Here is a 42,174-nt window from a genome sequence, read left to right as displayed (position 1 = left end):
GGGAAACGGAAGGGGCTGAACAGAGGGGGGGGAAACAAGGTGGGGGGCTTGGGGGGGCGGGGGGGGGGGGACCCCCCCCCCCCCCCCCCCCCCCCGAGGCCCGCCCGTCCCGCCCGCCGCCCTGCGCACGAGGAGTCCTTGTGGTCCGCGCCGCCGTACTGCCCGCCGTCAACGCCCCCCTCCAGATCACCGAGATCGAGCTGCCCGAGCCCGGCCCCGGCCAGGTCCGTATCCGGCTCGCCGCCGCCGGGGTCTGCCACTCCGATCTGTCGCTGTCCAACGGCACCCTGCGCCAGCCCGCCCCGGCCGTCCTCGGGCACGAGGGCGCGGGCACCGTCACCGCGGTCGGCCCCGACGTGACCACCGTGGCCCCCGGCGACCAGGTCGTCCTCAACTGGGCGCCGTCCTGCGGTGACTGCCACTTCTGCGGACTGTCCGAGCCCTGGCTGTGTGCCCACTCCGGCCTCGCCGCGAACGCCCCGTACGCCAAGCGCGCCGACGACGCCACCGAGCTCTACCCCGGCCTGGGCACCGCGGTGTTCGCCGAGGAGACCGTGGTCTCCGCACGGGCCGCGCTGCCACTGCCGGACGGGGTGCCGCTCGCGGATGCCGCGCTGCTCGGCTGTGCGGTGCTCACCGGCTGGGGCGCCGTGCACCACAGCGCCCGGGTGCGGGCGGGGGAGTCGGTCGTGGTCTTCGGTGTGGGCGGGGTGGGCCTGGCCACGCTCCAGGCGGCGCGGATCGCGGGCGCCGGCCCGATCGTGGCCGTGGATGTCTCGCCGGAGAAGGAGGAGCTGGCCCGCTCGGCCGGGGCCACCGAGTTCGTGGTGGCGGGCGACGACACCGCCAAGCGCATCCGCAAGCTCACCGGCGGCCTGGGCGCCGATGTCGCCGTGGAGTGCGTGGGCCGCGCCGACACCATCCGTACGGCCTGGTCGGCGACCCGCCGCGGCGGCCGCACGACGGTCGTCGGCATCGGCGGCCAGGACCAGCAGGTGTCCTTCTCCGCCCTGGAACTCTTCTACTTCGGACGCACCCTCTCCGGCTGCGTCTACGGCAACACCGACCCCGCCCGCGACCTCCCGCTGATCGCCCGGCACATCCGCTCCGGCGCGTTCGACCTCGCCACCCTGGTCACCGACCGGATCGGCCTCGACGGCATCCCGGCGGCCTTCGACGCGATGCTGGCGGGCAAGGGGGGACGGGCGTTGGTGGTGTTCTAGGGGTGGGGACGGCTGGGGCGGGGGCTGCGGGGAGCGCCCCCGCCCCCGCGTTCAGGCGGCGCCGGAAAGTCGTGCTGCGTGGTCCGTTGACGCCGTACCGGCCGGTCGGTACGGTCGCCCGACATCACGGCGCCGCCCCCCTCCCTCCCCGCACCCCTCGGAGTGTGCACGCATGGATACGGCCCCCTCCGCGCCACATGGCAACACCGGCACCCCGCCCTCCGCCCGCAGCCGCCGCAGGGTCGCCACCGCGGCCGCCCTCGCCTCCGCCGTCGAGTGGTACGACTACTTCGTCTTCGGTATCGCCGCCGCGCTCGTCCTCGGCCCGGCCTACTTCCCCTCGGACAGTCCGGCCGCCGGTGTCCTCGCCTCGTTCGCGACCTTCGCGGTGGGCTTCCTGGCCCGTCCCGTCGGCGGGGTGATCGCCGGTCAGCTCGGCGACCGGCACGGCCGTAAGCCCATGCTGGTGCTCGCCCTGACCGTCATGGGGCTGGCCACCACCGCCATCGGCCTGCTCCCCTCCTACGCCGCCATCGGGCTGGCCGCGCCGGTCCTGCTGGTCGTGCTGCGGCTGCTGCAGGGCATCGCGGTCGGCGCCCAGTGGGGCGGCGCGATGCTGATGGCCACCGAATACGCCCCCGAGGGAAAGCGCGGGCTCTACGGCTCGCTGGTGCAACTCGGCGTCCCCCTCGGCGTGATGACCGCCAACTCCGTCTTCCTGCTGGCCGGCGCGGTCACCGACGAGCGGTCCTTCGGCACCTGGGGCTGGCGGCTGCCGTTCCTCGTCGGCGTCCTGGTGCTCCTGCTCGCCCGCTACATCCACACGCACGTCGAGGAGACCCCCGCGTTCCGGGCCGCGGAAGCGCAGCTGGCGGCGACCGAGCGGGCCGCCGCGGCGCGCCGTTCCCCGCTGCGCGAGATCCTGCGGCACCATCTGCGCACCGTCCTGCTGGCCGGCGGCTCGTTCGCGGTCAACACCGCCACCTTCTACATCCTCATCACCGGCGTCCTGGACTACGCCACCCGCGAGCTGGAGATGCGACGCACCTCCGTACTGGCCGTCTCGCTGCTGGTCAGCCTCACCCAACTCGCCCTGATTCCGGCCGCCGCGGCGCTCTCCGACCGGATCGGCCGGCTGCGGGTCTATGCCGCGGGCGCCGTCGGGCTGCTGCTCTGGGCGGTGCCGATGTTCCTGCTCATCGACACCGCGTCACTGGTGTGGCTGGGCGTCGGCACCTTCGTCGGCAGCTGCTTCCTGAGCATCATGTACGGGCCGCAGGCCGCGCTGTTCGCCGAACTGTTCACCGCCGAGATGCGCTACACCGGCGCCTCGCTCGGCTATCAGATCAGCGCGATCCTGGGCGGCGGACTCGCCCCGTTCGTGATGGTGCTGCTCCTGGAGGCGACCGGTACCTCGATGGCGGTGGCCGGCTACATCATGGCGCTGTCCGTCCTCGCGCTGGTGTCCATCTGGCTGCTGATCCGGCGCGCCGGGGCGGCGCCTGCACCGGGCGGTGGGGCCGAGCCGGGAGACCGGCCCTGAGGGGTGTTCCGCAGGGCGCGGACCGGCCGATGGGAGCTGTGGTGCACCTGCTTGCTTCCCCACGCACAGTTCGTCGCCGGCCGGGCGGCGCGGTGCAGAATGACGAGGCCGGTGCCGGAGACAGCCGGGCGGCTCATGACGCAGGTGCCACCGGCCGGCTCACAGAGGAGTGGGGGCGGAACGGAATGATGGCAAGCGTGGGTGTGTGCCTGGACGCGGGCGGGCACGGCGACGACCCGTGGTCGGGGGTGGACGCCACCCGTCTGGCGCGTGCCGCGAGCGAGCAGGCGGAGCGCGCGGTACCGGGGATCCGCAACATGCGGGCCTACCTGGCTTCCCAGGTCTCCGATGTCTCACATCGGGACGTGGTGGGCCCCCTGCTCGACGGGCAGGGGGCGAGCGGGATCGTCGTGCGGCGGGGGACCGTCCTCGCGGCCTGGGGAGACCCTGAGCGGGAGGAAATGGCCTTCAGTGCCACCAAGAGTGTCCTGGCGCTGGTGGCCGGACTGGCCTTCGACGACGGGCTGTTGCGCTTGGACGAACCGGTGTGCCGGTCGATCGATCTGCCCCCATTCGGCGACGCGCACGGTCAGGAGATCACCTGGCGGCACCTTCTGGACCAGTCCAGCCAGTGGGAGGGCGAACTGTGGGGCAAACCCACCTCGGTCGACGCCCAGAGCACCCGCGAGGGAACCGAGTCGATCGGCGGCCCTCCCGGAGCCGGCTGGGCCTACAACGACGTCCGGGTGAATCTGACCGCCCTCGCGCTCACCGTGCTGCTCCGCCGCCCCCTGCCCGAGGTGCTGCACGAGCGGATCATGGAACCGATCGGGGCGTCGTCCGGCTGGTCCTGGCACGGCTATACCGATTCCGCGGTGGAGCTCGGCGGCCGGCGCCTCCCCGTGGTGTCGGGTGGCGCGCACTGGGGCGGCGGCCTGTGGATCGGCGCCCTCGACCTCGCCCGGATCGGACAACTCTGCCTGCGGCGCGGCCAATGGGGCGGGCGCCGGCTGCTGTCCGGCCGATGGGTCGGGGAAATGTGGCGGCCCTGCCCGGTCAAGCCCAACTACGGGCTGTCATGGTGGCTCAACGACCATCGAACGGTCTGGCCCACGGCCCCGGCCACCGGTCGCTGCGCCCGCGGCAACGGGGGCGGACACCTGCTCTGGGTCGACCCCGCACGGGACCTGGTGGTCAGCTCGCGCTGGGGAGCGGAAGTCGAGACGCTGCTCGCTGAAGTGTCGGCTGCGATCGAGCCGTTGGAGAAGCCCGCGCCCTGAGGTTCTCGACGCGGCCCGCCCCGCCGTACGGTCAGCTCCCCTCCGGCGGTACGAGGTCCGGGTGCTGGAGCGCCAGGCCGTCCACCAGGGCCCGTAGCCCCGCCTCGAACGCGCCCTCGTCCACCTGGCGTTGATGCTCGGCCAGCAGATGCGCCTGGCCCAGGTGGGGGTAGTCGGCGGGGTCGTAGGCGCTCGGGTCGTCGACGAAGCCGCGGGCGAACGAGCCCAGGGCGGAGCCGGCCACGAAGTAGCGGACCATGGCGCAGACCCTGGTGGCCTGGGCGGGCGGCCAGCCCGCCTCGACCATCCCGCCGAACGCCGCGTCGGCCATCTTCAGGCCGGCGGGGCGGCGGCCGGGGCCCTGCGCCAGGAACGGCACGATGTGCGGATGGGCGGCGAGCGCCGCGCGGTAGGAGCGGGCCCAGTCGAGCAGCCCGGCGCGCCAGTCCGCGCCCGTCTCGAACGCCGACACATCGACCTTGGCGATGACCGTGTCGGCCACCGCGTCGAGGATCTCGTCCTTGGTCGTGAAGTGGTTGTAGAGCGAGGGCCCGCTCACGCCGAGCTCCGCCGCCAGCCGCCGGGTGGAGAGCGCCGGCAGCCCCTCGGCGTCGATGAGCGCCAGCGCCGTGGAGACGATGCGCTCGCGGCTCAGAAGGGGCTTGCGGGGTCGGGCCATGCCGCACATAGTAGAGGCTGGCCGCCGAAAACTAGCAGTGCTAATTAACTGCTCTCGTCCACAAGGGGCCCGAGATGAACCTGGAGCTCAGCGCGGAGCAGACCGCGGTACGGCAGCTCGCCAAGGACTTCACCGACCGCGAGATCACCCCGTACGTCACCGCCTGGGACCGCGCCGAACAGGTCGACCGCGGCATCGTGAAGAAGCTCGGCGGCCTCGGCTTCCTCGGACTCACCGTCCCCGAGGAGTACGGCGGCTCGGGCGGCGACCACCTCTCCTACGTCCTGGTCACCGAGGAGCTGGGCCGCGGGGACTCCTCGGTGCGCGGCATCGTCTCGGTCTCCCTGGGACTGGTGGCCAAGACCCTCGCGGCATGGGGCGACGAGGAGCAGAAGCGGGCGTGGCTGCCGCGGCTCACCTCCGGCGAGGCCGTCGGCTGCTTCGGCCTGACGGAGCCGGGCACCGGATCCGACGCCGCGAACCTCGCCACCCGCGCGGTCCGTGACGGCGACGGCTACGTCATCGACGGCGCCAAGATGTTCATCACCAACGGGACCTGGGCCGATGTGGTGCTGCTCTTCGCCCGCACCGGCGGCGCCCCCGGCCACCAGGGCATCAGCGCCTTCCTCGTCCCGGCCGACAGCCCCGGTCTGGAGCGCCGGGAGATCCACGGGAAGCTGGGGCTGCGCGGCCAGGCGACCGCGGAGCTGGTCCTGAACGGCGTACGGGTCCCGGCGACCGCCATGCTGGGCCCCGAGGGCAAGGGGTTCTCGGTCGCCATGTCCGCGCTGGCCAAGGGCCGGATGTCGGTCGCCGCCGGCTGTGTGGGTATCGCCCAGGCCGCCCTGGACGCCGCGCTCGGCTACGCTGGCGAGCGCGAGCAGTTCGGCAAGCCGATCGCCCGGCACCAGCTGGTGCAGGAGCTGATCAGCGATATCTCCGTGGACGTGGCGGCCGCGCGACTGCTGACCTGGCAGGTCGCCGATCTGATCGACCGCGGCGAGCCGTTCGCCACCGAGGCGTCCCAGGCCAAGCTCTTCGCCTCCGAGGCCGCGGTGCGCGCCGCCAACAACGCCCTCCAGGTGTTCGGCGGCTATGGCTATATCGACGAGTACCCGGTCGGCAAGCTGCTGCGGGACGCGCGGGTGATGACCTTGTACGAGGGCACCAGCCAGATACAGAAGCTGGTCATCGGGCGGGCGCTGACGGGGGTCTCCGCCTTCTGAAGCCTTCCGGTCCGCACGTCCACGAGGCCGCCGCCCTGCCCGCCGAGCCCTAAGCGCTTGCTCAGCGGCGCGATATGGTGTTCGATCCGTCAGAGGAGGGTCCCTGGCGGGTCGAGGAGCGGGGTGCGCGATGGGTGCGGCGGCGGAGCGGGCCAAAGAGGAGAACGAGGAATGGGCCGGGGTGACCCCGGACGCCGCGCGACGGCTGGTCAGCGCCGCCGTCGAGGCCTTCGCCGAACGCGGCTACCACGCCACCACCACCCGTGACATCGCCGGCCGCGCCGGGATGAGCCCGGCCGCCCTCTACATCCACTACAAGACCAAGGAAGAGCTGCTCTACCGCATCAGCGGCATCGGCCACGAGAAGGCGCTGCGCATCATGGGCGCCGCCGCCGAGGCCCAGGGCAGTGCCGCCGACCGGCTCCGCGACGCCGTCCGCACCTTCGCCCGCTGGCACGCGGAGCACCACACCACCGCCCGGGTCATCCAGTACGAACTCCAGGCGCTGAGCCCCGACCACTACACCGAGATCGCCGGACTGCGCCGCCGGACCGACCGGTTGCTGCGGCAGATCATCCAGGACGGCGCGGACAGCGGCGAGTTCCGGGCCGACGACGTGCCGGGCACCACCCTCGCGGTGCTGTCGCTGTGTGTGGACGTCGCCCGCTGGTTCACCGCGGACGGCCCGCGCACCCCCGACGAGGTCGGCACGCTGTATGCCGACCTCGTCCTGCGGATGGTGGGCGCGCCGGTCGCGTAGGGGCGCGCCGCCGCGAGGCCCCCCGGCGCCGGCCGGGGGTGGCCTGCCGCTCACAGGTAGAAGCGGCTGACCGTCTCCGCGACGCAGACCGGCTTGTCGCCGCCCTCGCGTTCGATCGTCACGACCGTGGCCAGCTGGACGCCGCCGGACACCTCGGTCACGTCCGCGATCCTGGCCGTGGCGCGCAGCCGCGAGCCGACCGGCACGGTGGCGGGGAAGCGGACCTTGTTGGTGCCGTAGTTGATGCCCATCTTCACGTTGTCGACCCGCATCAGCTGCGGGACGAGGGCGGGCAGCAGCGACAGCGTCAGATAGCCGTGCGCGATGGTGGTGCCGAACGGGCCGGCCGCGGCCTTCTCCTGGTCCACATGGATCCACTGGTGATCGCCGGTGGCCTCCGCGAAGAGATCGATCCGCTTCTGGTCGATCTCCAGCCAGTCGCTGGTACCCAGCTCCTCACCGACCGCGGCCCGCAGTTCGTCGAGCGATCCAAACACTCGGGGCTCTGCCATCTCTCGTCTGCCTCCTCGGGGGTCCGTCCGCCGTTGGCGCGCATCGGCCGACGCTTACTAAGCGCTTGCTCAGAATGCGGAGTGCGAGCCCCCGCTGTCAATGCGCCGGACCCCGCGAGCCCGGCCTGATCCCCACGACAGGCCCTAGGGTTGAACCGTGCCCCAGCTTCCGTACAAGGTTCATGAGCTCTCCGTCGGCCAGCTCTCCGCGCGCAGTGGCGCCGCGGTGTCCGCGCTGCACTTCTACGAGTCCAAGGGGCTGATCAGCAGCACCCGGACGGCGGGCAATCAGCGCCGCTACAGCCGTGACGCACTGCGCCGGGTCGCCTTCGTGCGGGCGGCGCAGCGGGTCGGCATCCCGCTCGCGGTGATCCGCGACGCGCTGGCGGAGCTGCCCGACGAGCGCACCCCCAACCGCGCCGACTGGGCCCGGCTCTCCGAGGTCTGGCGCTCCGAACTGGACGAGCGGATCAGTCAACTCGTCGAGCTGCGCGACCGGTTGACCGACTGCATCGGCTGCGGCTGCCTGTCGCTGGAGAAGTGCGCGCTGTCCAATCCGTACGACAACCTCGGCGAGCAGGGGCCCGGCGCGCGGCGGCTGCGGGTCGACCGGAGCGCCAAGGACCCCGAGGGGGCACAGCAGCGCACCGGCGGCGAGCCGGGGGCCGGCCCGGCGCAGCCGGACGAGCAGGGGTGCTGCACGGGCGAGGGCTGAGCGCGGGCGCGCCCGTCCCGGGGCGGGACGGACGCGCGCACTCCGGTCTTCGTCACCACACGGACGGGGTGCGTCCCGTCCACGGGCGGGCCTGCTCCAGCTGTGCCGACAGCGCGATCAGGGTGGCCTCCTCGCCGTACCGGCCGGCCAGCATCACCCCGATCGGCAGCCCTTCGGCGTTCCACTGCAACGGGACGTTCACCGCGGGCTGGCCGGTGGCGTTGTAGAGCGCGGTGAACGGGGTGAACGCCCCGAGCGCGTCGAACTCGGCCTGCGGGTCGGCGTCGTTGCGCAGCGCGCCGACCTCGGCCGGCGGCGCGGCCAGGGTCGGCGAGAGGATCACGTCATAGCCGCCCGGCGGCATCAGACCGTCGGCCAGGGACTGGGCGAGCATCCGGAAGGCGTACAGCGAGCGGGTGAAGTCCGTACCGGAGACCTCGGCGCCGCGGTCGCGCAGATAGCGGGTGAGCGGCATCAGCAGCTCCTCACCCCCCGGCGGTACGGGGCGGCTCGCGGCCAGCACCGACCAGACGCGGGTGAAGGCGAGCAGGACGCTCTCGCCGGCGGGCAGCGTCAACTCCTCGACCTCATGGCCGAGTCCGGTCAGCAGGGCGGCGGTCTCGGTGGTGGCGGTACGGCAGTCGGGGTGCACCTCGATGCCGGGGACGGGCGCTTCGGTGAGGCAGGCGATCCGCAGCCGTCCCGGGTCGCGGAGGGCGTGGCCGGCGAAGGTCTCGCCGGGCGGCAGCGACGGCGCCGCGAACGGGTCGCCGGGCATCGGCCCCGCCAGGACGTCCAGCAGGGTGGCCGCATCGGCGACCGTACGGGCCAGCGGGCCCGAGGTGGCCAGCCCGGAGACATCGTGCAGCAGCGGGCCGCCGCTGATCCGGCCGCGGCTGGGCTTGATCCCGAAGAGCCCGCAGACCGAGGCCGGTATCCGGACCGAGCCGCCGCCGTCGCTGGCGTGCGCGACGGGCGCCAGGCCCCCCGCCACGGCCGCGGCGGCCCCACCGCTGGAACCGCCCGCCGAGCGCGCCAGGTCCCACGGGGTGCGGGCGGGCGGGGCGAGTCCGTTCTCGGTGTAGCAGGGCAGCCCGAATTCGGGGGTGTTGGTCTTGCCGAGCAGGATCGTGCCGCCCGCCCGCAGCTTGCCGACCACATGGTCGTCGACGGTGGGCACATGCTCGGCCAGCGCCCGGGAGCCCATCGTGCAGCGCACCCCCGCGACCTGGTTGAGGTCCTTCACCGGCACGGGAACGCCGTACAGCGGCGGCAGTTCACGGCCCTCGCGGCGGGCCGTGGCGGCCTCGCCCTCCGCGTCCGCGGCCTGTTTGCGGGCGAGGTCGGGGGTACGGGTGAGGAAGGCGCCGAGTGTGTCGTCGAGCCGCTCGATCCGCGCGAGATAGTGCTCGGTGAGTTCCACGGGGGAGAGCTCCCCGGACCGGATTCCCCGGGCCTGCTCCAGCGCGGTCAGATCGTGCAGTTCGGCCATGGACGTCCACCCTCTCCTACCGACGCCCGCGCGACCCTGGTGCCGCCCGGGCAGGAGGACCGAGGCCCCCCGGGCGCGCTGCCGGTGCGGGTGGTCGGCCCGTGGACAGTTGTTTCAGTTCGCGGGCCGGTTCGTAAAGGCCCCTATTGGAACGGGATGCCCAACGGTGGGCGACCTGCGCCCGTTGCCCCGCGCGCTGTGGAGGCCGCGGGGGCGTGGGCTCCGGGCGGAGGCCACGCGACCCGTTCGCACACCGAGCCGGACGCCCCCGTCACGCGGAGGCGCCCGGTGTCATGCGAGGACGGTCAGGCCGCCGCGAAGGCGTCCGCCCCGTGGAGCCGGCCCGCGGCGGTGAGGGCCTCAGGGGTCAGTACGGAGACCGGGGCCAGCACGCCGCACTGGCGGCAGGCCGGGCCGGTGGCGGGGGAGTCCGCGGACTCCGGGGGCCAGGCGAAGCGGGTGCTGCCGCACACCGGGCAGTCGCGGCGGGGCCGGCCGGCCTCCATCGCGGCGATCATGCGGCGCAGTACCACCGAGAGACGGGCCGCGGGGTGCCGCTGCGGTGACTCGCACGGCACGATGTCGCAGCCGCCCCAGGTCCGCCGGTGCCACTCGTCGAGGGCGCCGGGCTGGCGGATGCCGTGGTGTTTCTCCTTGCGGCGCCGGGCGGCGCACTCCTCTTCGTACGCGAGCCAGAGAGCACGGGCCTCCTCCAGCTCGGCGAGCGCGGCCATCAGCCGCTCCGGATCGGGATCGCGGTCCTGGGTCGCGATACCGGCCCGGGTGCACAGATGGTGCCAGGTCGCCCGGTGCCCGTAAGGGGCGAAGCGTTCAAGGCACTTGCGCAGCGCGGTGCGTCGCTGGGTCGCGACGAGACGTGGATTGCGGACCTGCTCTGCGAGGGCTCTGAAACCGGCCATTTCTTCCCACCTCCGTGGGGAGGATCCGACTGGACAGGGATGAGACGTAGCCTGCCCCCACTTGGATCCATCGAACTTTTTTGCGGCTTTGTTGGCGATGTTCCGAGGTGTCGCCGCGGCGCCGGCCCGATCTTCGGGCGGCAGAGCAAAAGTTGACTGTTGTTCATCTTCCGGCCGAGCGTAACCGCCGGTAACGTCCCGCCCGCCCTCCCCAAGGGGACCCCCATCGAGGAGCTGCAATGCGACGACGTACCGGAAGGTTCAGGACTGCCGCCGCGGCAGCCCTGTTCGCCTTGGGTGCCACGCTCTTGGCACCGCCCCCCACCGCGGCCGCCGCGCCCCCGGACGCCCAGGACTACTGCCGGGGCCAGTGCGGCGACATCCTGCCGCCCGGCGCCACCGGCAACGCCACCCTGGTGGAGATCCTCGGCAACAAGCTGTTCGGCACCCACCCCGAGCACTCCACCGACCAACTCGCCCCGTACGGGGCGCTGGCGAGCGGCTATCAGTCGCTCACCGACGACACCCTCGGCAATTTCTTCAACGATGCCTCCTTCGGCGTCCCCGCGGACCAGGTCGGCAAGGTCAGCACGCCTCGCAACGATGTGACCATCACCCGCGACAAGAAGACCGGCGTCCCGCACATCAAGGGCACCACCCGCTACGGCACCGAATTCGGCGCCGGCTACGCCGCGGGCCAGGACCGGCTCTGGCTGATGGACCTCTTCCGCCACATCGGCCGCGGCGAACTGACCTCCTTCGCCGGCGGCGCGCTCGCCAACCAGGGCCTGGAGCAGCAGTTCTGGCCGCAGGCGCCGTACACCGAGGACGATCTCCAGGCCCAGGTCGAGCGCATCCGGGACACCAACGGCGAGCGCGGCAAGCTGGCCATGCAGGATGCCCAGGCCTATGTCGACGGGATCAACGCTTACCGCGAACAGTCCAAGAACGGCCGCTACTTCCCCGGCGAGTACGTGCTCACCGGTCATGTCGACGCCGTTACCAACGCCGGTGAGATCCAGCCCTTCAAGCTCACCGACCTGATAGCCCTGGCCTCCGTCGTCGGCGGGCTCTTCGGCAACGGCGGTGGCGGCGAGGTCCCCTCGGCCCTGGCGCTGCTCTCCGCCCAGCAGAAGTACGGCGTCGAGAAGGGCACCGAGGTCTGGGAGTCCTTCCGGGAGCGCAACGACGCCGAGGCCGCCAAGACCCTGCACGACGGCAGCAGCTTCCCGTACGCCGTGAAGCCCGCCAAGGCCAAGGGCACGGCGCTGCCGGACCGCGGCTCGGTCACCCCCGAGCCGCTGGTCTTCGACCGCACCGGCGCGGCCACCACCAAGAGCGGGACGCCGCCCCGGGACCCGGTCAAGGCCCCCAGGAAGTACAAGAAGCTGGAGGGCCTCTTCAAGGACGGGGTGCTGCCCGAGGGGAGCTTCGATCCCACGCAGCACCGAGGGATGTCCAACGCCCTGCTGGTGTCCGGCAAACACTCCGCGAGCGGACATCCGGTCGCCGTGTTCGGCCCGCAGACCGGCTACTTCGCGCCCCAGCTGCTGATGCTCCAGGAGATCCAGGGTCCCGGCATCAGCGCCCGCGGCGCCTCCTTCGCGGGCGTCGGGATGTACGTCCAGCTCGGCCGCGGCCAGGACTACTCCTGGAGCGCCACCTCGGCCGGCCAGGACATCACCGACACCTTCGCGGTCGAGCTGTGCAACGCGGACGGCTCGACGCCCACCAAGGACTCCACCGCCTACCGCTACCGCGGCAAGTGCGTCCCCATGGAGAAGCTGGAGCGCACCAACTCCTGGAAGCCCACCATCGCCGACCCCACGGCGGCCGGCTCCTACCGGATGCAGGTCTTCCGGACCAAGTACGGGACCGTCACCCACCGCGCCACCGTCGACGGCAAGCCCGTCGCCTACACCGCGCAGCGCTCCACCTACCGCCACGAGGCCGACTCGATCATCGGCTTCCAGATGTTCAACGACCCGTCCTACGTCCGGGACGCCAAGACGTTCCAGCAGGCCGCCGAGCACATCGGCTACGCCTTCAACTGGTTCTACGCCGACTCCCGCGACATCGCGTACTACAACAGCGGCCTCAACCCGGTCCGCAACCCCGAGGTCGATCCGGCCCTGCCCGTCAAGGCGGACGACGCCTACGAGTGGAAGGGCTACGACCCCGAGACCAACACCACCGACTACACCCCGTCCGCCCAGCACCCGCAGTCCGTCAACCAGGACTACTACATCTCCTGGAACAACAAGCAGGCCAAGGACTACGACTCGGCAGGCTACGGCAACGGCTCGGTGCACCGCGGCAATCTGCTGGACGGCCGGGTGCGCGCGCTGACGGAGGACGGCGGGGTGACCCGGGCGTCGCTGACCCGTGCCATGGGGGAGGCCGCGGTCACCGACCTGCGCGGTGAGGACGTGCTGCCCGAACTCCTGCGGGTCCTGGGCAGCAAGCCGGTCACCGACCCGAAGCTGAAGACCGCGATCCAGCAGCTGGCGGCCTGGCGCAAGGACGGCGCCCAGCGCCGGGAGACCGCCGCGGGCTCGCACACCTACACCCACCCCGACGCGGTACGCCTCATGGACGCCTGGTGGCCGCTGATGACGGAGGCCGTCTTCAAGCCGGGCCTCGGCGGCGACCTCTACGACGCGCTGCGGGCCAACCTCGGTATCGACGAGTCACCCTCGGCCGGCCACGGCCCGACCGGGGCGCACGCCGGATCGGCCTTCCAGTACGGCTGGTGGAGCTACGCGGACAAGGATCTGCGGGCGGTGCTCGGCGACAAGGTGGCCGGGCCGCTCGGCCGGACGTTCTGCGGCGACGGTGACCTGTCCGCCTGCCGCGACACCCTGCTGGCCACGCTCCAGCAGGCGAGCGGGAAGACGGCAGAGCAGGTCTACCCCGGCGATGACAGCTGCAAGGCCGGCGACCAGTGGTGCGCGGACGCCATCATCCACCGCACGGTGGGCGGCCTGACCCACGCCACCATCAGCTGGCAGAACCGGCCGACCTATCAGCAGGTGGTGGAGTTCCCCGCCCACCGGTAGACGGAAGGCGGCACCAGCGAGGCCCCGGGGGCGGGTGACCCCGGGGCCTTCGTGCGCGCCCGCCGGGTGCCTTCGTGGGCCCAACTCCCGTGCCAGGAACGCCGACTGCCCTCGGGGCGCATTTCCCTGGGGGTTATGCTTCAGGGTTCTGAACTTCCAGGGGAGGGGAAAGCGAGGCATGGCCTTGTCAGGTCCGCAGCAGTACCCGACGGAGCTGCTGGATACCACCATGGACCAGCTGCGCACACTGATCGTCGTCCACGAGGCGGGTACCGCGCTGGGCGCCGCCCGCCGGCTGGGCCGCGAACAGTCCAGCGTGCAGAAGCAACTGGACACCATGAACCGCACCTTCGCCACGCTGTGCGGCGAGGAACTCGTCCTCAAGCAGGGGCGGGGCCGGGATGCCCTGTTCACCGCGACCGGGGAGGCGCTGGTCGAGCTGGCGCGCCGCACGCTGGGGGAATGGACCGACGGGGTGCACGACGCCCGCCGCCGGCTCGGCCGGACGCTCTCCGTCGGCACCACCCGCTATACCCTCGGCTTTCTGCTGGACGCGGTGGAACGGGTCACCGAGGACTATGAGCGCGACGATGTCGATCTGAAGGTCACCCATGTCCGCACCGGCGACCTCTTCACCAAATTGCGCTCCAAGGACCTCGATCTGGTCTGCGGCAGCGTCGTGGTCACCGAGCGGGATGAAGCGGAACTGCTGGCTCCGTACGAGGTGATGGAGTGGCGGCGCAGCGGGCTGTCCCTGCTGACGAACCTGCCGCCGGAGCGGCTCCCCGGCACCTCCTTCGCGGCCCGGGACCTGCCCGGGCTGCCGCTGGTCGTCTCGGCGCGCGGACTGATCGGCCGCTTCCTGACCGCCTGGTACGGCCCCGACTACCGCCAGCGGCTCTCCATCGCGGCCGAGATCGAGGCCGCGCACTACGGCTTCGAGCTGCTGCGGTCCGGGGTCGTGAGCGGCGCGATGCTGGTCACCCGGGGCATCGGGGAGGCGGCGGCGGACGGCCGCCTCCCGGAGGCCGGCGGACTGCGCACCCTGGAACTCGTCGGAGAGGTGGGCCCCAGAACGGAGGTACTGGTCGGCGTCTTCACCCGCCGCGGCGAGCGGGACTCCTACGCCCCCGGCCACCCCCTCAACCTCCTGTGGGACGCGCTGTCCCGGGAGAGCGGACGGTGGTGGCTGAGTTCCTGAGCGCGCGGGGGCGTCGGCACCTCAGACGCGTTTGCGGCGTTGACGGGAGGGTGTCGGGAAGAACGCCTGCTCTGGAGGGGGCTTGCTGAATTCCCAACCGGCGTACGCTGAACGGGAGGTGATTCGATGTCGTCGCTACAGGAGAACATCCGCAATCATCGTCGGCGGACTGGCATGAGTCAGGAACAACTTGCCGAGGAAGCCGGCCTGTCCGTGGGTGTCGTCCGCAAGGTCGAGCAAGGCGGAAATGTTCAAGTCGAGACTCTTCACATGCTTGCGCGCGCCCTGGGCACCACCACGTCCAGCCTGTTCGCCACCGAGTCGCCGGAGCCTGTGCGCCCCAACGCGGGCGACGGCCCGAAGCTGATGGCACTGCGCCGAGCACTCATGCCACCTATAGGGCTGTCGGAAGTGCTCACTGAGCCGGGCCAGGCCCCCGACCTTGCAGCCATCTGGCGAGACATTGACGACTCGCACAGCCTGTACCACGCAGACCGCTACGACTCGGTCGCGAAGAAGCTGCCCGCCATCCTGCGCTCCGCCGAGGCTGCGGTCGTGCTAGCCGAGGACGAGGAGGCCCGTCGGCGGGCCACCATTCTGCGCGCGAGCTCCTTCCTGCTCGCCGGAAAGTACCTGACGCAGGTACGGCGGTATGACATGGCCCATCACGCCCTCTCTCAGGGCATCCGGGATGCCAGGGAGACCGGGCAGACGCTCATTGCCGCTACCGGCGTCGTGGGCATGGGCTGGCTGCTCCTGCGCCAGGATCGGTTTGACGAAGCCGAGCGCTTGGCCACTGTCACGGCATCCGAGGTCGAGCCTCGAATCTCCGGTGCGTCACAAGGCGAGTTGGCGGTGTGGGGCGAGCTCCTGCAGCGCGTTGCCTCCGCGGCGATGCGCAATAACCGCCCAGACGTGGCCAAGGAGGCTCGGCGCATGACTGCGACGGCCGCGAGCGCCCTGAACGTCGAGCACGTCAACTTCCGGGAGCATTGGACCACCTTCGGGCCGGTGACTGCCGAGGCGAAGGCGATCGAAGACCTCTCCCTGATCGGGGACGCCCGCGGAGTGCTCCGCCGGGCCGACGAGGGCCCCGTGGGGGCAAAAGCGTTGAAGCGGTTCGGCCGGCCGAGTGCGAACAACTGGGACCGACACCGCCTGGACGTCGCCAGGGCCCACTCGAAGCTGGGATCGCATCAGGACGCCATGGATGAGCTCAACGCCATCCATCGAACCTCGCCGGAGTGGCTGAAGCATCAGTCCATGGCGCGGTACATCATGGACGACATCCTGTCGCGCCGTAAGAGGACGCTGACCGCGGACATGCGTGACATGGCCGCTCACCTGGGCGTAACTGGGTAGCTACTACGCAAGGTGGCACTTCCTGTCGGATCGCCGGAGAAGTGCCACGCTGCGTGTCCGGGGTGCCTCTCTGCGTAGGCGTAGCTTCGTGGTCATGGCGAGCGATCAACAGAACAGACCCGAAATCGGCGATCTGGCCAAGGACTTGCAGACAGACCAGACCGGTGTCGTCATGAGCAAGCTGGGCGGCAGGGTCCAGATGCGGCCCCTCGCGGGCGGTCGCGAAGGGGACGCCAAGCCCGACGACGTGATCCCCCCGAGCGCACGCGAGGAGCTCAGCGCACGCAACACTGTGCGCAGCGCCAGAAGCCGGGCGGTTCTGTGATGCGCGCCATCAGCCGGTTCGCCGGAGTCCTGTTCATCATCGCCATCAGCGCCTCGTGCGGCCTGGTGATCGGCATGAGTCTGGCCCTGCGGACCCCGTGAGCAGGCTCGCCCTGGCTGGCGCGCCCGTCACCGTGTGGGCTGTGGCTCCCCGCGCCTCCCGGGGCGAGCCTTTCCACCCTGTCCGGTGGTCTGTGAGCCGAGCTCGACTACCGCGACAGGTACAGAGAAAAGCACCATCCAACTCAATGAAGGCGAGGAATCGACGTGACCAATTTGCAGGCGATCACCGCTGTCGGCGGTGACGAAGGCGACGGCCACCCCGGCACTCCCTGGACGCCTCCCCAGGAGCCCCCGTCCCCTGACGGTGACACCCCGCCCGGCGACGGGACGCACCGCAAGTGACACTCAACTCTCCGCAGGAGGAGCGCCCCAGCCGCAAGGAGCTGGGGCGCGCCCTTCTCGAATCGCAATCGATGTCGTCGGACTGGGCTCCGACATTCGCGGCACTCGACCGCGCCGTCTTCCTGCCCGACCTGATGTGGCCGTTCGACATGGACATCGGGCAGAGCCTCCCCGTAGACCGGACGGCTGACCCCTGCACCTGGTACGCCGCGGCGGACAGCAACATCCCTATCGTGACCCAGTGGGACGACGGCAATCACATCGGCACCCAGCCAGGGAAGGTGTCCACCAGCTCATCATCCATGCCCTCGGTCGTCTACTCCCTCTTTCAGACCCTGGACGTGGAAAAGGGCATGAAGGTGCTCGACGTGGGCACCGGCACAGGCGAGACATCCGGCGCCCTGTTCCACCGCTGCGGGCATGGCCGTGTCACCACGATCGAGGTGGACCTCGCCGTGTCGCGCCAAGCCCGTGAAAGGCTCTGCACAGCTGGCCTGTACCCCGAGGTCGTTGTAGGAGACGGCTTCAAGGGCTACCGGGACAGCGCCCCCTACGACCGCATTCTGGCCACGGTCGGCCTCCGGGAAATCCCGGGCGCATGGATTGAGCAGACCCGGCCGGGTGGCCTCATCGTCGCGCCGTGGGGCACGCACTTCTCCCACGCGGATGCCGTTGTCCGCCTGGTCGTGGGCAAGGGGAAGGCGTCCGGGCACTTCACCCGCCCGGTGGAGTTCATGAAGCTGCGATCGCAGCGACTGGAACGACCCAAGCATGATGAGTACTTCGCCGCGGGGGCGATGGAGGACGCCGGCACGTCCTTCACGGCGATTCCCGAGGGCGACTTCCTTACCGGGAGGTACACAGCCCTCCCGTTCGCCCTCGGGCTTCGCGTCCGCGACTGCTCCAGGGCCGTTGCTGACAAGCGCAACGGCGCCCGACCCGTGTGGCTCTACGGGCTGAGCGACAGGTCCTGGGCATGCGTCATGTTCCGGGACGGAGAGAAGGAAGCGCGGGTCTGGCAGTCGGGCCCACGACGGCTGTGGGACGAGACGGAGGAGGCGTACTGGTGGTGGGTGGAGCAGGGCCGGCCTGACCACACGCGATTCGGGCTCACCATCACCCAGGAGGGCGAGACTGCCTGGCTCGACGACCCCTCTCAGTTGGTGCAGTTGCAAGGCTGACGCTCGGTCGGCAAAGCGAAGAATGCCCCCAGCCGCGAAGGCCGGGGGCGTCTTCTGGCTCAGGCCACCTCAGTCCAGTTCCCGCTCCCGGGTCTCCGGCAGTGCCAGGACGCACAGCAGGGAGACGGCCGCCATCGCGCTGACGTACCAGCCCACCGACGCCGAGCCGTACGCCGACTGGAGCCGGGTGGCGACCAGGGGAGCCACCGCGCCGCCCAGGACGCCGCCGAGGTTGTAGGCCAGCGAGGCGCCCGAGTACCGCACCCGTGCGCTGAACAGCTCGGGCAGATAGGCGCCCATCGGGCCGTACACCACACCCATGCAGAACAGCGCGCCCCCGATGCCGAGGGCGATCAGCACCGGCCGGCCGGTGTCCAGCAGCGGGAAGAGCACCAGCCCCCACACCGCCGCCAGGACACTGCCGGCCAGGATCAGCCCGCGGCGGCCGGCGCCGTCGGAGCGGGTGGCGGCGAGCCAGGTGCCGGCCGCCAGGAACAGGCAGGCGACGAGGGAGAGCCCCAGCATGGTGTTGCGGGAGATGCCGAGGGTGCCGGTGGCGTAGGAGAGGCAGTAGGTAGTGGCCGTGTAGAAGAGGCCGTACGCCACGATCATCCCGCCCGCGCCCAGCAGCAGTTCGCGCGGATGGCGGCGCAGCACCTCAACGGCGGGGACCCTGCTCGCCTCCTGAGCGTCCAGCACCTTGGTGAAGACCGGTGTCTCGCTGATCTTCAGCCGTACGAACAGTCCGACGCCGACCAGCAGGAACGACAGCAGGAACGGCACCCGCCAGCCCCATGAGCGGAACGCCGCGTCGTCGAGTGCGGACGACAGCAGCCAGAACACCCCGGTCGCCGCGAAGAACCCGACGGACGGGCCGAGTTGCGGGAACGCCGCATACAAGCCCCGGCGGCTGCGCGGTGCGTGCTCGACCGCGAGCAGCGCGGCCCCGCCCCACTCCCCGCCCAGCCCGATGCCCTGGAGGAAGCGCAGCGCGATCAGCAGGAGTGGTGCCCAGATGCCCCAGGTGCCGTACCCCGGGAGCAGTCCGACGCACGCCGTCGACAGCCCCATCAGCAGCAGCGACGCGACCAGGACGGACTTACGGCCCACCCGGTCGCCGAAGTGGCCGAAGACCACCGAGCCGAGCGGCCGCGCGGCGAACGCCACCGCATAGGTGGAGAACGACGCGAGAGTGGCGTTGACCGGATCGAGGGTCGGGAAGAACGCCTGGTTGAGGACGAGCGCGGCGGCCGTCCCATAGATGTAGAAGTCGTAGAACTCGATGGCCGTCCCGATGAACGAGGCCACCGCCACCCGGCGCAGGCTCTCGCCGCCGGCGGCCGCCCCGTTCGTCTTCGCCGGAGCGTCGTCCGGTGTCTGCGCTGCTGTCGCGTCTTTGCTCACCCGCGCACTTTCCGGCCCGGTGGAGGCACCGGTCAAGAGGCCAACGGGCCGGTCCCGGTTCCTGAGACCGGGGCCGGCCGCGAACGGCACCGGCCCAACGCCCTTACGGGTAGCGCAGATACCGCCGCCGCACCGTACGGAAGCGCTTCAGGTCCTGCTGCCAGGCGGCCACGATCTCGTCCGGCCCGGCGCCCGCGTCGATCATCGTCCGGACCAGCGCGGAGCCGGTCAGGCGGTCGATGCCGTGGTCCGGCCGCCAGGCGAAGCCGGACCAGATCCGCTTCGCGGTCACCAGGAGGCCGATGCCGGTGCGCACCGGGTCGAAGGCCGCGCGGTCGTGGACATGCAGTTGGACGCCGCCGATCGTCTTGCCCTGGAACTTGGAGAACGTGGGGGCGAAGTAGGCCTCCCTGAAGTGCACACCGGGCAGCGCCAGTTCGGTGGCGGCCGCGGCCCAGCGCCGGTCGATGCCGTCGGCGCCCAGCAGTTCGAAGGGGCGGGTGGTGCCGCGTCCCTCGGAGAGGTTGGTGCCCTCGAAGAGGCAGGTGCCGGAGTAGACCAGGGCGGTGTCGGGGGTGGGCATGTTGGGGCTCGGGGGGACCCAGGGCAGCCGGGTCGTGTCGAAGAAGTCGGTGCGCCGCCAGCCCGTCATCCGGACCGTCTCCAGCTCCACCGGGCGCCCGGCGGCCTGCGGCACGAACTCGCCGTTGAACAGCAGCGCCAGCTCCGCCACGGTCATCCCGTGCGCCTGCGCGATCGGCTCCCGGCCGACGAACGAGGCATACGCCTTGTCCAGCACCGGGCCGGTGGCCGCGCGGCCGGTGACCGGGTTCGGGCGGTCGAGGACCAGGAAGCGCTTGCCGGCCAGGACCGCGGCCACCATGCAGTCGTACAGCGTCCAGATGTAGGTGTAGAAGCGGGCGCCGACGTCCTGGATGTCGAAGACGACGGTGTCCACACCGGAGGCGGTGAAGATGTCGGCGAGGGCCCGGCCGCTCTTGTTGTAGGTGTCGTAGACCGGCAGTCCGGTGGCCGGATCGTCGTAGCGCCCCTCGGAGCCGCCGGCCTGTGCGGTGCCCCGGAAGCCGTGCTCGGGGCCGAAGACGGCGGTCAGCCGCACCCGGTCGTCGGCGTGCATCACATCCACGATGTGCCGCAGATCCGGGGTGACGCCGGTGGGGTTGGTGACGATGCCGACCCGGTGGCCGTCCAGGAGGCGGTAGCCGTCGGCGGCCAGCCGGTCGAAGCCGGTGCGCACCCGCCGGCCTCCGCCGTGGTCCGGTTGCGCGGCCCGCGCGGGTCCGGCCCCCGAGGCCAGGGCCGCACCGGCCGCTCCGGTCGCCGCCAGTTGCCCGAGCAGAACGCGTCTCGACAGAGCCATCCGCACACCTCCGTGATCAGGAATCAACCGGGTCCGTGTCGTGCGCACGCTAGCCGGGCCGGTGGGATCCCGGAATGGGGCGGGCCGAAGGCGGAAAGGACTCTTCCGTCAGGACATACCGACTGGTTAGTCTGCCGTCAGCCGAACCGACGTGACCGAGGGAGATCCAGCGTGGCAGCCGTACGGGACAAGACCGTGGTCGTGACCGGGGCGGGCGGGGGGATCGGCGCCGCGCTGGCCCGCCGGTTCGCCACCGAGGGCGCCCGGGTCGTGGTCAACGATCTGGACGAGGCCAAGGCGAAGCGGACCGCCGACGCGATCGGGGCGGTCGCGGTCGCCGGTGACGCCTCCGCCGTCGTCCCGGCCGCCCGCGAGGCGCTCGGCGGCGGTATCGACATCTTCTGCGCCAACGCCGGGGTCGGCACCGGCGGCGGGCCCGACGCGCCCGAGGAGGACTGGGCGCTGGCCTGGGACGTCAATGTCATGGCGCATGTCCGGGCCGCCCGTGAGCTGGTGCCGGAGTGGCTGGAGCGCGGCAGCGGCCGCTTCATCTCCACGGTGTCCGCCGCCGGCCTGCTCACCATGGTCGCCGCCGCCCCGTACAGCGTCACCAAGCACGGTGCGTACGCCTTCGCCGAGTGGCTCTCGCTGACCTACCGGCACCGCGGCATCGACGTCCACGCCATCTGCCCCCAGGGCGTCCGCACCGACATGCTGGCCGCCACCGGGACCGCCGGGGACCTCGTACTCACCCCGACCGCCGTCGAGCCCGAGGACGTCGCCGAGGCGCTCTTCGCGGCCATGGCGGAGGGCCGCTTCCTGGTCCTGCCGCACCCGGAGGTCGCGGACTACTACACCGCGCGCGCCGCCGAACCCGACCGCTGGCTCGGCGGGATGAACCACCTCCAGCAGAAGCTGGAGCAGGCCGAGGGCCGCTCCTAGCAGGTGGGGTGGCGGCCTCGGTCGGCCACCCCGCCTCATCCAGCCGTTTCCCCGCAGGGATGATCGGGCGATCAGGAAGAAAGGGCCGCACCTCGATGACCTCCTACCAGGACAAGCCGTGGCTTGCACAGCTCACCGACGCCCAGCGCGCCCCCGTGCAGCCGCCTCCCTCGACGCTGCACGCCTTCCGGGCCGCGGTGGGCAGCGTGCCCGACCGTACGGCGCTCGCCTACTTCGACGGCCGGCTGTCCTACGCCGAGACCGACGCGCTCTCCGACGGCATCGCCGCCCACCTCGCCGAGCGCGGCTTCCAGCGCGGCGACCGGGCCGCGGTCATGCTCCAGAACACCCCGCACTTCGTGCTCGCCCTGCTCGGTGTGTGGAAGGCGGGCGGGGTGGTGGTGCCCGTCAACCCCATGTACAAGTCCGCCGAGATGCGGCACATCCTGGACGACGCCGAGGTCACCGCCGTCATCTGCGCCGACCGCACCTGGGACGGCTTCCTGCGGGCCACCGCCGCCGGGGCGCCGTCCGTACGGATCGTGCTCACCGCCCACGAACGGGATCTCCAGACCCGCGACGACCGGCGGGTGCTGCACGGCGAGCGGCTCGGGCCGCAGCAGGACGCCGACGATCTGCTGACCGTCGCCCGCACGGCCGGGAGGATACGGGTGGCGCCCGACGACCCCGAGCTCACCGCCGGCGACCTCGCGCTGATCAGCTACACCTCGGGCACCAGCGGCACCCCCAAGGGCGCGACCAACACCCACGGCAACATCACCTATAACGCCGAACGCCAGCGCACCGGTCTGGGCCTGCCCGCGGGCGCCACCTACTTCGCGCTCGCCCCGCTGTTCCACATCACCGGCATGGTCTGCGAACTGGCGGCCTGTATCGCCAACCAGGGAACCCTGGTGCTTGCCTACCGCTTCGAGGCGGGTGTCGTCCTGGATGCCTTCCTGGAGCACCGCCCCGCCTATACGGTCGGCCCCTCGACCGCCTATATGGCGCTGATGGCCCACCCCGAGGTCACCCGCGACCACTTCGCGTCCTTCCGGACCATGTCCTCCGGCGGTGCGCCGCTGCCGCCCGCCCTCGTCGAGAAGTTCCGTACCGGTTTCGGGCCGTACGTCCACAACGGCTACGGTCTGACCGAGTGCACCGCGCCCTGCGCCAGCGTCCCGCCGGGCCGGGAGGCGCCGGTCGACAAGGTGTCCGGCACGCTCGCCGTCGGTGTCCCCGGCCCCGACACCGTCGTCCGGATCATCGGCGAGGACGGCCGGGACCTGCCGTTCGGCGAGCCGGGCGAGATCGCGGTGCGCGGCCCGCAGGTCGTCCCCGGCTACTGGCGCCGCCCCGACGCGACCGCCGAGGCCCTTCCGGACGGCGAGCTGCGGACCGGCGACATCGGCTTCATGGACCGCGACGGCTGGCTCTATGTCGTCGACCGCAAGAAGGACATGATCAACGCTTCCGGTTTCAAGGTGTGGCCGCGGGAGGTCGAGGATGTGCTCTACAGCCATCCCGCGGTGCGTGAGGCGGCGGTGGTGGGGGTGCCCGACGCCTACCGCGGTGAGTCGGTGAAGGCGTATGTCAGCCTGCGCCCCGGCACCGCGACGGAACCCGCCGAGCTGACCGCCTACTGCAAGGAACGGCTGGCCGCGTACAAATATCCCCGTGCGGTGGAGATCCTGGCCGAGCTTCCGAAGACCACGAGTGGCAAGATCCTCCGACGGGAGCTGCGCCACCGCGCATGACTGAGCACGAAGGACAGGTGAGGGCGATGGCCGGCACGAAGGACGGCAACGGCAACGGCGGTGCGAAGCCGGTGGCCCAGCGGCTGCTGGCCACCGCCACCAGGCTCTTCGCGGAGCAGGGCTATGACCGCACCTCCGTCCAGGAGATCGTCGACGCGGCGGGTGTGACCAAGGGCGCCCTCTACCACTACTTCGGCTCCAAGGACGATCTGCTGCACGAGGTCTACGGCCGGGTGCTGCGGCTCCAGCAGGAGCGGCTCGACCACTTCGCGGACGCCGACGCGCCGGTGGAGCAGCGGCTGCGGGACGCCGCCGCCGATGTCGTGGTCACCACCATCGAGAACCTCGACGACACCAAGATCTTCTTCCGGTCGATGCACCAGCTGAGTCCGGAGAAGGACAAGCAGGTACGGGCCGAGCGGCGGCGCTACCACGAGCGGTTCCGGGCCCTGATCGAGGAGGGCCAGCGCACCGGCGTGTTCGCCGCCGACATCCCCGCCGACCTCGTCGTCGACTACCACTTCGGGTCGGTGCACCACCTGGGCACCTGGTACCGCGAGGACGGGCCGCTCAGTCCGCAGCAGGTCGCCGACCACCTCGCCGACCTGCTGCTGCGGGCCCTGCGGCCGTGAGTCACGGCGCCGGAATGCGGTCCTGCTCACACAGGTGCACCTGATCCCGCAGCGGGCCTTGACCGCGCCTCCTGGAATTTGTTGGATTGCGCGCAAGACCAGTGGGCATGCGCCCCGGGGCCATGAGACTCAAGGGGCGGTCACGGGCCGGGGCTGTCCTCATCCCGCACCCGTAACCTAAGGTATGGATAGTACTGCTATCTATTGAGTGGGTGCCCTTTGCCTGAAGTGACACTTTTTCTCCGGGAGTACGCACGGACGAGCCGGGAGGTGGGGGCGATCGCTCCCAGCGGCCCCCGGCTCGGCAGGGCCCTCACCCGCTATGTGATCCCCAGCCCCGGCAGTGCCCGCGCGGTCCTTGAGGTGGGGCCCGGCACCGGGGCGGTGACCCGCCATATCGCCGGCTCGCTCGGCCGGCACGACACCCTCGACCTGGTCGAGGCCAACCCGCGCTTCGTCGACCTGCTGCGGGGTGCCTACGGCAGCGACCCGCGGCTCCAGTTCCGTACCGGCCTGGTGCAGGACCATGACCTGGGCAGCTACGACACCATCGTCTGCGGTCTGCCGTTCGCGAACTTCGACGCCCCGACGACCGCGGACATCTTCGACCGGCTGCTGGGTGCCCTGCGGCCCGGCGGCACCCTGTCCTTCTTCGGCTATGTCGGAGGGGCGCGCATGCGCCGCACCTTCACCGGACGGGCGGGGCGCGAACACGTCCTCGACGGGCAGAACACCCTGCGCCGGATATTGGAGCGGCACACCTTCCGTACGGAACTGGTGCTGGGCAACCTGCCACCGGCCCGGGTGCACCACCTGGCACCGGTCGGCGCCCCCGCTCAGCCGGCCTGACGCCGCGCCCCCACCCACCCATAGACGTTCCCCCGGGCGATGCCGGACAGGCATCACGGCATCGCCCGGACGGCACCGAGCGCCGGCACCCCCGATCCGGGTGCCGGCGCTCGGCTCCGCCGACGGCGGCCGGACGGGCACCGCCCGGGATCCTTCCGCCGGCCCCGCGCTACAGGTAGCGCTTCAACTCCCGGCGCGCCAGCGACCGTTGGTGCACCTCGTCCGGACCGTCCGCCAGCTGGAGCGTACGGGCCCCGGCCCACAGCTCGGCCAGCGGGAAGTCCTGGCTGACACCGCCCGCGCCGTGCAGCTGCACCGCCTTGTCGAGGATGTCCACGACCGTGCGCGGGGTGGCGATCTTGATGGCCTGGATCTCGGTGTGCGCGCCCTTGTTGCCCACGGTGTCCATCAGCCAGGCGGTCTTCAGCACCAGCAGCCGCAGCTGCTCCACCGCCACCCGGGCGTCCGCGATCCACTCCTGGACCACGCCCTGCTGGGCCAGCGGCTTGCCGAAGGCCGTACGACTCACCGCGCGGCGGCACATCAGCTCGATGGCGCGCTCGGCCATCCCGATCAGCCGCATGCAGTGGTGGATCCGGCCGGGGCCGAGCCGGGCCTGGGCGATACCGAAGCCGCCGCCCTCCTCGCCGATCAGGTTGCCGGCCGGCACCCGTACGTCATGGAAGACCACCTCGGCATGGCCGCCGTGCCAGTGGTCCTCGAAGCCGTAGACCTGCATGGCACGCTTGACCTCCAGGCCCGGGGTGTCGCGCGGGACCAGGATCATCGACTGCTGGCGGCGGATGTCCGGGCCGTCCGGGTCGGTCTTGCCCATCACGATGAAGATCTGGCACCGCGGGTTCATCGCCCCGGAGATGTACCACTTGCGGCCGTTGATGACGTAGTCGTCGCCATCACGGTCGATCCTGGTCTCGATGTTGGTGGCGTCCGACGAGGCCACCTCCGGTTCGGTCATCGCGAACGCCGACCGGATCTCGCCCGCCAGCAGCGGCTCCAGCCACTGCTTCTTCTGCGCCTCGGAGCCGAACTGCGCCAGCACCTCCATGTTGCCGGTGTCCGGCGCCGCGCAGTTCAGCGCGGTGGGCGCCAACTGCGGGCTGCGGCCGGTGATTTCGGCCAGCGGCGCGTACTGGAGGTTGGTCAGCCCGGCGCCGTACGCCTCGTCGGGGAGGAAGAGATTCCATAGTCCCTGCTTGCGGGCCTCGGCCTTGAGCTCGTCGACGATCGCCGGGGTCTCCCACGGGGAGGCCAGCGCGGCCCGCTGCTCATGGGCGGTCTGCTCGGCCGGGTGGACATGCTCGTCCATGAAGGTCAGGAGCTTCTCGCGGAGCTCCTCCGTCCGGGCGTCGAATGCGAAGTCCATGGTGCCTCAGCCTTCCTTGAGGGTGGTGAGTCCGCGGTCGATGAAGACGGGGACGAGCTCGCCGATCCGGTCGAACCCGGCGCCGACGGTCTGGCCGAGCGTGAAGCGGTAGTGGATGCCTTCGAGGATCACGGCGAGCTTGAACCAGGCGAACGCCGTGTACCAGGCGATCGCGGAGGTGTCCCGCCCGGACCGGGCGGCATAGCGCTCGATCAGCTCGGCCGGGGACGGATGCCCCGGAGCGCCGCTGGTGGTGCTCACCGGCGACTCCGGCAGGCCCAGGTCCGAGCTGTACATCACCAGCAGGCCGAGGTCGGTCAGCGGGTCGCCGAGCGTGGACATCTCCCAGTCCAGTACGGCCTTGAGGGTGTCATCGGCACCCATCAGCACGTTGTCGAGGCGGTAGTCGCCGTGCACGACCGTCGGGGCGGGCGAGGCGGGCAGGGCCCGGCCCAGTGCCTCGTGCAGCTCGTCGATGCCCGGCAGTTCGCGGTTCTTCGACGCGGTCAACTGCTTTCCCCAGCGCCGCAGTTGGCGCTCCAGGAAGCCGTCGGGGCGGCCGAAGTCGCCGAGTCCGACCGCCTCCGGGTCCACCGCGTGCAGCTCCACGAGCGTGTCGACCAGGGACAGGACCACGGCGCGGGTGCGCTCCGGGCCGAGCGGGGCGAGCTGCGCGGCGGTGCGGTACGGGGTCCCCTCGACCAGCTCCATGACATAGAAGGGCGCCCCGATGACCGCCTCGTCCGTGCACAGCAGCAGCGTCTCGGGCACCGGCACCGGCGTCCGGTGCAGCGCGCTGATCACCCGGTGCTCGCGCTGCATGTCGTGCGCGGTGGCCAGCACATGGCCGAGCGGCGGCCGGCGGACGACCCAGGAGCCGGCGCCGTCGGTGACGCGGTAGGTGAGGTTGGACCGTCCGCCCTCGATCAGCTGCGCACGCAGCGGGCCGCCGGCCAGCCCCGGCCGTTCCCGGTCCAGATGCGCACGCAATCGTGTCAGGTCGAGGCCGGGAGGGTCCTCCCGGTCCCGGTCCTGCGGGGGAGGGGTGCCCTTGCTCATCGTGCTCCTCCGTACGGAGTGGACGGTCCATCGGTCGCTGGCACGATCATGCCGACTAGTCGGTATGGAGTCCAGTGCCGGAGCGTGGGGCGTCCGTCACGCGAGGTTTTTCCGCCGTATTTGCCGCCCCGTCCGTCCGCTGCCCCTCATGAGCACGGGCCCGGGGTCTCCCGCGGACCGCGGGCCCGGCTCAGGCGTGACAGGCCACCGGGACCCCGCCGTTCAGCACCGCCATATCGGCGAATCCGGCGATCGGGTCGAGCGGGACGCCCGGTGCGGCGCCGTCCAGTTCCGCGTAGGCCCGGTGCAGATTCGCCACCAGCCGCTCGCTCTCGGCCAGCTCGGCAAACGGGCCGAGATCCGCCTCCTGGGTGGTCTCCAGCGGGGTGCGCCCGGCCGCCCGGCCCTCCTCCGCGAGCCGGCCGACGAACCGCAGATAGCGCTCGATCCCGTCGTAGACCTCGGGGCCGGTCACCGGACCGTGCCCGGGGACGACGGTCACCGCGTCCAGGGCCCGCAGTGTCCGCAGGGCGCGCAGCGAGCCGGCCAGCGACCCCATGAAGAGGAACGGGGTGCCGCCGTGGAAGACCAGATCGCCGGCGAAGACGATGCGCTCCCGGGGCAGCCAGACGATCGTGTCGCCGGTGGTGTGCGCGACGCCCGGGTGGATCAGCCGCACCTCGGTGTCGCCGACGTGCAGGGTCAGCTCGTCGGTGTAGGTGACCTCGGGTGGGGTCAGGCGGATGTCGCCGTACGCCACCTCCGGCCAGACGGCGTGCAGTTGATGTCCGGCGGCCAGCAGTTCGCGGCGGCAGGAGGCATGGCCGACGATCGTCGCCTCGGGGGCGAAGACGCCGTTGCCGTAGGTGTGGTCGCCGTGGTGGTGGGTGTTGACCACGGTGCGGGGAGCCGGGGCGCCGCTCTCGGCGATCCGCCGGCGCAGCAGGCGCGCCCGGCGCTCGGTGGCGGCGGTGTCCACGACCAGCGTGGCGTCCCCGTCGGTGACGAAGCCCGCGTTGTTCAGGCACCAGCCGCCGTCCGGCTGGATGAACGCATGGACCCCGGCGGCCAGTTCGGTGAGATAGGGCTCGGGGACGGGGGGCTCGGTGGCGGGCGGCGGGCCCGCCGGGGTCCCGGCGCCGGGCGGCTCCGTGGTGTCCGGTCCGGTCGTGCCGGGGCCGGTGGGAGGTGCCGCGGGCGGTGCTGCCGGGTTCTGTGCCGCCGTGCGCCGTGCCGTCGCGTCGTCCATGCGGGTGTGCCCTTCGTCCGATGACCCGTCACGCCATGCTGACGGGCCGGGGCCCGCTCGGTGCGCGCGAGGTCGTGTCACGGTACCGCCGCCCCGGCCGGCGGGCCCGCCGTACCCCGCGTCAGTGCCCCGGCCGCACCAGGATCACCGCGCCGCACAGCGCCAGCGCCAGGGTGCAGCCGACCAGCAGCAGCGCGGTCCGCGGGGGCAGGCCCGGCGGGCGGCCGGTGGCCATCGCCCGCATCCGGCGGTGGGACAGGGCCACGAAGGCCGCCCACAGCAGCCCCATCAGCACCGCCAGCATCACCTCGACCGCTCCCGGGGCATCGCTCCGCAGCAGCTGGCGGCCGGCCAGTACGGCCATCGCGGTGGCCGACAGCGTGGTGCGCCGCCACGCGAGCCGGGTCCGCTCGGGCTGGAGTCCGGGGTCCCGGTCGGGAGCCGGGCGCGGCGATCCCGCGCCCGGCGGCTGTCCGCCCGCCATCGGCTAGTCGGTCCGGCCCAGCAGCACCAGCACGACCATCGCCACCGCCAGGAGGCCGACGCCCAGCGCCAGCGCACTGGGGAAGCGGGTGACCGGAAGGTCCTCACCGCGCCGCATCGCGCGCTCACAGCGCACCCAGTGGTTGACCGCCCGCAGCGCACACAGCGCACCGCCCACCAGCAGGACGACGGTGAAGATCAGCCGCAGCCCCTCGTGCAGCCGGGGCAGGAACTGGTCCACCGCGAACCCGCCGCCGACCAGCGCCAGACCGGTCCGCAGCCAGGCGAGAAAGGTGCGCTCATTGGCGAGCGAGAAGCGGTAGTCGGGGGTCGTCCCCTCCTCGTGGACCCGCGCGGGCGAGACCCACAGCCGTACGGCCGCGCGGAGCGACCGCAGCCCGTCGGTGCGGATCATGGCCGAAACCCCGGCCCGCGGCCCGTCCCGTACACCGGCGGCATCAGATCTCCCCCGCCTCCCGCCGGGCGAGCACCTGCCGGTACGCGGCCATCCCGTCCGGCGTCCACGGCCACTCGTCGAGCCGCCGGCTCAGCTCCTCCTCGGTCAGGAACGCGGACCAGTCGATCTCCGACTCCTGCGGGGCCACCGGCAGGGTGCACCGCACCTGGTAGACCGCGGACCACCAGGTGTGCTCGGCCGTCTCGTAGAGGAACTTGAACAGCGGCTCGGGCTGCGCCAGCCCCCGCACGCCCAGCTCCTCCTCGGCCTCCCGCAGCGCTGCCTGGTCGTAGGTCTCGCCGGCGCCGACCACCCCGCCCACGAACATGTCGTAGTGCGCAGGGAAGACCAGCTTCTGCGGAGTGCGGCGGTGCACGAAGATCCGGTCCTGGGCGTCCCGGACCAGGACGAAGGCGGAGCGGGTGCGCATCCGGCGGGCGTAGGTCTCACCGCGGGGGGCCTGCCCCACGACCTGATCGTTCTCGTCGACGACGTCGAGGATCTCGTCCGCGTTGAGCGGTTGCTGATCGGTCATGGAGCCATGCAATCACCAGGGGAGGGGGCCACACCCGCCGGGGCGGGGCACGAAGGGCGATTCCCGTCCGGGGGAGCGGGACGCGAGGAAGGCCCGTACGAGGGAGTCACCCAGGGCCGGACGGGGGAGTGGCGGCGGGAGGCGCGAGGCGAGGGCCCGGGGCCGCCCGCGGCGCGGAGGGGCGCGTCAGTGCGGCTGGAGCTCCCGGGCGTTCTCCCGCTGCCCGGCGCCCGGCGGCATCGCCGGATGGGTGCCGATCAGCACGATGCCCGCGACGACGGCCATGATCCCGATGACCTCCGTGGCCAGCGCCCCGGGCGTCACCCGCAGCTGGTCGCCGAGGAACCCCACCCCGCAGAGAATTCCGGCCAGCGGCTGGGCGGCGGTCAGCGCCGGCAGCGACAGCCGCAGCGGCGCCGACTCGAAGGCGCTCTGCACGAACAGCAGCGCCAGCACCCCGAGCACGACGATGGCGTACGGCTGCCAACTGGTGAGCAGCCCCGACCAGCCGTCGGCCCCGAAGCGCTCACCGCTGATCCGGGTCAGTGCGTCCTGGAGTCCGTAGAGCAGTCCCGCGGCGATGCCCAGGAGCGCGGCCTCCAGGCTCACATGCACCCGCTCCCGCTTGGCGACCGCCGCCAGCAGCAGGGCGGCGCCCAGCACCATGCCCATGATCAGCCACTGCCACATCGGGTCGGCGTTGCTGCGCCCGCCCTGGGGCTGCCCGGCCACGATGAAGGCCGTGACCCCGCCGGCGAGCAGCCACAGCCCGGCCCAGCCGGTCCGGCCGAGCCGCTGCCGGGTCAGCCGTCGGGACAGCGCCATCGCGAACAGCAGATTGGTCGCGAGCAGGGGCTCCACGAGGGTGATGTCGCCCATCCCCAGCGCCACCGCGCCGAGCGCCATCCCGGCCACCATCAGACCGATACCGGCCACCCACAGCGGCATCCGCACCAGGTCCAGCAGCAGACGGAAGGAGAGGAAGTCCTTCATCGGGGCGTGTTGCGCCGCGGCCTGCTGAAACACGAAACCGAGTCCCAGGCAGCAGGCCGCGCCAAGGGCGAGCAATATCACCGTCACGTCGCACCTCGTATCGCGCGGGGTGGGGGGATGCGCCTGAGGATAGTCATCCGGCGTCGGGCGTGGGGTGGCCCTCGTCACCCCCCATTCTCCCGCGTGCCCCGGTGTACCACCCGGTAACTCCATGGTTGACGCGGCAGTCGGGTGCGCTGAGGATCGTTCCACCGTTGCGGCCGGGGCGCCCGGCGTGCCCCGTTGAGGAGAGCAGAGATGGCGTACGACGCTGATGTGATCGTGATCGGAGCGGGGCTCGCGGGCCTGGCGGCCACCGCGGAGCTGGTGGACGCGGGACGCAAGGTGATCCTGCTCGACCAGGAGCCCGAGCAGTCGCTCGGCGGACAGGCCCACTGGTCCTTCGGCGGTCTCTTCCTGGTCGACTCGCCCGAGCAGCGCCGGCTGCGGATCCGTGACAGCCATGCGCTGGCCTGGCAGGACTGGCTGGGCACGGCCGGCTTCGACCGGCCCGAGGATCACTGGCCGCGCAAATGGGCCGAGGCCTATGTCGACTTCGCGGCCGGGGAGAAACGCTCCTGGCTGCACCGGCAGGGTGTACGGCTGTTCCCCGTCGTCGGCTGGGCCGAGCGCGGCGGCTATGACGCGACCGGGCACGGCAACTCCGTCCCCCGCTTCCACATCACCTGGGGTACCGGGCCCGGTCTGGTCGCCCCGTTCGAGCGCCGGGTACGGGCCGGGGTGGCCCGTGGCCTGGTGGAGCTGCGCTTCCGCCACCGGGTGACCGGGCTGTCGCACAGCGCGGGGAGCGTGGACACCGTCAGCGGCGAGATCCTGGAGCCGTCGGACGTCGAGCGCGGCCGGCCCAGCAGCCGCGAGGTGGCCGGTGCCTTCGAGCTGCGGGCGCAGGCCGTGATCGTCACCTCGGGCGGTATCGGCGGCAATCACGAGCTGGTGCGTGCCGCCTGGCCGAAGCGGCTCGGCAGGCCCCCGAAGCGGATGCTGTCCGGGGTCCCGGCGCATGTCGACGGCAAGATGCTGGGCATCGCCGAGGCGGCCGGCGGCCGGATCATCAACCGTGACCGGATGTGGCACTACACCGAAGGCATCGACAACTGGAACCCCATCTGGCCACTGCACGGCATCCGGATCCTGTCCGGCCCGTCCCCGCTGTGGCTGGACGCCCGCGGCAAACGGCTGCCGGTGCCGCTGTTCCCCGGCTTCGACACCCTCGGGACGCTGGCGCACATCATGCGGTCCGGCCATGATCACACCTGGTTCGTGCTCACCCAGAAGATCATCGAGAAGGAGTTCACCCTCTCCGGCTCCGAGCAGAACCCGGATCTGACCGGAAAGAGCATCCGGGACGTGCTGGGCCGGGCCAGGGCCGGTGCGCCGGGCCCGGTACGGGCCTTCATGGACCACGGTGCGGACTTCATCGTCGAGCGGTCGCTGACGGACCTGGTGCGGCGGATGAACGAGCTGACCGGGGAGCCGCTGATCGCGGAGGACGCACTGCGCGGCGAGATCGTGGCGCGGGACCGCGAGATCGCCCACTCATTCACCAAGGACCTCCAGGTGACGGCGATACGAGGGGCCCGGAAGTACCTCGGCGACCGGCTGATCCGCACCGCCGCCCCGCACCGGCTGCTCGACCCCAAGGCGGGCCCGCTGATCGCCGTACGGCTGAACATCCTCACCCGCAAGACGCTCGGCGGCCTGGAGACCGACCTCTCCTCGCGGGTGCTGGCCGACGGCGGCGCACCCCTGCCCGGTGTGTACGCGGCGGGCGAGGCGGCCGGGTTCGGTGGCGGCGGGGTGCACGGCTACCGCTCGCTGGAGGGCACCTTCCTCGGCGGCTGCCTCTTCTCCGGGCGTACGGCGGGGCGGGCGGCGGCGCGGGCGGTGGCCTGACCAGGGACGGGAGGCGGGAGCGGGGACGCGAGGACGGGGACGTGGGGACGGGGGACGGGGACGGGGAGACGGGGCACGGGGACGCGGAGACGGGCGGTGGCGCCGGACGCGGTGCGCGGTCCGTCCGCCTTCCGTTGGCCGTCCGCTCAATACCGTGATACGGAAAGGGGGTTGGCGGATCCAGCCATTCCCATTCGCGCCTTGACGCGGAGCTCTGCGTAGCGCTTTGCTTTGCGTGATGACTGGTGCGGACCAAGCCATCACCCTCTGTAGAGGCGCGTACGGATCCGGTCCCTCCCCACTGAGGACGACTCAGGGGGTTGTTCGGGGCCGGTGCGGCGCGTCATGGAGCCCCTGACCCGTGATTTCCCTTTCCCCATCCCCACCGCCGCAGCTCGCACCCGCCCGCTGCCCGGGCGGCCCGGCGCTCGCCCCGGCCCTGGACGACGCCCAACTGTCCCTCGCGGCCGACGCCTTGGCGCTCGGCCAGTGGGCCCGGGTGCGCAGCCTGCTCGCCGAGACCGGCGAGGACTGGGAGCTGCGCGGCCACCGATTAACTGTCCTGGCCACCTCACCCGGCAGCGCCGCCTGGGCCGGCGACTGGCGGCTCGCCGAACCGGACAGCGGTGACGCCGCCACCCTCCAGGCCCTCGCCACCGTCCGGCTCGCGCTGCACGGCGAGAGCAGCGCCGAGGCCGCCGCCGACGCCTGTGCCACCGCCGCCCGGATGCTGCCCGAGGACCCCACGCCCTGGCTCGGCGCGCTCATCCTCGCCCGCCGCACCGGCACCCCGGAGGCCCGGTCCCATGCCTTTCAGCAGATCCGCGCCCGGCACCGCGACCACCATCACGCGCATCACCTGATGACGGCCGCCCTGGCCGAGGAGCATCCCGGCGCCCGCGAGGACCCCCGGCACCCGGCCCATGCCTTCGCCGCCCGCGCCGCTGCCCGCGCCCCCGCCGACTCGCCGCTCGCCCTCCTGCCCCTCGTGGCCCACGCCGAGCGCTACCGCGTCCTGGCCGCCGCCGGCCCGGCGCCCCGCCCGGACCGGGGGCACTGGTCCACCCGGCGCGCCCACCAGATCCTGCGGGACGCCTTCGACTGGTGGCTGGAATGGGGCGGCGAGGACCATCCCCGCGGCAAGGTCGATCTCAACTTCCTGGCCCATGCCACCTTCCACGAGGGGTGGATGGCCGAGGCCGCCGCCCTCTTCCAGCGCATCGGCCCGCACCCCACCCGGGCCCCGTGGTCGTACGCGGGCCACGACGCCGACGCCGCGTTCCGGGCCGCCCGGGACATCGCCCTGCGCCGGGCCGGGGACATCACCGTGCCGTGCCCCCGGGGGCGCCGATGACGAAAGTCTGACGCCGGGGCCCGGAGGCTGGCCCCGGCGCCCGCCCGGTGTTCGAATCGGAGCATGACCAGGGACGACAAGCCGGGCCGTCCGGCGGGCGGCGGCAGGGACGGGCAGGGCACCCCGGTGGGCCGCCGGGTGGTGCTCGGCATGCTCGCGGCCGGCGCCGCCGGAGTGGTCACCGCCCCCTTCCTCCAGCGTGCCTACGACAGCGCCCTCGGCGGCGCCGCGCAAAAGGACCCCACCGGGCTGACCGGTCTGCTCCCGGGCGGCGGCGGCTTCCGCTACTACTCGGTGACCGGCTCCGTACCGGAGAAGGACGCGCACAGCTACCGGCTGACGGTCGACGGCCTGGTGCGCCACCGTGCCGGCTACCGCCTCGCCGACCTGCGCCGGATGCCGCAGACCCGGCTCGTGCGCGATGTCCAGTGCGTCACCGGCTGGCGGGTGCCCGGCACCCCCTTCGAAGGGGTGCGCCTCTCGGCCCTGCTCGACGCCGCCGGGGTCCGCCCCGAGGCCAGGGCCGTCCGCTTCACCTGCTTCGACGGCGCCTACAGCGAGTCGCTCACCCTCGAACAGGCCCGCCGTGACGACGTCCTGGTCGCCCTGCGGATGCGGGACGAACCGCTCGCCCATGCGCACGGCGGTCCGGTACGCCTCTATGTCGCGCCCATGTACTTCTACAAGTCGGCGAAGTGGCTCTCCGGGATCACCGTCACCGACCGGGTCGAGCCCGGATACTGGGAGGACCGTGGATATGACGTCGACGCCTGGGTCGGCCGGTCGAACGGACGCGACGATGCCCCCACGACCTGACGACCCCTCGGAGCCGGCCGCCGAGCGCCCCCGCGTCCCCCGCTTCACCCCCGCGGAACACCGGGTGCACCGGGCCACCGCCACCCTGATGGCCCTCTGCGTCCTCACCGCGGGCTGTCTCTACCTCCCCTTCCTGGCCGAACTCGTCGGGCGCCGCGCCCTGATGGTGACCGTCCACGAGTGGTCCGGCATCCTGCTGCCCGTCCCCCTGCTGCTGGGCCTCGGCTCCCGTGCGCTGCGCGCCGACCTCACCCGCCTCAACCGCTACGGTCCGCACGACCGCCAGTGGGTGCGCGCCGCACTCCGCCGCCGGGGCGGCCGGCCGGCCGGAAAGTTCAACGCCGGCCAGAAGCTCTACGCCGCCTGGATCGCCGGCGCGGTCCTCGTGATGCTCGGCACCGGCCTGCTGATGTGGTTCACGCACCTCGCCCCCCTGGTCTGGCGCACCGGCGCCACCTTCGTCCATGACTGGCTCGCGCTCGCCGTGGTCCTGGTGATCGCCGGACACGTCGGGAAGGCCTTCGGCGACCCCGAGTCCCGCCGCGGGCTGCGCACCGGGTCGGTCGATGCGCAATGGGCCCGGCGCGAGCATCCGTTGTGGGAGCACGAGGACAACCCGCGGTAGAACGCGGCAAGTTGCAGAGACCACCGTGCAGAGAACTCTTTGCAGAGAACCCTGTGCAGAGGAGTCTCTGCAACTCTAGGCTGTCGGCTCATGAGTGACGCCCCTGAGCCGAACCGGCCGCAGCCGCCGTCCACCACCCCTCCCGTCCGCCGGATGGACGCCCGCAGTCTGCGCGGTCTGGCGCATCCTCTGCGGATGCGCATCCTGGATCTGCTGGCCCTCGACGGCCCGGACACCGCCACCGGACTCGGCCGCCGTCTCGGCGAGAACACCGGCACGGTCAGCTGGCATCTGCGCCACCTCGCCGACCACGGCTTCATCGAGGAGGAGACCGGCCGTGGCACCCGTCGCGAGCGCTGGTGGCGGGCGGTACGGGTGGCCCGCCGCCTCGACACCAACGACTTCCGCGACGACCCCGACAGCCGCGGCGCCCTGTCGGTCTATCTGCACGAAACCGTCCACCGGGACTTCGGTCAGGTCACCACCTACCTCGCCGAGGACTGGGGCCCGGAGTGGCGCGACGCCGGGACCCTCTCCCGCTGGCAGGACCTGCGCCTGACTTCCGAGCAACTGGCGGCTCTGAACGCGGAGTTGGAGGCCGTGGTCGTCCGGCACCGGGAGGCGGCGGCCGGCGGCGGGGCGGCGCGGGACGGGGCGGTTCCGGAGGCCGGGGAGGCCCGGCCCGTGATCGTCCAGCTCCAGTCCTTCCCCCGTAAGGAGCGGGACGAGCGATGAGCGGACTGCTGCGCCGCCACCGTGACTTCCGGCTGCTGTGGTGCGGGGAGACGGCGGGCAAATTCGGCGCTGCGGTCAGTGCGGTGTCGATGCCGCTGGTGGCCGTCGCCACCCTGCACGCCACCACCTTCGAGGTCGCACTGATCGGCGCCTGCGGCTGGCTGCCCTGGCTGCTGATCGGCCTCCCGGTCGGGGTGTGGGTGGACCGGCTGCGCCGCCGCCCGCTGATGCTGGCCGCCGCGGGGAGCTCGATGGTGCTCTTCGCCGCCGTACCGGTCCTGGCCCGGACCGGCGGGCTCACGCTCGGTCCGCTGATCGCCGTGGCCCTGCTGGCCGGCGGCTCGGCGGTGCTGTTCCAGACCGCCTACAGCGCCTACCTCCCCACCCTGCTCGCCCCGGCCGACCAGGCCGAGGGCAACGCCAAGCTGCACGGCAGCGCCTCCGCGGCCCAGATCGCCGGGCAGGGGGCGGGCGGCCTCATCGCCCAACTGGCGGGCGCCGTCAACGGGTTGTTCGCCCATGCCGCCACCTTCCTCGTCGCGCTGCTGTGCCTGCTCGGCATCCGGTACCGCGAACCCCGCCCGGCGGGCCGGGAGGGCGCGCCGCGGTCGCTGACCGGGGAGGTCGCCGAGGGGCTGCGGCTGGTCGCCGGTGACCCGTGGTTCCGTACGCTCACGCTCTTCGGCGCCGCCTCCAACCTCGCGCTGATGGGGTATCAGTCCCTCACGGCGGTCTTCCTGGTCCGCGAGGTCGGGCTCCCGCCCGGCGCGGTCGGCGGGCTGCTGGCGCTGGCGAGTACGGGCGGTATCGCGGGGGCGTTCGTGGTGCGCCGCACCGCCGGCCGGCTCGGCACCGCCCGCGCCATGCTGCTGTGGGAACTCGGCGTCCCCAGCGCGGCGTTGCTCATCCCGCTCACCTCCCCGGGCGCCGGGGCGCTGCTCTACGTGGCGGGCGGTTTCGGCGTCAGCGCGGGCGTGGTGGCCGGCAACATCCTCAAGGTGAGCTTCCAGCAGAGCTACTGTCCGCCGCCGCTGCTCGGCCGGCTGGTCGCCGGCAGCGCGTTCCTCAGCTACGGCACCCTGCCGCTGGGGGCGCTGCTCGGCGGCGCGCTCGGCTCCGCCCTGGGCGTCCGCACCGCGATGTGGATCATGACCGCCGGGGTGCCACTGGCTGCCCTGATCCTGCTCTTCTCACCGGTCCGGACGGTCCGCGACCTCCCGGTGCGCCCGGCGGCGCAGGAGCCCGGCGGGCCCGGCCCCGGGGCGGCGGAGCGGGACGGGGCGCCGACGCACCCCTGAGGCGACGCCGGGGCGCCCGTACGCTCATGCCGCTGAAGCGACGCCGGGCGCCCGTACGCTCATGCCGCGGGCGGCTCCGCCGGTGCCTCCGCCGCCGGCAGTTCGACCTCGAAGCGGCAGCCCGCCCCGGTGTTCCGTACCGTCGCCCGGCCCTCATGGGCCGCCACGATGCCGCGGACGATGGCCAGGCCCAGCCCGGCGCCGCCCTTGCCGTCCGCCCGCGGGGTGCGGGCCGTACTGCCGCGCCAGCCGGTGTCGAAGACCCGCGGCAGATCCTCCGGCGGGATGCCGCCACAGCCGTCCTCGACCGCGAGCACCACCCGGCCCTCCGCGTGCCGGGCGCTGACCGCGACGGTGCCGTCGGCGGGCGTGGCGCGGATCGCGTTGACCAGCAGATTGCCCAGGACCCGGGTGATCTGCTGGGCGTCCACCCGCACCGGCAGCGGTACCACCCCGCCGTCCACCAGCCGCACCCCGCTCGCCCGCGCCAGCGGCCCGGCCCCGGCGAGGGCCTCGTCCACCAGGTCGTACACCGACACCCGCGACAGCGTCAGGGCCAGCGCCCCGGCCTGGATACGGGACAGTTCGAAGAGGTCGTCGACCATCGCGGCCAGCCGGTCCACCTCGATCCGCATCCGTGCGTGGTAGCGCGCGGTGTCCTCGGCGACCCCGTCCTCCAGCGCCTCGGCCATCGCCCGCAGCCCGGCGAGCGGAGTGCGCAGATCGTGCGAGATCCCGGCGATCAGCTCGCGCCGGGAGGCATCCAGCGCCCGTTCCCGCTCCCGCGCCTCGGCGAGCCGCCCGCTGGTCTCCTCCAACGCCCTTGACAGCGCGGCCAGTTCGGCCGTGGGTGGTTCGGCGGGCGCCACGAAGCCGCCCTCGCTGCCGACCGTACGGGCCGAGCGCGCCAGCTCCCGGCTGCCCGCCGCGATCCGCCGCCCGAAGAGCAGCGCCGCCGCCAGCGACACCACCCCGGAGACGGCCACCACGGCCATCACCACACCCAGGTCGTGCCCGGACAGAAACATCGCCTGGGCGACCGCCACCGTCCCCGCCGCCATCGCGGCCACCGCCAGCGCCGCCACCGCGAACAGCGACAGTGCGACCGAGCGCCGCCGCAACACCCGTACCGCGGGCGCGGCGAGCAGCCCCGCCAGCGCCGCGCCGAGCGCCGCCAGCGCCACGATGACCAGGAAGTCCGTCATGGGCGCGGTCCCCCTCCCGGCAGCGGTCCGTCCTCCGGCCCCGGCTCGTCCGCCACGGGGTCGAAGCGGTAACCGGCGCCCCAGACCGTCGTCACCAGCCGTGGCGCCGCCGGATCCGCCTCGATCTTCTCCCGCAGCCGCCGTACGTGCACGGTCACCGTCGACAGATCGCCGAACTCCCAGCCCCAGACCCGGTGCAGCAGCTCCTCCCGGGAGAAGACCCGCCCGGGGTGCCGCATGAAGTGCAGCAGCAGATCGAACTCCCGTGCCGTCAGGGTCAGTTCACGGCCCGCCCGGATCGCGCGCCGGCCGCCCGGGTCCGCGCCCAGGTCGCCGGCCCGCAGGATCTGCGCCGGGGCGGCGGCCGGCGGCGGGGCCTCGGCCCTGCGCAGTACGGACCCGATGCGCAGCACCAGCTCACGCGGGCTGAAGGGCTTGGTGACATAGTCGTCGGCGCCCATCTCCAGTCCGGCGATACGGTCCGCCTCCTCGCCGCGCGCGGTGAGCATCACCACCGGCACCGAAGGCCCCTCCTCGTGGCGGCGCAGCCTGCGGCACACCTCCAGACCGTCCAGTCCCGGCAGCATCAGGTCCAGCACGATCAGATGCGGGCGGAAGGACGCGGCGCGGTCCAGGGCGGCGAAGCCGTCGGCGGCGTGGTCGGTGGCGTATCCGGCCCGGGACAGATAGCCGGTGACGACCTCGGCGACGGTCGGATCGTCCTCGACGACCAGGACGCGGCGGGGCGCCGTGGACGGGGGCGGCGGGTGGGGCGTGGTTCGGTGCACGGGATCAGCGTGCCATCGCATCGAGGTCCGCGGCACCGAAGGAGGCCGAGAACCGCTTGCACCACACCACGGCGCTGTGGAACCGGGACAGGTCGGTACCGGAAGCGACGGCGTAGTTCTGATTGCCCTGGTTGCCCTTGAGCCTGCCCAGCTCCACGGCCCCGTTCCCGAGCCCCTTCTCGGCCTCGGCGGCGCTGCGGGTCGACAGATAGACGCGTACGTCCGGGCCCTCGGAGGTCTTGAGGTCCTCCAGCCGCAGCACCCGCGAGCCGTCGGCGAGCCCCAGGGTGCGGGCCGTGCCGCTGGTGTCGTGCTCGTGGGAGACGAAGCGGCCGCGGGCCAGCTCCTGGTCGCCGGTGCCCGTCTTGGCGGCGGGGGCCGAGGCGGCGGGCCCGGCCGAGGGCAGTGACTCGTTCACGGTGGTCGTCGTGAACGCCCGCCACGGCTGGAAGAGATAGAGCGCGAACGCCGCGACCAGGGTGAGGACCAGCAGGGCCGGGATGACGGTGCGGCGGGTCAGTGAGATCTTCATGCCCTCAGAAAACCCCGGTGAGCGCCCGTCGCGCGCGCCGCGGACGGGTTCCGTAAGGCTCCGGTAATCAGTACCGGGTCGGGGTACCGGGAGAGGCGGTCCGGGGGCGTACCGCCGGTGCGCCCGGCCCCGCACTTCGCCGGCGCCTCGCGTCAGTTCTCCAGCGCCTCGCGCACCCGTCGCGAGACCGTGAAGGCGTACAGGTCCAGCACGCCGGGCGGCTCGGCCAGCCCCGGTCCTCCCGCGCGGATCCACGCCGCGATGTCCGCGAGCGCCTCGTCGTCGTTGACCAGCCCCAGCCACACGGGCCGCCCGCCCGCCTTCCGCCCCGCGGCCGACGGCTGGACCACGACCACATTCGCCTGGTCGCAGACGTCCAGGCACTCCGAGGCGCGTACCGGCGCCGCGCCGTCGAGCGCCGCGCGCAGACGGGGTATTTGTCCGGCGTGGTCGACGCCCGGGATCTTGGCCGCGTCGCCACAGCAGCAGCCGCGGCATACGGTGACCCGGCACGGGGCTGCGGTGGCGGTCCGTCCGGCAGGCTTGTTGCTCACCGATTCATGCTACGTGGGCCGTTGACGGCGCCCGACGCCGGGAGCGGAACCCGGCTCATAGGGAGCGGCACCCGGCCCACCGGGGGAGAAATCCGGCCCACCAGGAGGAAAACCCGGCCCACGGGAGGGAAACCGGCCCGGCCCTCCGGGATAGACACCGGGCTCACCGGGATAGACATCCGGCATGCCCCTGACCGAATCCCCTCCCCCTCAGCCCGGTTCCGCCCCGGAGCGCGCGATACCCGGCCCGGCCGGACTTCCCGTGCTCGGCTCGATGCTCGACCTCCGGCGCGACTCGCTCAGCACGTTCTTACGAGCCCGGCGGGAGCACGGCGATGTGGTCCGGCTGGAAGCCGGGCCGCCCGGCCTGCGCAGCGTCTTCCACGCGGTCTTCGCGCCCGAGGGCGTACAGCAGATTCTCGCCTCGCAGGCCACCAACTTCCGTAAGGACCACCCGCTTTACGAGGAGGTCCGGCAGGCCTTCGGCAACGGCCTGCTGACCAGCCAGGACGCCGACTACCTCAGACAGCGCCGGCTGGTGCAGCCGCTGTTCACCAAGCGCCGTGTCGACGGCTATGCCTCGGCGGTGACCACCGAGGCCGCCGGCCTCGCCGACCGCTGGCGGACCGCGGACGGCGGTACCGTCGACCTGGTCCCCGAGATGAACCGGCTGGCGCTGCGCACCGTCTCCCGGATCCTGTTCGGTCTGGACGCGGAGGCGGCGGTGGACGCCATCCACCGCTGCGCCCCGGTCATCAACGCGTATGTCGTCCGGCGCGCCTACGTCCCCGTGAAGATCCCCCGCGAATGGCCCACCCCCGGCAACCAGCGGGCGCGGGCCGCCACCGATGAGCTGAACGCGCTGTGCGACCGGATCGTGGCGGACCGGCGGGCGTCGCGCGAAACCGCCGGGGACGGGGACGGCGCGGGCGAGGATCTGCTGTCCCTGCTCGCCGCGGCCGGCAATGACGAGGACGGTTCGCTGGACGCGACCGAGGTCCGCGAACAGGTCCTGATCTTCCTGCTGGCCGGGCACGAGACCACCGCGACCTCCCTCGCCTTCACCCTCCATCTCCTGGCCCGGCACCCGGAGGAACAGACGCGGGTCCGCGACGAACTCGACCGCGTCCTGGGTGACCGCACCCCCACGGCCGCCGACCTGGACCGCCTGCCGTATCTGACGCAGGCGCTCAAGGAGTCGATGCGGCTCTATCCGGCGGCGCCGGTGGTCAGCCGCCGGGCCGTGGCGGCCACCGAGATCGGCGGATTCCGCATCCCGGCCGGTGCCGATGTGGTCGTCGCACCCT

Annotated in this window: 40 protein-coding genes (1 of these 40 only partly in view); 23 read left to right on the top strand and 17 right to left on the bottom strand. The window is 72.3% G+C overall.

Translation table 11 applies throughout. The features are described 5' to 3' along the window. Positions 1-140 precede the first annotated feature (140 nt). The 3 genes from ACZ4XD_RS13480 (at position 141) to ACZ4XD_RS13470 (ending at position 4,046) form a co-directional block, all read left to right on the top strand. Positions 141-1,223, top strand: a complete 1,083-nt coding sequence (locus tag ACZ4XD_RS13480) for a zinc-binding dehydrogenase (protein ID WP_468041483.1) — start codon at positions 141-143, stop codon at positions 1,221-1,223. Between the two features lie 172 nt (positions 1,224-1,395). Next, complete coding sequence (locus ACZ4XD_RS13475) at positions 1,396-2,766, top strand: MFS transporter (protein WP_468041481.1); 1,371 nt, start codon at positions 1,396-1,398, stop codon at positions 2,764-2,766. Positions 2,767-2,954: 188 nt separating this feature from the next. Further along, on the top strand, positions 2,955-4,046 hold the full coding sequence (locus tag ACZ4XD_RS13470; protein ID WP_468041478.1) for a serine hydrolase domain-containing protein: 1,092 nt from the start codon (positions 2,955-2,957) through the stop codon (positions 4,044-4,046). Between the two features lie 31 nt (positions 4,047-4,077). Here ACZ4XD_RS13470 and ACZ4XD_RS13465 read toward each other — a convergent pair whose 3' ends face one another. Continuing rightward, a complete protein-coding gene (locus ACZ4XD_RS13465) occupies positions 4,078-4,725 on the bottom strand; it encodes a TetR/AcrR family transcriptional regulator (protein WP_468041476.1) in 648 nt (215 codons plus the stop codon). A gap of 74 nt (positions 4,726-4,799) precedes the next feature. On the opposite strand from ACZ4XD_RS13465, the gene ACZ4XD_RS13460 reads away from it, so the two are divergent. Together ACZ4XD_RS13460 and ACZ4XD_RS13455 are read left to right on the top strand one after the other, a co-directional pair. After that, a complete protein-coding gene (locus ACZ4XD_RS13460; protein WP_468041473.1) occupies positions 4,800-5,951 on the top strand; it encodes an acyl-CoA dehydrogenase family protein in 1,152 nt (383 codons plus the stop codon). Positions 5,952-6,081: 130 nt separating this feature from the next. Then, a complete protein-coding gene (locus ACZ4XD_RS13455) occupies positions 6,082-6,711 on the top strand; it encodes a TetR/AcrR family transcriptional regulator (protein ID WP_468041471.1) in 630 nt (209 codons plus the stop codon). Between the two features lie 50 nt (positions 6,712-6,761). On the opposite strand, the gene ACZ4XD_RS13450 is transcribed toward ACZ4XD_RS13455, so the two are convergent. After that, positions 6,762-7,223, bottom strand: a complete 462-nt coding sequence (locus tag ACZ4XD_RS13450; protein WP_026169316.1) for a MaoC family dehydratase — start codon at positions 7,221-7,223, stop codon at positions 6,762-6,764. 157 nt (positions 7,224-7,380) lie between these two features. On the opposite strand from ACZ4XD_RS13450, the gene soxR reads away from it, so the two are divergent. After that, positions 7,381-7,938: a redox-sensitive transcriptional activator SoxR gene (gene soxR, locus ACZ4XD_RS13445; RefSeq protein ID WP_468041468.1), complete on the top strand. Its 558-nt coding sequence runs from the start codon at positions 7,381-7,383 to the stop codon at positions 7,936-7,938. A 52-nt stretch (positions 7,939-7,990) separates the two neighbouring features. On the opposite strand, the gene ACZ4XD_RS13440 is transcribed toward soxR, so the two are convergent. Beyond that, a complete protein-coding gene (locus ACZ4XD_RS13440; RefSeq protein ID WP_468041467.1) occupies positions 7,991-9,430 on the bottom strand; it encodes an amidase in 1,440 nt (479 codons plus the stop codon). A 305-nt stretch (positions 9,431-9,735) separates the two neighbouring features. Then, entirely contained in the window at positions 9,736-10,350 is a 615-nt protein-coding gene (locus tag ACZ4XD_RS13435) for a hypothetical protein (RefSeq protein WP_468041466.1), read from the bottom strand. Positions 10,351-10,589: 239 nt separating this feature from the next. On the opposite strand from ACZ4XD_RS13435, the gene ACZ4XD_RS13430 reads away from it, so the two are divergent. From ACZ4XD_RS13430 to ACZ4XD_RS13405, 6 genes are all read left to right on the top strand, one after another. Then, positions 10,590-13,409, top strand: a complete 2,820-nt coding sequence (locus ACZ4XD_RS13430) for a penicillin acylase family protein (protein WP_468041465.1) — start codon at positions 10,590-10,592, stop codon at positions 13,407-13,409. A gap of 178 nt (positions 13,410-13,587) precedes the next feature. Beyond that, positions 13,588-14,610 carry a LysR family transcriptional regulator gene (locus ACZ4XD_RS13425; protein WP_468041464.1) on the top strand — a complete coding sequence of 341 codons (1,023 nt, stop codon included), beginning with the start codon at positions 13,588-13,590 and terminating at the stop codon, positions 14,608-14,610. Positions 14,611-14,736: 126 nt separating this feature from the next. Then, positions 14,737-15,972 carry a helix-turn-helix domain-containing protein gene (locus ACZ4XD_RS13420; RefSeq protein ID WP_468041463.1) on the top strand — a complete coding sequence of 412 codons (1,236 nt, stop codon included), beginning with the start codon at positions 14,737-14,739 and terminating at the stop codon, positions 15,970-15,972. A gap of 94 nt (positions 15,973-16,066) precedes the next feature. After that, the gene (locus tag ACZ4XD_RS13415; protein WP_468041462.1) at positions 16,067-16,297 is read left to right on the top strand and encodes a hypothetical protein; all 231 of its coding nucleotides are present in this window, start codon (positions 16,067-16,069) and stop codon (positions 16,295-16,297) included. Positions 16,298-16,563: 266 nt separating this feature from the next. After that, entirely contained in the window at positions 16,564-16,701 is a 138-nt protein-coding gene (locus ACZ4XD_RS13410; protein ID WP_468041461.1) for a hypothetical protein, read from the top strand. A 71-nt stretch (positions 16,702-16,772) separates the two neighbouring features. Further along, positions 16,773-17,882, top strand: a complete 1,110-nt coding sequence (locus ACZ4XD_RS13405; RefSeq protein WP_468041460.1) for a methyltransferase domain-containing protein — start codon at positions 16,773-16,775, stop codon at positions 17,880-17,882. Positions 17,883-17,951: 69 nt separating this feature from the next. Here the strand turns inward: ACZ4XD_RS13405 and ACZ4XD_RS13400 are convergent, their stop codons facing one another. Beyond that, entirely contained in the window at positions 17,952-19,286 is a 1,335-nt protein-coding gene (locus ACZ4XD_RS13400; protein ID WP_468041459.1) for an MFS transporter, read from the bottom strand. Between the two features lie 103 nt (positions 19,287-19,389). Next, positions 19,390-20,667 (bottom strand): exo-beta-N-acetylmuramidase NamZ family protein, encoded by a 1,278-nt coding sequence (locus ACZ4XD_RS13395; protein ID WP_468041458.1) that lies wholly within the window; start codon positions 20,665-20,667, stop codon positions 19,390-19,392. 171 nt (positions 20,668-20,838) lie between these two features. On the opposite strand from ACZ4XD_RS13395, the gene ACZ4XD_RS13390 reads away from it, so the two are divergent. From ACZ4XD_RS13390 to ACZ4XD_RS13375, 4 genes are all read left to right on the top strand, one after another. Next, the gene (locus ACZ4XD_RS13390; RefSeq protein ID WP_468041457.1) at positions 20,839-21,609 is read left to right on the top strand and encodes an SDR family oxidoreductase; all 771 of its coding nucleotides are present in this window, start codon (positions 20,839-20,841) and stop codon (positions 21,607-21,609) included. Between the two features lie 95 nt (positions 21,610-21,704). Beyond that, positions 21,705-23,366 carry an AMP-binding protein gene (locus ACZ4XD_RS13385; RefSeq protein ID WP_468041456.1) on the top strand — a complete coding sequence of 554 codons (1,662 nt, stop codon included), beginning with the start codon at positions 21,705-21,707 and terminating at the stop codon, positions 23,364-23,366. A gap of 26 nt (positions 23,367-23,392) precedes the next feature. Continuing rightward, on the top strand, positions 23,393-23,998 hold the full coding sequence (locus tag ACZ4XD_RS13380; protein ID WP_423605897.1) for a TetR/AcrR family transcriptional regulator: 606 nt from the start codon (positions 23,393-23,395) through the stop codon (positions 23,996-23,998). Between the two features lie 228 nt (positions 23,999-24,226). Then, positions 24,227-24,847 carry a class I SAM-dependent methyltransferase gene (locus ACZ4XD_RS13375; RefSeq protein WP_468041455.1) on the top strand — a complete coding sequence of 207 codons (621 nt, stop codon included), beginning with the start codon at positions 24,227-24,229 and terminating at the stop codon, positions 24,845-24,847. Between the two features lie 169 nt (positions 24,848-25,016). On the opposite strand, the gene ACZ4XD_RS13370 is transcribed toward ACZ4XD_RS13375, so the two are convergent. From ACZ4XD_RS13370 to ACZ4XD_RS13340, 7 genes are all read right to left on the bottom strand, one after another. After that, entirely contained in the window at positions 25,017-26,231 is a 1,215-nt protein-coding gene (locus ACZ4XD_RS13370) for an acyl-CoA dehydrogenase family protein (RefSeq protein ID WP_468041454.1), read from the bottom strand. Between the two features lie 6 nt (positions 26,232-26,237). Next, positions 26,238-27,290, bottom strand: coding sequence for a phosphotransferase family protein (locus tag ACZ4XD_RS13365; protein WP_468041453.1), 1,053 nt, complete (start codon positions 27,288-27,290; stop codon positions 26,238-26,240). A 190-nt stretch (positions 27,291-27,480) separates the two neighbouring features. Beyond that, the gene (locus ACZ4XD_RS13360; protein WP_468041452.1) at positions 27,481-28,539 is read right to left on the bottom strand and encodes an MBL fold metallo-hydrolase; all 1,059 of its coding nucleotides are present in this window, start codon (positions 28,537-28,539) and stop codon (positions 27,481-27,483) included. A 121-nt stretch (positions 28,540-28,660) separates the two neighbouring features. Then, complete coding sequence (locus ACZ4XD_RS13355) at positions 28,661-29,023, bottom strand: DUF202 domain-containing protein (RefSeq protein ID WP_468041451.1); 363 nt, start codon at positions 29,021-29,023, stop codon at positions 28,661-28,663. A gap of 3 nt (positions 29,024-29,026) precedes the next feature. After that, a complete protein-coding gene (locus ACZ4XD_RS13350; RefSeq protein ID WP_468041450.1) occupies positions 29,027-29,437 on the bottom strand; it encodes a YidH family protein in 411 nt (136 codons plus the stop codon). A gap of 43 nt (positions 29,438-29,480) precedes the next feature. Beyond that, positions 29,481-30,014 carry an NUDIX hydrolase gene (locus ACZ4XD_RS13345; protein WP_468041449.1) on the bottom strand — a complete coding sequence of 178 codons (534 nt, stop codon included), beginning with the start codon at positions 30,012-30,014 and terminating at the stop codon, positions 29,481-29,483. A 186-nt stretch (positions 30,015-30,200) separates the two neighbouring features. Beyond that, entirely contained in the window at positions 30,201-31,094 is an 894-nt protein-coding gene (locus ACZ4XD_RS13340; RefSeq protein WP_468041448.1) for a DMT family transporter, read from the bottom strand. Positions 31,095-31,304: 210 nt separating this feature from the next. Here ACZ4XD_RS13340 and ACZ4XD_RS13335 point away from each other — a divergent pair, with 210 nt between their 5' ends. From ACZ4XD_RS13335 to ACZ4XD_RS13310, 6 genes are all read left to right on the top strand, one after another. Next, positions 31,305-32,960, top strand: coding sequence for an FAD-binding dehydrogenase (locus ACZ4XD_RS13335; RefSeq protein ID WP_468041447.1), 1,656 nt, complete (start codon positions 31,305-31,307; stop codon positions 32,958-32,960). 361 nt (positions 32,961-33,321) lie between these two features. Next, positions 33,322-34,314: a hypothetical protein gene (locus ACZ4XD_RS13330; RefSeq protein ID WP_468041446.1), complete on the top strand. Its 993-nt coding sequence runs from the start codon at positions 33,322-33,324 to the stop codon at positions 34,312-34,314. A 63-nt stretch (positions 34,315-34,377) separates the two neighbouring features. Beyond that, on the top strand, positions 34,378-35,130 hold the full coding sequence (locus ACZ4XD_RS13325; protein ID WP_468041445.1) for a molybdopterin-dependent oxidoreductase: 753 nt from the start codon (positions 34,378-34,380) through the stop codon (positions 35,128-35,130). Next, entirely contained in the window at positions 35,114-35,755 is a 642-nt protein-coding gene (locus ACZ4XD_RS13320) for a cytochrome b/b6 domain-containing protein (RefSeq protein WP_468041444.1), read from the top strand. The genes ACZ4XD_RS13325 and ACZ4XD_RS13320 overlap by 17 nt, the downstream gene beginning before the upstream one ends. A 153-nt stretch (positions 35,756-35,908) precedes the next feature. Continuing rightward, entirely contained in the window at positions 35,909-36,490 is a 582-nt protein-coding gene (locus tag ACZ4XD_RS13315) for a helix-turn-helix domain-containing protein (protein WP_468041493.1), read from the top strand. Further along, positions 36,487-37,788 (top strand): MFS transporter, encoded by a 1,302-nt coding sequence (locus ACZ4XD_RS13310; RefSeq protein WP_468041443.1) that lies wholly within the window; start codon positions 36,487-36,489, stop codon positions 37,786-37,788. The genes ACZ4XD_RS13315 and ACZ4XD_RS13310 overlap by 4 nt, the downstream gene beginning before the upstream one ends. Positions 37,789-37,847: 59 nt before the next feature. Here the strand turns inward: ACZ4XD_RS13310 and ACZ4XD_RS13305 are convergent, their stop codons facing one another. From ACZ4XD_RS13305 to ACZ4XD_RS13290, 4 genes are all read right to left on the bottom strand, one after another. Continuing rightward, positions 37,848-38,993: a sensor histidine kinase gene (locus ACZ4XD_RS13305; RefSeq protein ID WP_468041442.1), complete on the bottom strand. Its 1,146-nt coding sequence runs from the start codon at positions 38,991-38,993 to the stop codon at positions 37,848-37,850. After that, complete coding sequence (locus ACZ4XD_RS13300; protein ID WP_468041441.1) at positions 38,990-39,802, bottom strand: response regulator transcription factor; 813 nt, start codon at positions 39,800-39,802, stop codon at positions 38,990-38,992. Before ACZ4XD_RS13300 ends, ACZ4XD_RS13305 begins: the two co-directional genes overlap by 4 nt. Then, positions 39,786-40,313, bottom strand: a complete 528-nt coding sequence (locus ACZ4XD_RS13295; protein ID WP_468041440.1) for a DM13 domain-containing protein — start codon at positions 40,311-40,313, stop codon at positions 39,786-39,788. The genes ACZ4XD_RS13300 and ACZ4XD_RS13295 overlap by 17 nt, the downstream gene beginning before the upstream one ends. Before the next feature lie 152 nt (positions 40,314-40,465). Next, a complete protein-coding gene (locus ACZ4XD_RS13290; protein ID WP_468041439.1) occupies positions 40,466-40,867 on the bottom strand; it encodes a (2Fe-2S) ferredoxin domain-containing protein in 402 nt (133 codons plus the stop codon). Between the two features lie 184 nt (positions 40,868-41,051). Here ACZ4XD_RS13290 and ACZ4XD_RS13285 point away from each other — a divergent pair, with 184 nt between their 5' ends. Next, a protein-coding gene (locus tag ACZ4XD_RS13285; RefSeq protein WP_468041438.1) for a cytochrome P450 crosses the window boundary here: on the top strand, positions 41,052-42,174 show its 5' portion. Its footprint extends 302 nt past the window's final position; the window shows 1,123 of its 1,425 coding nt (coding positions 1-1,123); it begins with the start codon at positions 41,052-41,054; its stop codon lies beyond the right edge, outside the window.

This window comes from Streptomyces sp. NPDC029466 (assembly GCF_055574515.1).
Note: the sequence above shows the minus strand (reverse complement) of the source record. Positions and strands in the feature narration are given on the sequence as shown.

Coding starts and splice junctions, on each gene's coding strand:
- ACZ4XD_RS13475 (WP_468041481.1), top strand. CDS start 1,396: ATGGATACGGCCCCCTCCGCGCCACATGGCAACACCGGCACCCCGCCC.
- ACZ4XD_RS13470 (WP_468041478.1), top strand. CDS start 2,955: ATGGCAAGCGTGGGTGTGTGCCTGGACGCGGGCGGGCACGGCGACGAC.
- ACZ4XD_RS13465 (WP_468041476.1), bottom strand. CDS start 4,725: ATGGCCCGACCCCGCAAGCCCCTTCTGAGCCGCGAGCGCATCGTCTCC.
- ACZ4XD_RS13460 (WP_468041473.1), top strand. CDS start 4,800: ATGAACCTGGAGCTCAGCGCGGAGCAGACCGCGGTACGGCAGCTCGCC.
- ACZ4XD_RS13455 (WP_468041471.1), top strand. CDS start 6,082: ATGGGTGCGGCGGCGGAGCGGGCCAAAGAGGAGAACGAGGAATGGGCC.
- ACZ4XD_RS13450 (WP_026169316.1), bottom strand. CDS start 7,223: ATGGCAGAGCCCCGAGTGTTTGGATCGCTCGACGAACTGCGGGCCGCG.
- ACZ4XD_RS13440 (WP_468041467.1), bottom strand. CDS start 9,430: ATGGCCGAACTGCACGATCTGACCGCGCTGGAGCAGGCCCGGGGAATC.
- ACZ4XD_RS13435 (WP_468041466.1), bottom strand. CDS start 10,350: ATGGCCGGTTTCAGAGCCCTCGCAGAGCAGGTCCGCAATCCACGTCTC.
- ACZ4XD_RS13430 (WP_468041465.1), top strand. CDS start 10,590: ATGCGACGACGTACCGGAAGGTTCAGGACTGCCGCCGCGGCAGCCCTG.
- ACZ4XD_RS13425 (WP_468041464.1), top strand. CDS start 13,588: ATGGCCTTGTCAGGTCCGCAGCAGTACCCGACGGAGCTGCTGGATACC.
- ACZ4XD_RS13420 (WP_468041463.1), top strand. CDS start 14,737: ATGTCGTCGCTACAGGAGAACATCCGCAATCATCGTCGGCGGACTGGC.
- ACZ4XD_RS13415 (WP_468041462.1), top strand. CDS start 16,067: ATGGCGAGCGATCAACAGAACAGACCCGAAATCGGCGATCTGGCCAAG.
- ACZ4XD_RS13405 (WP_468041460.1), top strand. CDS start 16,773: ATGTCGTCGGACTGGGCTCCGACATTCGCGGCACTCGACCGCGCCGTC.
- ACZ4XD_RS13395 (WP_468041458.1), bottom strand. CDS start 20,667: ATGGCTCTGTCGAGACGCGTTCTGCTCGGGCAACTGGCGGCGACCGGA.
- ACZ4XD_RS13385 (WP_468041456.1), top strand. CDS start 21,705: ATGACCTCCTACCAGGACAAGCCGTGGCTTGCACAGCTCACCGACGCC.
- ACZ4XD_RS13380 (WP_423605897.1), top strand. CDS start 23,393: ATGGCCGGCACGAAGGACGGCAACGGCAACGGCGGTGCGAAGCCGGTG.
- ACZ4XD_RS13370 (WP_468041454.1), bottom strand. CDS start 26,231: ATGGACTTCGCATTCGACGCCCGGACGGAGGAGCTCCGCGAGAAGCTC.
- ACZ4XD_RS13365 (WP_468041453.1), bottom strand. CDS start 27,290: ATGAGCAAGGGCACCCCTCCCCCGCAGGACCGGGACCGGGAGGACCCT.
- ACZ4XD_RS13360 (WP_468041452.1), bottom strand. CDS start 28,539: ATGGACGACGCGACGGCACGGCGCACGGCGGCACAGAACCCGGCAGCA.
- ACZ4XD_RS13355 (WP_468041451.1), bottom strand. CDS start 29,023: ATGGCGGGCGGACAGCCGCCGGGCGCGGGATCGCCGCGCCCGGCTCCC.
- ACZ4XD_RS13350 (WP_468041450.1), bottom strand. CDS start 29,437: ATGATCCGCACCGACGGGCTGCGGTCGCTCCGCGCGGCCGTACGGCTG.
- ACZ4XD_RS13345 (WP_468041449.1), bottom strand. CDS start 30,014: ATGACCGATCAGCAACCGCTCAACGCGGACGAGATCCTCGACGTCGTC.
- ACZ4XD_RS13335 (WP_468041447.1), top strand. CDS start 31,305: ATGGCGTACGACGCTGATGTGATCGTGATCGGAGCGGGGCTCGCGGGC.
- ACZ4XD_RS13325 (WP_468041445.1), top strand. CDS start 34,378: ATGACCAGGGACGACAAGCCGGGCCGTCCGGCGGGCGGCGGCAGGGAC.
- ACZ4XD_RS13320 (WP_468041444.1), top strand. CDS start 35,114: ATGCCCCCACGACCTGACGACCCCTCGGAGCCGGCCGCCGAGCGCCCC.
- ACZ4XD_RS13315 (WP_468041493.1), top strand. CDS start 35,909: ATGGACGCCCGCAGTCTGCGCGGTCTGGCGCATCCTCTGCGGATGCGC.
- ACZ4XD_RS13310 (WP_468041443.1), top strand. CDS start 36,487: ATGAGCGGACTGCTGCGCCGCCACCGTGACTTCCGGCTGCTGTGGTGC.
- ACZ4XD_RS13305 (WP_468041442.1), bottom strand. CDS start 38,993: ATGACGGACTTCCTGGTCATCGTGGCGCTGGCGGCGCTCGGCGCGGCG.
- ACZ4XD_RS13300 (WP_468041441.1), bottom strand. CDS start 39,802: ATGCGATGGCACGCTGATCCCGTGCACCGAACCACGCCCCACCCGCCG.
- ACZ4XD_RS13295 (WP_468041440.1), bottom strand. CDS start 40,313: ATGAAGATCTCACTGACCCGCCGCACCGTCATCCCGGCCCTGCTGGTC.